The 57,353-nt window shown below is 63.1% G+C and carries 51 protein-coding genes and 1 pseudogene (1 of these 52 running past the window's edge); 25 read left to right on the top strand and 27 right to left on the bottom strand.

Annotation, left to right across the window (positions count from 1 at the left end):
* From JQ558_RS17595 to JQ558_RS17585, 3 genes are all read left to right on the top strand, one after another.
* Positions 1-144 carry the final stretch of a YaiI/YqxD family protein gene (locus JQ558_RS17595; protein ID WP_212207872.1) on the top strand. It extends 342 nt beyond the left edge of the window, so the window shows 144 of its 486 coding nt (coding positions 343-486); its start codon lies off the left edge, out of view; the stop codon is at positions 142-144.
* Positions 145-152: 8 nt separating this feature from the next.
* Positions 153-1,964 carry an ABC-F family ATP-binding cassette domain-containing protein gene (locus tag JQ558_RS17590; protein WP_212294392.1) on the top strand — a complete coding sequence of 604 codons (1,812 nt, stop codon included), beginning with the start codon at positions 153-155 and terminating at the stop codon, positions 1,962-1,964.
* Positions 1,965-2,062: 98 nt separating this feature from the next.
* On the top strand, positions 2,063-3,145 hold the full coding sequence (locus tag JQ558_RS17585) for a D-TA family PLP-dependent enzyme (protein WP_212207870.1): 1,083 nt from the start codon (positions 2,063-2,065) through the stop codon (positions 3,143-3,145).
* A 72-nt stretch (positions 3,146-3,217) separates the two neighbouring features.
* On the opposite strand, the gene JQ558_RS17580 is transcribed toward JQ558_RS17585, so the two are convergent.
* From JQ558_RS17580 to JQ558_RS17545, 8 genes are all read right to left on the bottom strand, one after another.
* Positions 3,218-4,447: a TIGR03862 family flavoprotein gene (locus tag JQ558_RS17580; RefSeq protein ID WP_212294391.1), complete on the bottom strand. Its 1,230-nt coding sequence runs from the start codon at positions 4,445-4,447 to the stop codon at positions 3,218-3,220.
* A gap of 2 nt (positions 4,448-4,449) precedes the next feature.
* Positions 4,450-5,367, bottom strand: a complete 918-nt coding sequence (locus JQ558_RS17575; RefSeq protein WP_212207868.1) for an SDR family NAD(P)-dependent oxidoreductase — start codon at positions 5,365-5,367, stop codon at positions 4,450-4,452.
* Positions 5,368-5,484: 117 nt separating this feature from the next.
* On the bottom strand, positions 5,485-5,964 hold the full coding sequence (locus tag JQ558_RS17570) for a MaoC family dehydratase (protein WP_212207867.1): 480 nt from the start codon (positions 5,962-5,964) through the stop codon (positions 5,485-5,487).
* Positions 5,965-5,967: 3 nt separating this feature from the next.
* Complete coding sequence (locus tag JQ558_RS17565) at positions 5,968-7,701, bottom strand: AMP-binding protein (RefSeq protein WP_212294390.1); 1,734 nt, start codon at positions 7,699-7,701, stop codon at positions 5,968-5,970.
* Between the two features lie 10 nt (positions 7,702-7,711).
* Positions 7,712-8,599 (bottom strand): 3-hydroxyisobutyrate dehydrogenase, encoded by an 888-nt coding sequence (gene mmsB / locus JQ558_RS17560; protein WP_212294389.1) that lies wholly within the window; start codon positions 8,597-8,599, stop codon positions 7,712-7,714.
* A gap of 33 nt (positions 8,600-8,632) precedes the next feature.
* Positions 8,633-9,709: an enoyl-CoA hydratase/isomerase family protein gene (locus tag JQ558_RS17555; RefSeq protein WP_212294388.1), complete on the bottom strand. Its 1,077-nt coding sequence runs from the start codon at positions 9,707-9,709 to the stop codon at positions 8,633-8,635.
* The gene (locus JQ558_RS17550; protein ID WP_212294387.1) at positions 9,706-10,851 is read right to left on the bottom strand and encodes an isobutyryl-CoA dehydrogenase; all 1,146 of its coding nucleotides are present in this window, start codon (positions 10,849-10,851) and stop codon (positions 9,706-9,708) included. The genes JQ558_RS17555 and JQ558_RS17550 overlap by 4 nt, the downstream gene beginning before the upstream one ends.
* Positions 10,852-10,984: 133 nt before the next feature.
* Positions 10,985-12,481: a CoA-acylating methylmalonate-semialdehyde dehydrogenase gene (locus tag JQ558_RS17545; RefSeq protein ID WP_212272668.1), complete on the bottom strand. Its 1,497-nt coding sequence runs from the start codon at positions 12,479-12,481 to the stop codon at positions 10,985-10,987.
* 98 nt (positions 12,482-12,579) lie between these two features.
* Between JQ558_RS17545 and JQ558_RS17540 the strand changes: the two genes are divergently transcribed.
* Entirely contained in the window at positions 12,580-13,494 is a 915-nt protein-coding gene (locus JQ558_RS17540; protein ID WP_212294386.1) for a LysR family transcriptional regulator, read from the top strand.
* Positions 13,495-13,640: 146 nt separating this feature from the next.
* Here the strand turns inward: JQ558_RS17540 and JQ558_RS17535 are convergent, their stop codons facing one another.
* Both JQ558_RS17535 and JQ558_RS17530 read right to left on the bottom strand, forming a co-directional pair.
* Positions 13,641-14,255, bottom strand: coding sequence for a TetR/AcrR family transcriptional regulator (locus tag JQ558_RS17535; protein ID WP_212294385.1), 615 nt, complete (start codon positions 14,253-14,255; stop codon positions 13,641-13,643).
* Positions 14,256-14,321: 66 nt separating this feature from the next.
* Positions 14,322-14,861, bottom strand: a complete 540-nt coding sequence (locus tag JQ558_RS17530) for a PaaI family thioesterase (RefSeq protein WP_212207860.1) — start codon at positions 14,859-14,861, stop codon at positions 14,322-14,324.
* Positions 14,862-15,019: 158 nt separating this feature from the next.
* On the opposite strand from JQ558_RS17530, the gene JQ558_RS17525 reads away from it, so the two are divergent.
* From JQ558_RS17525 to JQ558_RS17500, 6 genes are all read left to right on the top strand, one after another.
* Complete coding sequence (locus tag JQ558_RS17525; RefSeq protein ID WP_212294384.1) at positions 15,020-15,790, top strand: enoyl-CoA hydratase; 771 nt, start codon at positions 15,020-15,022, stop codon at positions 15,788-15,790.
* 14 nt (positions 15,791-15,804) lie between these two features.
* Positions 15,805-16,971 carry an N-methyl-L-tryptophan oxidase gene (gene solA, locus JQ558_RS17520; protein WP_212294383.1) on the top strand — a complete coding sequence of 389 codons (1,167 nt, stop codon included), beginning with the start codon at positions 15,805-15,807 and terminating at the stop codon, positions 16,969-16,971.
* 105 nt (positions 16,972-17,076) lie between these two features.
* Positions 17,077-18,747 carry an FAD-dependent monooxygenase gene (locus JQ558_RS17515; protein ID WP_212294382.1) on the top strand — a complete coding sequence of 557 codons (1,671 nt, stop codon included), beginning with the start codon at positions 17,077-17,079 and terminating at the stop codon, positions 18,745-18,747.
* Positions 18,744-18,929, top strand: a complete 186-nt coding sequence (locus JQ558_RS17510) for a DUF2783 domain-containing protein (RefSeq protein WP_192739698.1) — start codon at positions 18,744-18,746, stop codon at positions 18,927-18,929. Before JQ558_RS17515 ends, JQ558_RS17510 begins: the two co-directional genes overlap by 4 nt.
* A 175-nt stretch (positions 18,930-19,104) precedes the next feature.
* On the top strand, positions 19,105-20,298 hold the full coding sequence (locus tag JQ558_RS17505) for an acetyl-CoA C-acyltransferase (protein WP_212272677.1): 1,194 nt from the start codon (positions 19,105-19,107) through the stop codon (positions 20,296-20,298).
* 112 nt (positions 20,299-20,410) lie between these two features.
* Positions 20,411-21,709 carry an MFS transporter gene (locus tag JQ558_RS17500; protein WP_212294381.1) on the top strand — a complete coding sequence of 433 codons (1,299 nt, stop codon included), beginning with the start codon at positions 20,411-20,413 and terminating at the stop codon, positions 21,707-21,709.
* Between the two features lie 218 nt (positions 21,710-21,927).
* On the opposite strand, the gene JQ558_RS17495 is transcribed toward JQ558_RS17500, so the two are convergent.
* Together JQ558_RS17495 and JQ558_RS17490 are read right to left on the bottom strand one after the other, a co-directional pair.
* Positions 21,928-23,487, bottom strand: a complete 1,560-nt coding sequence (locus tag JQ558_RS17495) for an acyl-CoA carboxylase subunit beta (protein WP_212294380.1) — start codon at positions 23,485-23,487, stop codon at positions 21,928-21,930.
* Positions 23,417-24,394: an IclR family transcriptional regulator gene (locus tag JQ558_RS17490; RefSeq protein ID WP_212207853.1), complete on the bottom strand. Its 978-nt coding sequence runs from the start codon at positions 24,392-24,394 to the stop codon at positions 23,417-23,419. Before JQ558_RS17490 ends, JQ558_RS17495 begins: the two co-directional genes overlap by 71 nt.
* A 130-nt stretch (positions 24,395-24,524) precedes the next feature.
* On the opposite strand from JQ558_RS17490, the gene JQ558_RS17485 reads away from it, so the two are divergent.
* From JQ558_RS17485 to glsA, 4 genes are all read left to right on the top strand, one after another.
* Positions 24,525-24,746 carry an acetyl-CoA carboxylase biotin carboxyl carrier protein subunit gene (locus tag JQ558_RS17485; protein WP_192739703.1) on the top strand — a complete coding sequence of 74 codons (222 nt, stop codon included), beginning with the start codon at positions 24,525-24,527 and terminating at the stop codon, positions 24,744-24,746.
* A gap of 158 nt (positions 24,747-24,904) precedes the next feature.
* Complete coding sequence (locus tag JQ558_RS17480; protein ID WP_212207852.1) at positions 24,905-26,068, top strand: TAXI family TRAP transporter solute-binding subunit; 1,164 nt, start codon at positions 24,905-24,907, stop codon at positions 26,066-26,068.
* Positions 26,069-26,113: 45 nt separating this feature from the next.
* Entirely contained in the window at positions 26,114-28,189 is a 2,076-nt protein-coding gene (locus tag JQ558_RS17475) for a TRAP transporter permease (protein WP_212207851.1), read from the top strand.
* A gap of 21 nt (positions 28,190-28,210) precedes the next feature.
* Complete coding sequence (gene glsA / locus JQ558_RS17470) at positions 28,211-30,058, top strand: glutaminase A (protein ID WP_212272680.1); 1,848 nt, start codon at positions 28,211-28,213, stop codon at positions 30,056-30,058.
* A gap of 3 nt (positions 30,059-30,061) precedes the next feature.
* On the opposite strand, the gene JQ558_RS17465 is transcribed toward glsA, so the two are convergent.
* Positions 30,062-32,398 carry a Tex family protein gene (locus JQ558_RS17465; RefSeq protein WP_212294379.1) on the bottom strand — a complete coding sequence of 779 codons (2,337 nt, stop codon included), beginning with the start codon at positions 32,396-32,398 and terminating at the stop codon, positions 30,062-30,064.
* A gap of 233 nt (positions 32,399-32,631) precedes the next feature.
* Here JQ558_RS17465 and JQ558_RS17460 point away from each other — a divergent pair, with 233 nt between their 5' ends.
* Positions 32,632-33,888: an Hsp70 family protein gene (locus tag JQ558_RS17460; protein WP_212294378.1), complete on the top strand. Its 1,257-nt coding sequence runs from the start codon at positions 32,632-32,634 to the stop codon at positions 33,886-33,888.
* A gap of 2 nt (positions 33,889-33,890) precedes the next feature.
* Here the strand turns inward: JQ558_RS17460 and JQ558_RS17455 are convergent, their stop codons facing one another.
* On the bottom strand, positions 33,891-34,610 hold the full coding sequence (locus tag JQ558_RS17455; protein WP_212294377.1) for a class I SAM-dependent methyltransferase: 720 nt from the start codon (positions 34,608-34,610) through the stop codon (positions 33,891-33,893).
* Between the two features lie 42 nt (positions 34,611-34,652).
* Positions 34,653-35,180, bottom strand: a complete 528-nt coding sequence (locus JQ558_RS17450) for a carboxymuconolactone decarboxylase family protein (RefSeq protein ID WP_212207846.1) — start codon at positions 35,178-35,180, stop codon at positions 34,653-34,655.
* Between the two features lie 36 nt (positions 35,181-35,216).
* Between JQ558_RS17450 and JQ558_RS37875 the strand changes: the two genes are divergently transcribed.
* On the top strand, positions 35,217-35,348 hold the full coding sequence (locus tag JQ558_RS37875; protein WP_283814180.1) for a hypothetical protein: 132 nt from the start codon (positions 35,217-35,219) through the stop codon (positions 35,346-35,348).
* Between the two features lie 306 nt (positions 35,349-35,654).
* Here the strand turns inward: JQ558_RS37875 and JQ558_RS17445 are convergent, their stop codons facing one another.
* The 12 genes and pseudogenes from JQ558_RS17445 to JQ558_RS17390 all read right to left on the bottom strand — a co-directional run bounded on the left by JQ558_RS17445 (position 35,655) and on the right by JQ558_RS17390 (position 48,370).
* Positions 35,655-36,005 (bottom strand): Zn-ribbon domain-containing OB-fold protein, encoded by a 351-nt coding sequence (locus tag JQ558_RS17445; protein WP_212294376.1) that lies wholly within the window; start codon positions 36,003-36,005, stop codon positions 35,655-35,657.
* Entirely contained in the window at positions 36,002-37,138 is a 1,137-nt protein-coding gene (locus tag JQ558_RS17440; RefSeq protein ID WP_212294375.1) for a thiolase family protein, read from the bottom strand. The genes JQ558_RS17445 and JQ558_RS17440 overlap by 4 nt, the downstream gene beginning before the upstream one ends.
* A gap of 148 nt (positions 37,139-37,286) precedes the next feature.
* Positions 37,287-38,453: an acyl-CoA dehydrogenase family protein gene (locus JQ558_RS17435; protein WP_212294374.1), complete on the bottom strand. Its 1,167-nt coding sequence runs from the start codon at positions 38,451-38,453 to the stop codon at positions 37,287-37,289.
* Between the two features lie 11 nt (positions 38,454-38,464).
* A complete protein-coding gene (locus JQ558_RS17430; RefSeq protein ID WP_212294373.1) occupies positions 38,465-39,667 on the bottom strand; it encodes a CaiB/BaiF CoA-transferase family protein in 1,203 nt (400 codons plus the stop codon).
* A 237-nt stretch (positions 39,668-39,904) separates the two neighbouring features.
* Positions 39,905-41,074 (bottom strand): acetyl-CoA acetyltransferase, encoded by a 1,170-nt coding sequence (locus tag JQ558_RS17425; protein WP_212207841.1) that lies wholly within the window; start codon positions 41,072-41,074, stop codon positions 39,905-39,907.
* Between the two features lie 55 nt (positions 41,075-41,129).
* Positions 41,130-41,780 (bottom strand): bifunctional 4-hydroxy-2-oxoglutarate aldolase/2-dehydro-3-deoxy-phosphogluconate aldolase, encoded by a 651-nt coding sequence (gene eda, locus JQ558_RS17420; RefSeq protein ID WP_312014704.1) that lies wholly within the window; start codon positions 41,778-41,780, stop codon positions 41,130-41,132.
* Positions 41,781-41,782: 2 nt separating this feature from the next.
* A pseudogene (locus JQ558_RS17415) lies at positions 41,783-42,728 on the bottom strand (sugar kinase).
* A 33-nt stretch (positions 42,729-42,761) separates the two neighbouring features.
* Complete coding sequence (gene denD, locus JQ558_RS17410; RefSeq protein WP_212207838.1) at positions 42,762-43,745, bottom strand: D-erythronate dehydrogenase; 984 nt, start codon at positions 43,743-43,745, stop codon at positions 42,762-42,764.
* A 203-nt stretch (positions 43,746-43,948) separates the two neighbouring features.
* Positions 43,949-44,884 carry a carbohydrate ABC transporter permease gene (locus tag JQ558_RS17405; RefSeq protein WP_212207837.1) on the bottom strand — a complete coding sequence of 312 codons (936 nt, stop codon included), beginning with the start codon at positions 44,882-44,884 and terminating at the stop codon, positions 43,949-43,951.
* Positions 44,877-45,836: a carbohydrate ABC transporter permease gene (locus JQ558_RS17400; RefSeq protein ID WP_192739721.1), complete on the bottom strand. Its 960-nt coding sequence runs from the start codon at positions 45,834-45,836 to the stop codon at positions 44,877-44,879. Before JQ558_RS17400 ends, JQ558_RS17405 begins: the two co-directional genes overlap by 8 nt.
* Positions 45,837-45,942: 106 nt before the next feature.
* Positions 45,943-47,262, bottom strand: coding sequence for an ABC transporter substrate-binding protein (locus JQ558_RS17395; protein WP_212294371.1), 1,320 nt, complete (start codon positions 47,260-47,262; stop codon positions 45,943-45,945).
* A 40-nt stretch (positions 47,263-47,302) separates the two neighbouring features.
* Positions 47,303-48,370 carry an ABC transporter ATP-binding protein gene (locus JQ558_RS17390; RefSeq protein WP_212272701.1) on the bottom strand — a complete coding sequence of 356 codons (1,068 nt, stop codon included), beginning with the start codon at positions 48,368-48,370 and terminating at the stop codon, positions 47,303-47,305.
* A 199-nt stretch (positions 48,371-48,569) separates the two neighbouring features.
* On the opposite strand from JQ558_RS17390, the gene JQ558_RS17385 reads away from it, so the two are divergent.
* The 9 genes from JQ558_RS17385 (at position 48,570) to JQ558_RS17345 (ending at position 56,627) form a co-directional block, all read left to right on the top strand.
* A complete protein-coding gene (locus JQ558_RS17385; protein ID WP_212034179.1) occupies positions 48,570-49,601 on the top strand; it encodes a LacI family DNA-binding transcriptional regulator in 1,032 nt (343 codons plus the stop codon).
* A 204-nt stretch (positions 49,602-49,805) separates the two neighbouring features.
* Positions 49,806-51,626: an IlvD/Edd family dehydratase gene (locus JQ558_RS17380; RefSeq protein ID WP_212294370.1), complete on the top strand. Its 1,821-nt coding sequence runs from the start codon at positions 49,806-49,808 to the stop codon at positions 51,624-51,626.
* A gap of 119 nt (positions 51,627-51,745) precedes the next feature.
* A complete protein-coding gene (locus JQ558_RS17375; RefSeq protein ID WP_212207833.1) occupies positions 51,746-52,477 on the top strand; it encodes an SDR family oxidoreductase in 732 nt (243 codons plus the stop codon).
* A gap of 26 nt (positions 52,478-52,503) precedes the next feature.
* Positions 52,504-53,250: an SDR family NAD(P)-dependent oxidoreductase gene (locus JQ558_RS17370; RefSeq protein WP_212207832.1), complete on the top strand. Its 747-nt coding sequence runs from the start codon at positions 52,504-52,506 to the stop codon at positions 53,248-53,250.
* Position 53,251: 1 nt separating this feature from the next.
* Complete coding sequence (locus JQ558_RS17365) at positions 53,252-53,650, top strand: GFA family protein (RefSeq protein WP_212207831.1); 399 nt, start codon at positions 53,252-53,254, stop codon at positions 53,648-53,650.
* A 52-nt stretch (positions 53,651-53,702) separates the two neighbouring features.
* The gene (locus tag JQ558_RS17360) at positions 53,703-54,383 is read left to right on the top strand and encodes a site-2 protease family protein (protein ID WP_212034184.1); all 681 of its coding nucleotides are present in this window, start codon (positions 53,703-53,705) and stop codon (positions 54,381-54,383) included.
* 48 nt (positions 54,384-54,431) lie between these two features.
* Complete coding sequence (locus tag JQ558_RS17355; protein ID WP_312015000.1) at positions 54,432-54,860, top strand: hypothetical protein; 429 nt, start codon at positions 54,432-54,434, stop codon at positions 54,858-54,860.
* Between the two features lie 24 nt (positions 54,861-54,884).
* The gene (locus JQ558_RS17350) at positions 54,885-55,088 is read left to right on the top strand and encodes a hypothetical protein (RefSeq protein ID WP_212207830.1); all 204 of its coding nucleotides are present in this window, start codon (positions 54,885-54,887) and stop codon (positions 55,086-55,088) included.
* A gap of 318 nt (positions 55,089-55,406) precedes the next feature.
* The gene (locus JQ558_RS17345) at positions 55,407-56,627 is read left to right on the top strand and encodes an ABC transporter substrate-binding protein (protein WP_212294369.1); all 1,221 of its coding nucleotides are present in this window, start codon (positions 55,407-55,409) and stop codon (positions 56,625-56,627) included.
* Positions 56,628-57,353: the final 726 nt, after the last annotated feature.

Raw genomic sequence — 57,353 nt, 5'->3', positions numbered from 1 at the left:
GATCTGCGTTCGTCGGGTGAAGTGACGGGCGGACCGAAATCGTTCGCCCCGCGCGACCGCTCGGCGTTCCTCTCCGCGCTCGACCAGACCATCCGGCGCATCCAGCGTCAGCGGGCCTCGCAGCCTGCGCCGAACCAGAATTGAGCTGAACGATGCCGCCGCCGCTGATCCAGTTGAAAGATATCGCGCTGACCTTTGGCGGCACGCCGCTGTTGTCGGGCGTGGAATTGTCCGTGTCGACGGCCGAGCGCGTGTGCCTGATCGGCCGCAACGGCTCCGGCAAATCGACGCTGCTGAAGATCGCCGCCGGGTTAGTCGAGCCCGACAGCGGCAGCCGCTTCGTGCAGCCCGGCGCCACCATCCGCTATCTGCCGCAGGAGCCTGATTTCGGCGCGCACAAGACGACGCTGGCCTATGTCGAGGCCGGACTCAATCCGGGCGACGACCATTATCAGGCACGCTATCTCATCGAGCAGCTGGGCTTGAGCGGCGATGAAGATCCCGCCCATGTCTCGGGCGGCGAAGCCCGCCGTGCGGCGCTGGCGCGGGTGCTGGCGCCCGCCCCCGACATTTTGCTGCTGGACGAGCCGACCAACCATCTCGACCTCACCACCATCGAGTGGCTGGAAGGCGAACTGGAAAGCCGCCGCTGTGCGCTGGTCATCATCAGCCACGACCGCCGCTTCCTCTCGAACCTGTCGCGCTCGACCGCCTGGCTCGACCGCGGCCAGATTAGGCAGATCGACCGCGGCTTCTCTGCATTCGAAGCCTGGCGCGACGAAGTGCTGGCCGAGGAAGAGCGCGACCAGCACAAGCTTGACCGCAAGATCGTCAATGAAGAGCATTGGCTGCGCTACGGCGTCTCCGGCCGCCGCAAGCGCAACGTCAAGCGGCTCGGCAATCTGCATGCCCTGCGTGATCAGCGGCGGACCTATCGCGGCGCGACCGGCAACGCCAGCCTCGCCGCCGCCGAAGCGGACAAATCGGGCAAGCTGGTGATCGAGGCCAAGAACATCGGCAAATCGTTTGGCGACCGCAAAATCGTCGAAGGGTTCTCGATCCGGGTGCAGCGCGGCGACCGCATCGGCATCGTCGGACCGAACGGCGCCGGCAAGACCACGCTCATTGATATGCTGACCGGCGGCAGCCCGCCCGACAGCGGCACGATCCGGCTGGGTGCCAACATCGAAATGGCGACGCTGGACCAGCACCGCGAAAGCCTCGACCCCAAGTCGACGCTGGCCGATGCCCTGACCGGCGGCGGCAGCGACCATGTCATGATCGGCGGCAAGCCGAAGCATGTCGTCAGCTACATGAAGGACTTTCTGTTCGCGCAGGAGCAGATGCGCACGCCGCTGGAAGTATTGTCCGGCGGCGAACGCGGCCGGCTGATGCTGGCGCGTTCACTGGCAAAAGCTTCCAACCTGCTGGTGCTGGACGAACCAACCAACGATCTCGACCTCGAAACCCTCGACGTGCTCGAGGAAATGCTCGGCGACTACGAAGGCACCGTGATCCTGATCAGCCATGACCGCGACTTTCTCGACCGCGTCGTGACCTCGGTGATCGCGCCCGAAGGCGATGGGCGCTGGATCGAATATGCCGGCGGCTACACCGACATGCTGGCGCAGCGCGGCGCGGATCTGAAGCGCGAAGCGGTCAAGGTCGCCGAAGAGAAGCGGGAAGCGAGGGTTGCCGCTGGATCGCCTTCGACCGGACCGAAACGGCGCCTGAATTTCAACGAGAAGCACGCGCTGGAAACGCTGCCCAAGACCATGGCGAAGCTGCAAGCCGAGATCGCCAAGCAACAGCGCATTCTCGACGATACCGATCTCTACAAGAAGAACCGCAAGAAGTTTGATTCCGCCTCCGATGCGCTTACAAAGGCGCAGAAGGACTTACAGGAAGCCGAGGACAAGTGGCTGGAGCTTGAAGTGCTTCGGGAAGAGATTGAACAGGCATGAATCGTAGGATGGGTGGAGCGAAGCGATACCCATCATGCCCCGTGGATAGTGTTTGATGGGTTTCGCTGCGCTCTACCCATCCTACAATTGAGGAAACCATGACCACACCCCTCGCCGCCAAGATCGCCCGTGAATACGGCACACCCGCCGCCGTGATCGACATGGACCGGGTCGAGCGCAACATCGCGCGCATCCAGGCGGCTTGCGATGCCGCTGGCGTCGCCAACCGGCCGCACATCAAGACCCACAAGAGCCCGCTGCTCGCGACCATGCAGATCAAGGCCGGCGCCAAGGGCGTGACTTGCCAGAAGCTCGGCGAGGCCGAAGTGATGGCAGACGCCGGGATCGACGACATCCTGATCAGCTACAATCTGATCGGCGAAGAGAAGATGGCGAGGCTCGGCGCGCTGCAGGGCAAGGCCAACATGACGGTCGCCTGCGACAATTCCGTCGTGGTGGCGGGCCTGCCGCAGGCCGCCGCGGCCTCAGGCCGTCCGCTGTCGGTGGTGGTCGAATGCGACACCGGACGCAAGCGCGCCGGCGTCGAGACGCCTGCCGAAGCCATTGCGCTGGCACGCGAGATCGCGGGCTCCAAGGGACTGAAATTCGCCGGCTTCATGCTGTACCCGACCGAAACCGGCTGGGCCGAGGCACAAAAATTCTTTGACGAGGCGCTGGCCGGCGTCCGCGCCCACGGCCTCGATGCCACGATGGTCTCGACCGGTGGCTCGCCGAACATGAAGAACGTCGGCAAGCTCAAGGGCGCCACCGAGCATCGGCCCGGCACCTACATCTACAACGACCGCATGCAGGTCGCGGCCGGCGTCGCCAGTTGGGACGATTGCGCCCTCAGCATCTATTCGACGGTCGTCAGCCGCGCCGGCCCGGATCGCGGCATCCTCGATGCCGGCTCCAAGACCTTGACGTCGGACACCGGCGGCGGGCTCGAAGGCCACGGCCTGATCCTCGAACATCCCGAAGCCAAGATCGCGCGCTTTGCCGAGGAGCATGGTTTCCTCGACCTCACCCGCAGCAACACGCGGCCGAACGTCGGCGACGTCGTGCGCATCGTGCCCAACCATGTCTGCGTCGTCGTCAACATGATGGACGAAGTGGTGATGGTCCGCGGCGAGGAGATTCTTGGGACGCTGCCGGTGGCGGCGCGGGGGAAGCTGCGGTGATCCAGTCCGTAGGACGGGTAGAGCGGAGCGAAACCCATCATCTATCCCCGTGACATGATGTGATGGGTTTCGCTACGCTCTACCCATCCTACGATTGAGCCACTTCAACACACCCCTGCCCGCGGCAGCACCCGTCGCAAACGACGCCTGCAGCAGATAGCCGCCGGTCGGCGCTTCCCAATCCAGCATTTCGCCGGCCGCGAATACGCCCGGCAAACGGCGGATCATGAAGTCGGCATCGAGTTCGTCGAAGGCGATGCCGCCCGCGGTCGAGATCGCGCGCGCGATCGGTGCGACGCCGTTGAGTTCTACGGGCACAGCATTGATCAGTCGCGCGAGATCGGGTGGCGATAGCGAAGCCAACGATACGCCGGACGTCTTCGCCGCCTCCTGCAGCAATCCGATCGCGACCGGCGAAAGATGCGCGGCCTTGCGCAGGAAGTTCGACTGGGATTGTTTACCTTTTGGCGCAGAGAGCCGCGCGGTCAATTCCTCGATCGCCAGATCGGGGCGCAGCGCGACGTGCAGCGTCGCCTGCCCTGCGCCAAGGATCGCCTCGCGCAATTCCGCCGACAGCGCATAGATCGCGCCACCTTCGATACCCGTGCGGGTGACGATGGCTTCGCCGCGAACGCTGTGCGTTCCAAACGTCAGCGCTACGCCCTTGAGCGGCTGGCCTTCGAACCGATCGCGGAAAATATCGGACCATGCGACGGTGAAGCCGGAATTTGCCGGACGCAGCGGGGATATGTTGACGCCCTTGGCAGCGAGCGTTTCCGCCCATACGCCGTCGGAGCCAAGCCGCGGCCAGCTTGCGCCGCCAAGTGCCAGTACGGTCGCGCTCGCTTCGATGTCGCGTGGTCCGTCCGGTGTCTGGAACTGGAGGCGGCCGTCTTCGCTCCAACCGGTCCAGCGATGGCGCAGCGCGAACTGCACGCCCTGCAAGTCCAGCCTCCGCAGCCATGCCCGCAGCAACGGTGACGCCTTGAATGCTTGCGGGAAAACCCGGCCGCTGGAGCCGACGAAAGTCGGCTGCCCCTGCGCCTCGCTCCAGTCGCGCAGCGCCTGTGGCGGAAAGACGTCGATGGCCGCCTTCAGGTTCGGCATTGCTTCGGCGTAGCGCGCAACGAAGGCGGCCAGCGGCTCGCTGTGCGTCAGATTGAGCCCACCCCGGCCGGCCATCAGCAACTTGCGCCCGGCCGAGGGCATCGTGTCGTAGACGGTGACCGCAGCGCCGCCCTGCGCCAGCACTTCGGCCGCCATCAGCCCGGCAGGTCCGGCGCCGATGACGGCGATAGCCATCGTCAGAGCTTGATCCCCGCCTTCGCGGCCGCCTGCCCGACATATTTCTGCGTCTGCTCGAACGCGCCCTGCAGCGCCTTCGCCGTGGACATATCGCCGATCGCGGCAAAGTTCGCCGCGATGGCGTCCGGCGTCCACTCGGCTTGCGGCAGGTTGATGCCTTCGGTTTCCACGACCTTGATCACCGCAAACGAGCCGGCACCCGCGCCCATGATGGTGCGGGTCGGCGCGTCCTCGCTCAGCAAAAATTCCACCGCGGGCGTAATCGCCTCGGGGCGCATCAGCGCCAGCGCCTGCGGCGGCAGCAGTTCTTCCGTCATGCGCGTCGCCGCGGTCGGCGAAATCGTATTGACGCGGATGTTGTTCTTGCGGCCTTCCTCGGCCAGCACGTTCATCAGGCCGACCATGCCGGCTTTGGCGGCGCCGTAATTGGCCTGGCCGAAATTGCCGAACAGGCCGGATGAAGAGGTCGTCAGCACGATGCGCCCATAGTTGCGCTCGCGCATGCCATCCCACACTGCCTTGCAGCAGTAAAATGTACCGACGAGATGGACATCGAGCACCTTGGCAAAGTCGGCGATGTCCATTTTTGCGAACGACTTGTCGCGCAGGATGCCGGCGTTGGCGCACAACAGATCGACGCTGCCCCACTCCTTCGTGGCCCGCTCGACCATCGCGGTGACTTGTCCGAACTTCGAGACGTCGGCGCCGTCGGCCATCGCCGTGCCACCGGCTTTGCGGATTTCCTCGACCACGGTCTCGGCGGGCGTCAGCGAGCCGCCGGTGCCGTCGCGCGCGCCGCCGAAATCATTGACGACCACCTTGGCGCCGCGGCTGGCCAGCCCCAGCGCATGCGCCCGTCCCAGACCATTGCCCGCGCCGGTGACGATTGCGACGCGTCCGTCAAACCTGATTGTCATGCGTAAGATTCCTGGTTCTCGTCATGCCCGGCCTTGTGCCGGGCATCCACGTCTTGTTCGGTGCTGCATAGCAAGACGTGGATGGCCGGGACAAGCCCGGCCATGACGACGGAGTTACTAAGCGAAATAGATCAAGCCGAGCCAGTTGGCGACCAAAGCGGGCTTTGCTTCACCCTCGATCTCGACGGTGACATTGGTGCGCGACTGCAGTTCCTTCGGCTTGCGCAGCGTGGCCTCCAGCAGCGTGAAACGGCCGCGGACGCGGGAGCCCGCGCGCACCGGCGACATGAAGCGCAGCCGGTCGAACCCGTAATTCACACCCATCGTGGTGCCTTCGATGACCGGCATCACCTCATAGGACATGATCGACAGCAGCGACATCGTCAGAAAGCCGTGCGCCACGGTTGTGCCGTAAGCGGTCTCCTTCTTGGCGCGCTCGGGATCGACATGGATGAACTGGTGGTCCTCGATCACGTCGGCATAGACGTCGATCCTGGCCTGATCGACCAGATGCCAGGACGAGACGCCGATTTCCTTGCCCACCATGGCCTGATAGGCTTCGAACGACACCGGCGGCTTCTTCCAGACTTCATTCATTACTCAGGTCTCCAATCCGGCGGTCCGCACCTTCTGCAGCTCTGGAAACTGTTCTTCGCGGAATTCCGTCCCGCGCAGCGCATCGCTGCGGTTGTCGTCATGTTCCAGCCGCCGCAACTGCACGCGGCGGATTTTTCCCGAAATCGTCTTCGGCAATTCGGTTACCAGCTCAATGCGGCGGATGCGCTTGAACGGCGCAAGGCGCGTGTGCAGATGGTTGAAGATCGACAGCGCGGTTTCCGGCGAGCGTTCCACGCCGGCCACCAGCAGCACATAGGCCTTCGGGATTGCGAGCCTGATCGGATCGGGACTGGGCACGACGGCGGCTTCCGCCACCGATTCATGCTCCAGCAGCACGCTTTCGAGTTCGAACGGGCTGATGCGGTAGTCGGAGGATTTGAACACGTCGTCGGAGCGGCCGACGAAGGTCAGATACCCCTCGTCATCGGCGAACACCACGTCGCCGCTGCGATAGAGATCGCCATCGGCGCCGCTCAGTTTGCCGTCCTCGCCTTGATAGCCCTGCATCAGGCCGGCCGGACGGTCCGCGCCGAGCACCAGCGTCACCTCGCCCTCCTTGGTGGCGTGGCCGTCATTGTCCGTGATCTGCACGCGATAGCCGGGCAATGGACGGCCCATCGATCCGATTTTGACCTTCTGGCCCGGCGAATTGCCGGCGAGCGCCGTGGTTTCGGTCTGGCCGTAGCCGTCGCGGATGGTCAGGCCCCAGGCGTTCTGCACCTGATCGATGACTTCGGGATTGAGCGGCTCGCCGGCGCCGCAGACCTCGCGCAAGCTCACCTTGAAGTCCGCGAGCTTCTCCTGGATGAACAGCCGCCACACCGTCGGCGGCGCGCACAAGGTCGTCACGCCGCAGCGGCCGATGGTGGCGAGCAATGACTTGGCATCGAAGCGCGGCTGGTTGACCACGAACACGGTGGCGCCGGCGTTCCATGGCGCGAACAGACAGCTCCAGGCGTGCTTGGCCCAGCCCGGCGAGGAAATGTTGAGGTGCACATCGCCCGGCTGCAGCCCGAGCCAGAACATCGTCGACAACGCGCCGACGGGATAGCTGCGCTGGCTGTGCCGCACCAGCTTTGGTTTTGCCGTGGTACCCGAGGTGAAATAGAGCAGCAGCGGATCGTCGGCGTTGGTCGGGCCGTCGGTTGCAAACGTCTCGGACGCGCTGGCGGACTCTTCGAACGGCAACCAGCCGTCGTGCTTCGCGGTCGCACCGACCACGATGCGCACCAGGCCCTCGGCACCAAGGCTCGCGAATTTCGCGACCTGATCCTGCGAGGCCACCACGACCTTGGCGCGGCCGCGGTCGAGCCGGTCGCGCAGTTCGTCGGGCGTCAGCAGCGTGGTTGCGGGGATCACGACGACGCCGAGCTTCATCGCCGCCAGCATGGTCTCCCACAGCGGCACGACATTGCCGAGCAGCAGCAGCAGATGATCGCCGCGCTTCAAACCTTGCGCGCGCAAAAAATTGGCGACCTGGTTGGAACGGCGCGACAGCGCGGCAAAGGAAAGCTTCATCTCCTTATCGCTGCCGGCATCGACGATCCACAGCGCCGCACGGTCCTTGGTGTCGACGTTACGGGCCAGTTCGGCGTCGAACCAGTCCAGCGCCCAGTTGAACGGAACAGGGTCCGGCCAGCGGAACCCCTTTACCGCGGTGTCGTAGTCGGTGCGGTGCTTGAGCAGAAAGGCGCGCGCTTCCTGGAAACTCGTCATCGGCTCTCCGTTATTTCCCGGCGAGACTCCGAACGTGCTGGATAATCCCGGAAAAATCCACCCCGCCATGGCCGGCGGCGTCGAATGCCTTGTAGATCTCCTGCGCATGTTTGCCCAGAGGCGTTGCGGCCCCCGCGGCGTTGGCGGCGTCCTGCGCCAGCGTCAAATCCTTCACCATCAGATTGGAGGCGAAACCGGGCTTGTAGCCGTTGTTGGCCGGCGAGGTCGGAACCGGGCCCGGCACCGGGCAATAGGTCGTCAGCGACCAGCATTGCCCCGATGAGGTCGAGGCGACGTCGAACAGCGCCTGATGCGACAGGCCGAGCTTTTCGGCGAGCGCGAAGGCCTCGCCTACCGCGATCATGGAAATACCCAAAATCATGTTGTTGCAGATCTTGGCCGCCTGCCCGGCGCCGGCGCCGCCGCAATGCACGATCTTCTTGCCCATGTTCTCCAGCACCGGCTTGGCCGCGGAAAACGCCTTGTCCTCGCCGCCGCACATGAAGGTGAGCGTCGCGCCCTTGGCGCCGCCGGTTCCGCCGGACACCGGCGCATCGACCGAAGCCATGCCGTGCTTCGCCGCCAGCGCATGCGCCTGCTTTGCGCTTTCGACGTCGATGGTCGAGCAATCGATGATCAGCGCACCCTTGGCCATCGCCGGAACCACGTCGGTCCAGACCGAGACCACGTGCTTGCCCGCGGGCAGCATGGTGATGACGGTATCCGCACCTTTCACCGCGGCGGCGGCGCTGTCCGCGATGGTGGCGCCGTCGCTCTTGGCCTGGTTCTTGGACGCCTCGACCAGATCAAAGGCGATGACCTTGTGGCCGGCCTTGACCAGGTTGGCCGCCATCGGACCGCCCATATTGCCGAGGCCAATGAATGCGATATTTGCCATCTCGAATCCTCCGCGTGAGTTGTTCTTGTTATTTCAGTTGAACCTGAGTTCGTCGGCGCCGATCTCGGCGAAGTAAGGCGCCTGCATCGCAGGCGTCACGTCCTCGATCCGCGGCGGCGACCATTTTGGACTTCGGTCCTTGTCGATCACGGCGGCGCGCACGCCTTCGCGAAAGTCGTCGCTGGCAAACACTTCCAGCGCGGCGCGATATTCCCGCACCAGGCATTCTTCCAGCGAGGACGACGCCCGCGCCAGCCGAAGCAGTTTCAGCGTGACCACCATGCCGCGTGGCGATTTCTCGCCGAGCGTCTTCAGGGTTGAAAGCGCCAGTTCCGAGCGGTCCTGCTGCAGGGCGGCGACGATGTCTTCCATCCGGTCATGGGCGAACCAGCTGTCGATTTTTGTCTGCATGGCGGCCACGGGGCCGGCAGTCTCGCCGGTCGCAAAGCCATCAATAAGGGTCTTGATTTCGGCTGATGTTGCTCCGGGCCGGACCTTGGTCAGCGCCTCGCGCAACGCGGGCAATTTAGCCGATGGCACGACCGCATCGGCAAAATGCGCATTGATCGCATCGGGGCCATTCATGGTCTGGCCGGTCAGGCCAAAATAGGTTCCGATCTCGCCTGGCGAATGCGAGAGCAGCCAGGTGCCGCCGACATCCGGGAAAAAGCCGAGGCCGACTTCGGGCATCGCCAGTTTCGTCCGCTCCGTCACCACGCGATGGCTGCTGTGGGCCGACAACCCGACGCCGCCGCCCATTACGATGCCGTCCATGAAGGCGACATAAGGCTTTGGAAACTTCTTGATGCGGGCGTTGAGGATGTATTCCTCGCGCCAGAGGATCTTGCCGAGATCGCCGGCGACCTTTGAGCTCTCCCACAGCGCTCGGATATCGCCGCCGGCGCAGAGGCCGCGCTCGCCTGCCCCTTCCAGCAGGATCACCGCGACCGCGGGATCGGCCTCGAACTGATCGAGCGCCTTGTCGACGTCGCGAAACATCTCCAGCGTCACGGCATTGATCGCCTTCGGCCGATTCAGCCGGATCACGCCGCAAGAACCCTCGCGCCGCGCGATCAGGTCGCCCTCCGGCGCCTCGGTAGCCGATGTCATCGCGCGCCCTCGATCAGTTTTCGCGACACGATCAGCCGCATGATCTCGTTGGTCCCTTCCAGGATCTGGTGCACGCGCAGGTCTCGCACGATCTTTTCGATGCCGTATTCGCTGAGATAGCCATAGCCGCCATGCAGTTGCAGCGCCTGGTTGGCGACCTCGAAGCCGACATCGGTGCCAAAACGCTTGGCCATCGCGCACAGCATGGTCGCGTCGGCATCCTTGCGGTCGAGTGCGGCGGCCGCGCGCCACACGAAGGTCCGCGCCGCCTCCAGTTCGGTCGCCATGTCGGCGAGGCGGAACTGCAGCGCCTGAAATTCGTCGAGGCGCTTGCCGAAGGCTTTTCGCTCTTTCATGTAGCCAAGCGACTTATCGAGCGCGTACTGCGCGCCGCCGAGCGAGCACGCCGCGATGTTGATGCGGCCGCCGTCGAGCCCGGCCATCGCAATCTTGAAGCCGATGCCCTCGTCGCCGAGGCGATTTTCAACGGGCACACGCGCATTCTCGAAAATCACCGCACGGGTCGGCTGCGCGTTCCAGCCCATCTTGCGCTCATTGGCGCCGAACGACAGGCCGGGCGTATCGCCCTCGATCACCAGCGTCGAGATGCCGCCCGGGCCATCGGCGCCGGTACGCACCATCACCACATAGAGATCGCCCTTGCCGGCGCCTGAAATGAACTGTTTCTGGCCGTTGAGCACGTAATGATCGCCGTCGCGCACCGCGCGGGTGCGCAGCGCCGCAGCGTCCGAGCCGGAGCCCGGCTCGGTCAGGCAGTAGCTCGCCAAGAGCTCCATGGTGCAGAGCTTCGGCAGCCATTTCTGGCGCTGGGTGTCGTTGCCATAGGCATCGATCATCCAGGACGCCATATTGTGGATCGAGATGAACGCCGACACCGTCGGGCAGCCCTGGGCCAGCGCCTCGAAGATCAGCGCGGCGTCGAAGCGTGTCAGCGCCGAGCCGCCGACATCGTCGCGGATATAGACCCCGCCGATGCCGAGCGTCGCCGCCTCGCGCATCACGTCGACGGGGAAATGCTTTTCCTCGTCCCAGCGGATTGCATGCGGCGCAATTTTCTCCGCGGCAAATTCCCGCGCCATGTCGCGAACCGCAATCTGGTCCTCATTGAGAGCGAAATGCATCTCGGTGCCCGCGTTTCTCTTACCGTCATGGCCGGGCTTGTCCCGGCCATCCACGTCTTTGCTGCTAAAACCTTCAAGTCGTGGATGCCCGGGTCAAGCCCGGGCATGACGAGTTAAGGAGATTACGACGCGATCAGTTCATCGTCGGAATCGAAAACTCCGCGCCTTCCTTCACACCCGACGGCCAGCGCGAGGTGATGGTTTTGGTCTTGGTGTAGAAGCGGATCGAATCCGGGCCGTGCTGGTTGAGATCGCCGAAGCCGGACTTCTTCCAGCCGCCAAACGTGTAATAGGCGATCGGCACCGGGATCGGCACGTTGATGCCGACCATGCCGACTTCGACCTTGGCGGCGAAATCGCGCGCGGCGTCGCCGTCGCGGGTGAAGATCGCAACGCCATTGCCGTAGTCATGGTCCGACGGCAGCGCCAGCGCTTCCTTGTAGTCGTGCGCGCGCACCACCGACAGCACGGGGCCGAAGATCTCTTCCTTGTAGATCCGCATGTCCTTGGTGACGTTGTCGAACAGCGAACCGCCGAGATAGAATCCCTTCTCGTAGCCCTGCATCTTGAAGCCACGGCCGTCGACCGCGAGCGTCGCGCCTTCCTTGACGCCGATGTCGATGTAGCTCTTCACCTTCTCGACCGCTTCGCGCGTCACCAGCGGGCCGTAATCGGCCGAGGGATCGATCGAGGTGCCGATCTTGAGCGACTCCACGCGCGGGATCAGCTTTTCCATCAGGCGGTCGGCGGCGGTCTTGCCGACGGGGACAGCTACCGAAATCGCCATGCAGCGCTCGCCCGCCGAGCCGTAGCCGGCGCCGATCAGCGCATCGACGGTCTGGTCCATATCGGCGTCCGGCATCACGATGGCGTGGTTCTTGGCGCCGCCGAAACACTGGCAGCGCTTGCCGGTCTGCGCGGCGCGCTCGTAGATGTACTGCGCAATCGGCGTCGAGCCGACAAAACCGATCGCCTTGATATCGGGATCGTCGAGAATGGCGTCGACGGCTTCCTTGTCGCCGTTGACGACGTTGAGCACGCCGGGCGGCAGACCCGCCTCGATCATCAGGGCGGCGAGCAGCATCGGCACGCCGGGATCGCGCTCCGAGGGCTTTAAGATAAACGCGTTGCCGCAGGCGATCGCCGGCGCGAATTTCCACATCGGGATCATCGCCGGGAAATTGAACGGCGTGATGCCGGCGACGACGCCGAGCGGTTGCCGCATCGAGTAGATATCGATGCCGGGGCCGGCGCCTTCAGTGTATTCGCCCTTCATCAGATGCGGAATGCCGCAGGCGAATTCGACCACTTCGAGGCCGCGCTGGATATCGCCCTTGGCGTCAGGAACGGTCTTGCCGTGCTCACGCGCGAGGAGATCGGCGAGCTTGTCGTAATCGCGGTTGGCGAGTTCGAGGAACTTCATCATCACGCGCGCGCGGCGCTGCGGGTTGGTGTTGGCCCACTCGACCTGGGCGGCCTTGGCGTTCTCGACGGCGGCGCGGACCTCGGCCTTGGAGGCCAGCGCCACCTTGGCCTGGACGTCGCCGGTCATCGGCTCGAAAACGTCGGCCGTCCGGCCCGAATTGCCCTTGACCTCTTTGCCGCCGATGAAATGTCCGATTGAACGCATGAATCTTCTCCTTGGGAGTCTCGGGTAATTTTACCGCCCTTTTTGACCCGCATTTCCTAGGATACAAGTCTGATAAATTGCACCATAGATGTGCGGAAATGCTGGATCAAGGCGGCGGCACGATCGATTGGGATGACTTCCGTTTTCTGCTGGCGATTGCGCGCGGCGGAACGGTATCCGCTGCCGCAAAACAGCTGGGCGTCGATCATGCCACAGTGATCCGGCGTGTCGACCGGCTGGAGCGGCATCTGTCCGCAAAACTGTTTGATCGGCGCAAGACCGGCTATTTGCTGACCGAGGCCGGCCAGCGCGTCGCCGACAGCGCGGAGGCGATGGAATCGACCATCGTCGCCAACCAGGAGGCGGTCGGCGGCTCCCGCGCGCATCTGACCGGCACCGTGCGGATCGGGGCCCCCGACGGTTTTGGCAGCCACTTCCTGGCCTCGCGCCTCGTCAAATTCGTCGAACGCTACCCGGATCTCGACCTGCAGCTGGTCGCCACCGCCCGGCTGTTCAGCCTGTCGAAGCGCGAGGCCGATATTGCGATCAGCTTGACGATGCCGAAGGAAGGCCGGATCGTTGGGCGCAAGCTGCTCGATTACAGCCTCGGGCTTTATGCCGCCCCCGCCTATCTCGACCGCGCGCCCCGGATTACCGGGCGCAGCGACCTCGCCGCACATCGCTTCGTCGGCTACATCGAGGAGCTGCTGTTCACACCGGAACTGGATTATCTCCCCCAGGTCAGCCCAAAGATCTCCGCGAAATTCCGCAGCGCCAATCTGATCGCGCAGCTCAACGCCACCATCGCCGGCTTCGGCATCGCCGTGCTGCCGCATTTCATGGCGAGGGCTCATCCCGAGCTGCGACCGGTGCTGCCGGACGAGATTACTATCTCGCGGACGTTCTGGCTGTTGATGCATGCCGACAGTAAGGATCTGGCACGGATCCGCGCGGTGGCGGATTACGTTTATGAGACGGTGGAAGGCGAGCGGGCGTTGTTTGGTGGGCGGTGAACGAAACTGTCGTCCCGGCCTTGAGCCGGGACCCATACCGCGTGATCTATCGACAGAAAAAAGCCGGCAGACGCTGCCTGCAATTACAACGGTCGCGGCGTATGGGTCCCGGCTCAAGGCCGGGACGACGGCGGTGGGTGACGCTGCTAATTCGCCGCAGCCTTCTTCGCGGCCGGTTTCGCCGCCGCAGCGCGGCTCACCACGGCCTCGCGTCCGGCGGCGAGGATCTCGTCGGAGAACTCGCCATTGCCGGCGATCCGCGACAGCACCAGCGTGCCCATCATGGTCGCGAGCGCCGCCACCGCCTGCTTGCGCGCGACTTTGCGCGGGACGTCGAGAATCTGATCGGCCATCATGTCGATCATCGCTTCCAGCTTGGCGGCAAAGGCTTTTCGCGTCTTCGCGCTCTCACGCGCGATCTCGGCGCCGAGCGTCGGAATCGCGCAGCCATGGCCGGGATCGTCGCGATGAACAGGCGTCAGATAATTCTCGACGATGGTTGCGAGACGCTTGTCCGGCGGGGTCTCGTCGGCGACCTTGCGCCAGCGCTCGGTCGAGCGGTCCATCGCATAGGCAAAGGCTTCGATGACAAGCGCCTCGCGGGAATCGAAATGGGCGTAGAAGCCGCCATGGGTCAGGCCAGCCTCCTTCATCAGGTCGGCGACACCGATGCCATGCGCGCCCTTTTCGCGAAGCCGTACTGAGGCCTTCTTCACGATCCGCGCGTGGGTTTCCTGCTTGTGCTCCTTCGAATAGCGCATCGCAATTCCTGAACCATTAGATGTTTGCAGTCATATAATAGCAGTTGCACGCGAAAAAAGCTGCACCTATTTCGTCTTAGGACCCTCGCCGATCATCGAGAAGGTGGCGGTCGCGTGCACTGCAAGATTGCCGGCGCCGTCGCGGACAAAGCCTTCGGTATAGCTGGTTTGGCGGCCGAGTTTTATGATTTTGCCTTCGGCCGAGATCTTGCCCGACTTGACCGAGAGCGGCCGCAGATAGGTCAGCTTGAGATCAAGCGTCACCGCACCCTGCCCGGCCGGCAGCATGGTCGAGATCGCGCAGCCCATGGCGGTATCGAGCAGAGCTGCCGCGGTCGCGCCGTGCAACAGACCGATGGTATTTTCCAGGCTTTCATGCGGTTCGAGTTCCATCACGATCCGCCCCGGTTCGGCAGTGCGAAGTCGGAAATCGATCAGGCGGGCCATCGGCGGTTCCGGCAGGATACCGTCGCGGATCGCGCACATCGCCTCCATGCCCGTCATCCCGGCGGCAGCCTTCGCGGCCGGCCCCGGCGCCTGCCAATCGACCACGCGCTCCCGGCGCATGGCTGAAGAAAACAGGTCGGCGGATTCTATCGCGCTCATGGCGGCTCCTTTTAGATTACGATCGTCATATTACACCGACAGGCTTCGCCGCGCAACGCCCCTCGCCTGCCAGCCCTTGACAATTCAGCGCATTGTCCGGGAAGTGGCGCAAACCGTGCCACTGAACCCAAAAAACCAAGACCAACAGAGAAAATCGGATGGAAATGCTCAATCCCCATTGCGGCATCGACCGCGATTCCCGCGGCGTGGTGCGGCTGTCGATCTGCAATGCAGGCTCGCTGAACATCCTGAGTTCCGCCGTCACATCAGGCGTGCGCGAAGGCTTTGAGAAACTCGCCACCGATCGGACCATTCGCGCGGTGATCCTGGCCGGCCAAAGCGAGAAGAGCATGATCGGCGGCGCCGACATCAAGGAAATGGCCAAACTCGACCAGAAATCCGCCGAAGCCTTCATCACGCGGCTCCGCGATCTCTGCGAAGCCGTGCGCCAATTTCCGGCGCCCGTGATCGCGCGGCTACCCGGCTGGTGCCTTGGCGGCGGGCTGGAGGTCGCGGCCGCCTGCGATTTCCGGATTGCTGCGCACGACGCTCATTTCGGCATGCCCGAGGTCAAGGTCGGCATTCCCTCGGTGATCCACGCCGCGCTCTTGCCGCGGCTGATCGGCTGGGGCCGCGCCCGCTGGCTGGTGATGACCGCGGAGAATATCGATGCCCCGACGGCGCTGGCGTGGGGGCTGGTCGACAAGGTCGCGCCGGCCGGCGGCCTCGATGACGCGGTCGAGCATACGGTCAAGGCGCTTCTCGAATGCGGCCCCGAGGCGCTGCGTTCGCAGAAGGCACTGCTGCGGCAATGGGAAGAACTGCCGCTCAAGGAGTCCGTCAATCTCAGCGTCGGCGTGTTCGGGCAATCCTTCCTGACCGGCGAACCGCAGCGGATGATGCAGGGCTTCATCGATCGGAAGCGATAGCCGCAGGAGAAGTAATGGAAAGGTCGTTCGACGCGATCGTACTCGGTTTGGGGGCAATGGGCTCCGCTGCAACCTACCAGTTGGCCAGTCGAGGCGCCTCGGTTCTCGGGATCGATCAGCTCAAGCCGCCTCATGAGCTGGGTTCGACGCACGGCGATACCCGCATTACGCGCATCGCCTGCGGCGAGGGTCCCGAGTACTCGCCATTTGCCAAGCGGTCGCACGAGATATGGCGCGACATCGAGAGCCGGACTGGTCGGGATCTTTTCACCCAAAATGGACTGCTGGTGATCTCCGGCAAGGGCCAGCGTGCCGCCGGACATGAAAATCCGGAATTTCTCAAGACCACAGTGGCAGCGGCCGACGAGGCCAAGATCAAATACGAAATTCTGGATGGCAAAACGATCAGACAGCGTTTTCCCGCCTTCAATGTCAACGACGACGATGAAGCCTATTTTGACGAGGTCAGCGGCTATGTTCGACCTGAGTCATGCATCGAGGCACAGCTTCAACTCGCGGCCACCTCGGGCGCCATGCTGCGCTTTTACGAGAAGGTGCTGAAATTCGAACCCAATGGCGACGGCGTGCAGGTGACGACAGGCGTCAGCACCTATCGCGCCAGGAAACTCATCATAACCGCCGGCCCATGGATCAACCAGGTATTGGGCGTTGATCGGCAATTCAGCATAACGCGGCAGGTGCTCTATTGGTTTGGCCTGAAAAACCAGCACCGATACCCGGAATTTCTTCCAGAGCGATTTCCGGTGTACATCTGGCAACTTCCGGCACCCCAGAGCATCTACGGCTTTCCATTGATTGGCCACCCCGAACAGGGGGTGAAGATCGCCACCGAGCAGTATGAGGATACGACGACGCCCGACACGGTTCGCCGGAGCGTTGGTCCGGACGAAATCACTGGGATGTTCAGAACCTATGTCGGGCCGTTCTTCCCTGGCCTCGACGAAAATTGCGTGAAGACCAAGGTGTGCCTTTACACCTGTGTGAAGAACGCCCGGTTTATCATTGATTATCACCCCGATATGAAGAACGTCATCATCGCCTCGCCGTGCTCGGGGCACGGGTTCAAGCATTCCGCCGCTGTCGGAGAAACGCTTGCGCAGATGGCGCTTGGCCAATCGCATCTGGACGTCAGCAAGTTCTCGTTTTCAGGCGCTATCTGAGAGCCCGGCGCGCTTCGCCGCAAAAACATGGCTGCCTTGCCATCCCGCCTCTTTCAAGCTGTAGTCGGCGTGACCAAGGAACCGGATGAACAAAGCGGGAAACGCATGAGACCTGCCGGCAAGGGGCCGCTGGATTCGCTCTACTTCCACTATCCGATCTTTCCGGCGCGGCGCGTGCCCGAACTGGATGGCGTGACCGTTCGTCATCCCGTTGCGATCGTCGGCGCCGGCCCGATCGGGATGACGGCAGCGCTGGTGCTGGCGCGGTACGGCGTTCGCAGCGTGCTGATCGATCGCAAGGATACTTTTAATGACGGCAGCCGGGCGCTCTGCATCGCGCGGCCGAGCATGCATATCCTGGAGCGGATCGGCGCGGTGGCGCCCTTCCTCCAGAAATCGCTGGGCTGGCGCTACGGCCGCAGCTACTACCGCGGCGAACAGATCTTTCGGCTCGAGATGCCGCATCCGCCGAATGAAAAATATCTGCCGATGTACAATCTGCAGCAGCAATATATCGAGCAATATCTGCATGACGCGGTGACGGCCTGCGACCTCATCGACATGCGCTGGCAGAGCGAGCTTTCCGACATCCAGCCGGACGCGGATGGCGTTTCGATCGGTGTCACCTCGCCCGCCGGCAACTACCGCCTCGACGCTGAGTATGTTCTCGCTGCCGACGGCGCGCGCTCGCCGATCCGTTCCCAGCTTGGGCTGCGGATGAAGGGCGACAATTACGAAGGCCGCTACGTGATCGCGGATATCCGCATGGATCACGATTTCCCGACCGAACGCCGCGCCTTCTTCGAGCCGAGCGGCAATCCCGGCGGCACGGTGCTGATCCACAAGCAGCCGGAAAGGATCTGGCGCGTCGACTACCAGCTTCGCGAAGGCGAAAGCGAACAGGAAGCGATGCGCGAGGAAAGCATCCGCGCGCGCGTCGGCGCCATCCTTGGTGATATCGGCCACGACAGACCGTGGGAGCTGGAATGGTGGAGTGTCTATTCCGCCAACACGTTGTGCCTCGACGACTACCGGCATGGCCGGGTGTTCTTCATCGGCGACGCCGCGCATATCGTACCGATTTTTGGCGTGCGCGGCCTCAACAACGGCCTCGCGGATTCCGAAAATCTCGGCTGGAAGCTGGCGCTCGTCCTCAACGGCGAGGCGGATGAAGCCCTGCTCGACAGCTATTCGCCGGAGCGCCGCGGCGCCACGCTCGATGTGTTTGCCAACGCCACCAAGAGCACGCGCTTCATGACGCCGCCGACGCGCGGCTGGCGGCTGGCGCGTGAGGCGGCGCTGTCGCTGAGCCTGAAGCACGAATTTCCGCGCGGCCTCGCCAATCCAAGGCAGATGCAGCCCTACACTTATTCTGAAAGCCCGCTGACGCCTTATGCCATCAGAGATGCCGAGTTTACGGGTGGCCCCGCCTGCGGCAGCGTTGCGCCGAACGCGAAGCTTCCCGACGGTAGTCATTTGCTGGATCAGGCCGGCATTGGCCTGACTGCTATCCTGTTCTGCCGGGGCGCGCCGTCCACCGACGACATCATGCTCCTCGACCGGCTTCGCAATACGGACAAGCGCCTTGCGGCGCTCTTGATCGGAACCAGTCACGTCAGCGATGCCGACGGCGAGATCGCTCGCCTGTACGCGGCGGCTCCCGGCACGCTTTATCTGCTGCGTCCCGACCTGCATGTCGCCGGGCGATGGAAAACGATCGCCGCAAACGAGGTGCTGCGGACCGCCGCCCTGTGTCTCGGGAGGGCCAGAGCATGAGCACGATGCCATCAGCGGATTTCGAAACCGCCTATGAGACGCTCGCAACGGCCATCGATTCGGCCGGGCCCGAGCGCGAGGCGCTGTTCCTGACCCGGCTGGCGCTGGTGCTCGGGCATGAACTCGGCGACATCGCCGTCTTCCAGAACGCGATCCGGACGGCGCTCGACGGGCTGGAATAGCGCGACGCCGCTCCACATCTCCTGCCCGATCACCGGATCAATTCAGCTCATCCGATCGCGATATTTTCTCATGGCATGATCCACTCATTTCCGTGAGATCATCCGTTGCAATTTTTGCAACGCATCGTATGATGTTCATAATCTTATTTAACCGAACATCTCTGGGAGTTCCGCCATGGCCGCCTCCGATCCCGTCGTCATCCTGTCCGCCGCCCGCACGCCGCTTGGCCGGTTCATGGGCGAATTGTCGCCCTTCAGCGCCCACAAGCTCGGCTCGCATGTGATCGGCGCGGCGCTGGAACGCGCAAAACTGGCGCCGGAGCGGATCGACGAAGTGTTCATGGGCAACGTGCTGCCGGCCGGCCAAGGCCAGGCCCCGGCGCGCCAGGCCGCACGCGGCGCCAAGCTGCCAGATGCCACCGGCGCCACCACCGTCAACAAAGTGTGCGGATCCGGCATGAAGGCCACCATGCTGGCGCATGACATCATCAAGGCCGGTTCGGCCGAGATCGTGCTGTCCGGCGGCATGGAGAGCATGTCGAACGCGCCCTATCTGCTGAGCAAGGCGCGCGCGGGTTATCGCGCCGGCCATGACCGGATCATCGACCACATGATGATGGACGGCCTCGAAGACGCCTACGAGACCGGCCGCTCGATGGGCGATTTCGGCGAAGCCACCGCGGAAGCCTATCAGTTCACCCGCGCCGATCAGGACGCCTACGCTATCGAGACGCTGACGCGCGCCCGCAAGGCGGTCGAAGGCGGCGCGTTCAAGGCCGAGATTGTGCCGATTACCGTTAGCGAGAAGGCCGGTCCGCGCGTGATCGCCAATGACGAGCATCCGCTCAAGGTCGATCCCGCCAAAATTCCAGGGCTGAAGGCGGCATTCCGCGCCAACGGCACCATTACGCCGGCCGCCTCCTCTGCCAACGCCGACGGCGCTGCAGCGCTAATCCTGGCGCGGCGCTCGCTCGCCGATCGCGAAGGCCTGCGGGCGTTCGCCGAGATCAAGGGCCACGCCACCCACAGTCAGGAGCCGCAATGGTTCACCACGGCGCCGATCCCGGCGATCCGGAAGCTGCTCGACAAGGTCGGCTGGAGCGTCGGCGATGTCGACCTGTTCGAGATCAACGAGGCGTTTGCGGTGGTGGCGATGGCGGCGCAGCGCGACCTCGGGATTCCCCGTGAGAAGCTGAACGTCAACGGCGGCGCCTGCGCGCTCGGCCACCCGATCGGCGCCACCGGCGCTCGCCTGATCGTCACGCTGCTGCACGCGCTGGAAGCGCAGAACCTGAAGCGCGGCGTCGCGGCGCTATGCATCGGCGGCGGGGAAGCCACCGCGATCGCAGTCGAGCGCATCGTGCATTAGCGGTATGTCCGAAAACGAGGGAAGTTCGGCATTTATGTCAAGAGGCGATCGTGGCAGGATGTACCGCCCCGACACATCCTGCCAACCGCCCCAATTGAATTTTTCAGGCTCAATGATTTCGAACTGGTTGTCCGCCGCCCTCGCCCGCCGCAAAGTCCATTATGGCTGGGCGATGGTCGGCGTGACCTTTTTCACCGCGCTGATCTCGGCCGGCACCGTCGGCGCACCCGGCGTCTTCATCGTGCCGCTGCAGAAGGAATTCGGCTGGAGTGCCGCCGAGATTTCCTCGGCGCTGTCGATCCGCTTCATCCTGTTCGGGCTGATGGCGCCGTTCGCGGCCGCGCTGCTCAACCGTTACGGCCTGCGTAATATGTCGCTGTTGTCGCTGCTGATCGTGGCCTCCGCGCTGATCGCTTCGCTGTTCATGACGCAAGTCTGGCACCTGATGCTGCTGTGGGGCGTCGTGATCGGCCTCGGCACCGGCATGACCGCGCTGGTGCTCGGCGCCACGATTTCGGCACGCTGGTTCGTGGCGCGACGTGGCCTCGTGGTCGGCATCCTCACCGCGAGCGTGGCGACGGGCCAGCTCGTCTTCCTGCCGCTACTCGCAACGCTGACCGAACAGTATGGCTGGCGCAACGCGCTGGCGTTGATCTGCGTGATGCTGGGCGTCGCGGCCGTTGCCGTGGCGATGATCATGCGCGATCGCCCGAGCGACCTCGGTCTGCGTCCATACGGCGATGAGGGCACCGAGCCGATCGTCTCGCCGCCGCCCAGCAATGCGCCGATCCTGGCCGCCGCGCTCGGCACCTTGCGCGACGCCTCGAAGACAAAAGTGTTCTGGATCCTGTTCGCCACCTTCTTCATCTGCGGCGCCAGCACCAACGGCCTGATCCAGGTGCACCTGATTCCGATGTGTTTCGATTACGGCATTCCGCAGGTGCAGGCCGCGAGCCTGCTTGCCGCGATGGGCATCTTCGATTTCGTCGGCACCATCGTGTCCGGCTGGCTGTCGGACCGCTACGACAATCGCTGGCTGCTGTTCTGGTATTACGGCCTGCGCGGCCTGTCGCTGCTCTTCCTCCCCTTTACGGATTTCTCGTTCTACGGCCTGTCGGTGTTCGCGGTGTTCTATGGGCTGGACTGGATCGCCACGGTGCCGCCGACGGTGCGGCTGACCGCGCAACGGTTCGGAGCGGAACGCGCCAATCTGGTGTTCGGCTGGATTTTCGCCGGCCACCAATTGGGCGCAGGCGTTGCTGCCTTCGGCGCAGGGCTATCGCGGACGGTCTATGCGACCTACGTGCCCGCCTTCTTCGTCGCCGGCGCGCTCTGCATCGTCGCGGCGCTGATCACGCTGGCGATCGCGAGGCCGGCACCGAAGCCGGCTACCGCAGTAGCAGCAGCGTAGCTTAGTACGTGATGGTGGAGCGAACGCCCACCATCATCCCGTCCTTGATGCGCTTTGACTGTGCGGATCGTTGGAATCAGACGCGCCGCCGCCGGGATGGGCGATGTACTGCGACGCCGCAAAGCGGCGGCGAGACGGAATGAGGGGTCTGTCTCCGCGGACCCCTCGCGTTCCGCGAAGGCACCTTCTCTCACAAGGGAGAAGGAAGAGGCAACCACCTACGGCCGGATCGCCATATTCGTCGCCGGCCCCGTGGTCAGGACTCGTTCCGCCAGCCGTGCGAATTCGCAGAGCAGCGAGCGCGTCTTGCGGGGGTCGATCACCTCCTCGACCCAGAACTTTTCGGCCGAGCGGAACGGCGAGCGCAGCTTGTTGAGACGGTCCTCGATCTCTTTCAGCTTTGCCGCCGGATCTTCCGCGGCATCGATGTCGGCGCGATAGGCCGCTTCGATGCCGCCTTCGAGCGGCAGCGAGCCCCAATAGGCCGAGGGCCAGGCGTAGCGCATCGAGTAGCGGTTGGCCGGTTGATGCACCACGCCGGCGACACCAAAAGCGTTGCGCACGATGATGGTGCACCAGGGCACCGTGCTCTGGTTGACGGCTGCCATCGCGCGCACGCCGTGACGGATGGTCGCCGACTTCTCGGCCTCGAGCCCGATCATGAAGCCCGGGCAATCCATCAGATAGACCACCGGCAGATGGAAGGTTTCGGCGAAGTCGACCCAGCGCACCACCTTCTGGCAGGCTTCCGCGGTCCACGACCCGCCATAGTGGAAGGGATCGCTGGCGAGCAGCAGCACCGCGCGGCCTTCGAGACGCGCCAGGCCCGTGATGATCGGGCGGCCGAAATTGGCGTTGACCTCGAAGAACGAGCCCTTGTCGACGACGGCGTCGATGATCGGGCGCATCTTGTAGACTTGGCGACGGTTGCGCGGCACTGCCTTCATCAGTGCTTCCTCGGCCCGCTCCGGATCGTCGGTGCAGGGCGTGGCCGGCGGCAGTTCGTAGACCGAAGACGGCAGATAGGACAGGAAGCGCCGGGCGCGCTCGAACGCCTCTTCCTCGGTATCGACCGCATCGTCCACACCGCCGGCGCGGGTCTGGATGTCGGCGCCGCCCAGTTCCTGTTTGGTCAGGTCCTGACCGAGACGCTTCACGACCGGCGGCCCCGCGACGAACATCGCCGAATTCCGGGTCATGACGGAATAATGGCTCGCCGCCAGCCGCGCGGCGCCAAGGCCCGCGACGGAGCCGAGGCCGAGCGCCACCACCGGCACGCGCGCCATGTTCGCCGTCGTGAACCAGTACCAGCGCGTGCCACCGACGCCGCCCGGCAGATTGGCGGCGCCTCGCGTCTCGATCGTCTTCACCGAGCCGCCGCCGCCCGAGCCTTCGATCACGCGGATGATCGGCAGGCGGAAATCATGCGCCATCTCTTCGGCCATCAACGGCTTGGCCGAGATCGAGGCGTCGGCCGAGCCGCCGCGCACGGTGAAATCGTCGCCGACGACGACCACCGGACGGCCTTCGACCTTGGCCCGGCCGAACACGCAGTTCGCGGGCGTCAGATGCTTGAGTTCGCTGTGCTCGTCATATTCGGCGATGCCGGAGATGGCGCCGATTTCGTGGAAGGACTTCTGGTCAACGATCCTGTCGATGCGCTCCCGAACGGTGAGCCGGCCCTGGTCATGCTGACGCCTGACCTTGTCAACGCCTCCCATCTCCCGCGCGAACGCTTCGCGCCGGGCGAGATCGTCGAGTTCCGGCTTCCAGTTCATTCGTATCCTCCGCCTTGATGATTTTATTCTTGTTATGCACTGACACCGGAAGCGCTTTTCTTTCCAGCCGGTTGGTGAAGATGTCGCCGTCGGCGCCCTCGAGCAGGCCGCCGAGCGCGGCTGCCAGTTCGACCATGACAGGCGCCACGTCGCGGTGCACCCGCTTTTCATCGAACATGGCGGACAACAGACCTATCGTCGTCACGACATAGGTTTGATATTGCGGCGACCACAGCGGCACGGCGCAACCGTTGATGTGCGGGCTCCAGGTACCGCAGGCCACGACATAACCGTGTTCGCGCAGATGGCGGCGATTGTCTTCGATGCGCGACCTCAGCATCCGCGCGCTATCCGGCATCTCGCGCTCCATTTCCACGATCAGCGCATCGCCGACATCGTCGTCGAGCGCCGCGGTGTAGGCGTGTCCCGCCGCCGTGCTCGCCATCGCAATGCGGCTGCCGGTGGTCTCGTGCAGGCCGAGCGCATTCGCGGCGCGGGCGAATTCGAGATAGACCAGCTGGAAACGATCGGGGATCACGAAACCTACCGTGCCCGGCAATTGCTCGGCGACATCCTGCAAGCGCAACCGGATCAGGTTGCGCAGCTGCAAGCCCTTCATCATCGAAGTGCTCATCGCCACCGCGCTCGGGCCGATGCGATACTTCTGGTCGCGCGGCAGATAGACGAGCTGGCCCATTCGGGTCAGCGTGTGCGTCAACCGCGACACCGTCGATCGCGGCAGACCGCAGCGGTTGGAAATTTCGAGATTGCCGAGTCGGGCTTCGTGACCCTCGAAGCACCGCAGCACATCGAACGCCCGCGACACCACCTGAATCACATCGCCCTCGCCCGCCAGATCGCTGGCGAGCATTCCCTGTTTGCTAAGCCGCTCCGAGCGTCTTCCCATATGTTGGCTCCGTTCCGCCCTGCGGAATAAAATTCCACTTGCAGATCAAGCTACCTCAGGCAATCTGCAGCCACAACAAAAAGCCGTTCGCGGGACGAAATTGTCACGTCACACGGTCCCGGAGGGTGGCATGCCAGAGATCAAGATTGTGACTGAAGTCGCCGGACGCGTGTGCGCGCTGGCCGCAGAAGCCGGAGCGAGTGTCGGTGACGGCGACGAGATTGCATTCGTCGAAGCGATGAAAATGGAAATCCCGGTAACCTCGACAATTACCGGGAAAATCAAGGCAATTCTGGTCAAGCTCGACGACGTGATCGCTGAAGGACAGGTGGTCGCGATCGTCGAAGCCTAGGCATTTCGCGTCATACTTTTGATGCGTGACGATCTGTCCGCCAGTGCAACTGGCATAATGGTGGGCGTGACCGTGCTCGGACGTTGCCATCGCAATGCTGCGATGACATCATCTCAATCATAAAAAGTTTCATCTAGCGAAACAATTTTGGAGGAAACATGACCCGTCGGCTGATGGATTTCGCGCCTGTTGCGCTCGCAGGCGTCTCACTCTTGGCTTTTGGGCCGGCACTGGCCCAGGACGTCAAGCTACCGCCGACCATGACGTTCACCGCTTATGACACCGGCACCGCCGGATTCAACATTGCGGTCGCCGTCGGCAAGATGATGAAGGACAAATACGGCACCGACCTGCGGGTTCTCCCCGCAGGCAATGACGTGGCGCGCCTCGCACCGTTGCGCGCCGGTCGCGCGGCGTCGTCTGCGATGGGATCAGGCAGCTACTTCGCGCAGGAAGGCGTGTTTGAGTTCGGCTCCAAGGAATGGGGCCCGCAGGCCTTGCAACTGGTGCTGTCGTCGGTTGACTGCAACGGCGCTTCGCTCGGCGTGGCAAAGGACACCGGAGTGAAAGAGGTCAAGGACCTCAAGGGCAAGCGCGTCGGGTTTGTCGTCGGCTCGCCTGCGCTCAACCAGAACTCACTAGCGATCCTCGCGTTCGGCGACCTCAAGCAGAGCGACGTCAAGACGGTGGAATTCTCCAGCTACGGCGCGATGTGGAAGGGCTTGATCAACAACGACGTCGACGCCGCCTTCGCGACCACCATCACCGGACCGGCAAAGGAAGCCGAGACGTCGCCGCGCGGCATCGTCTGGCCGCCGCTCCCGCACAGCGACAATGCCGGCTGGGAACGCGTTCAGAAGGTCGGGTCCTTCTTCTTCCGCCATGTCGCCACCTGCGGCGCCGGCATTTCCAAGGATAAGCCGATCGAGCTCGGAAATTATCCGTACCCGATCTTTGTCACCTACGGAACGCAACCGGCCGACCAGGTCTACGCGATCACCAAGGCAATGATCACGGGCTATGACATCTACAAGGATGCCGCCGCCGGCGCGGCCGGCCTTGCGGCCGACCGTCAGACCAAGAAGTGGGCGGTGCCCGTTCATCCCGGCGCTGTGAAGGCGCTGAAGGAAGCCGGCCAGTGGAGCGACGACCAGGAGACGCATAACAACGGGTTGATCAAGCGGCAGGCCGTTCTGGCCGCAGCGTGGGCCGACTTCGGCAAATCCAGTCCGCCTTCGGACGAGAAGGCTTTCCTCGATGCCTGGATGAAGGCGCGCGCCGCGGCGCTTGCCAAAGCCGGCATGCAGAACGGATTCGAGTAACCACCGTCTTTCCGATGACGGCGAACACCATACTGGGGACTAATGATGTCACCTTCTGCAGCCAATAGCGCAGCGGCCGCTGCGCCCGCCAGGATCGAATTCGACGATCCTCATGCCGGTATCGGAAACTTACAAGAAGCCGAAGTCTCGCGCGTGCGTACGCTGCGCGGGGCTTGGCGGTGGGCGCTGATCGTCGCGACCGCGGTGACGATCCTGCTGTGCATCAACCAGCAATTCACGCTGAGATTCTTCATCGGATACACCCAACTCAACACCGAATATTTCTATCTGCTGATCGCGTTGATGTTGCCGTTCACGTTCCTGATCTTTCCGAGTTCGGAACGCTCTCCGCTCGAGCGGATCCCGTGGTATGATGTCCTGCTCTTCATCCTGACGTTTGCCTCATCCATCGTGTTGATGCGCAGCGTCCGCAAGGCGGCTGAGGCCGGTTGGGAGTTCGGTGGCGCGCCGACCATCGTTTTCGTTGCGGGACTGGTGATGTGGGCCGTGCTCATGGAGGCCCTGCGCCGCACCGGCGGCTGGAGCCTTTTGCTGAGCGTGTTGCCGTTCACGGTCTATCCGCTGTTCGCGGACGCCAAATGGCTTGGCCCGTTCAGGGGAACGCAGTCGACGCTCGAACAGGCGACGTCCTACCACGTGCTTTCAGGTGAGAGCCTGCTCGGGATTCCGATTCAGGCGTTCGCCGATACCGTGATCGGCTTCCTGGTGTTCGGCACGGCGCTGATGATGACCGGCGCCGGCAAGTTCTTTATCAACCTGTCGTTTGCGATGTGCGGCACCTTTCGTGGCGGAGCCGCCAAGGTCTGCATCTTCGCTAGCGGCCTGCTCGGCATGATGTCCGGCTCGATCATTTCCAACGTGCTGACCGCCGGCACCATGACCATCCCGGTGATGAAGAAGAGCGGTTTCCGCGCCTCCTATGCCGCCGCGATCGAGGCTTGCGCCTCGACCGGCGCAGTGCTGGCACCGCCGGTGATGGGCGCAACCGCGTTCGTGATCGCCCAGTTCCTCAACGTCAGCTATGCCGAAGTTGCGGTCGCCGCGATCATTCCGGCGGTGCTCTACTATGCCGGCCTGTTCATGCAGGTGGACTCTTATGCCGCCCGGCATGGCCTGAAAGGCATTCCGCGCTCGGAATTGCCCAAGGTCATGGATACGATCAAGGACGGCTGGTACTACGTCTTCGTCATCGCGCTGCTGATCGTGATGCTGTTGTATTTCAAACGCGAGAGCCACGCGCCGTTCTATGCGACCGCACTGCTCCTGGTGCTGAACCAGCTGTTCTCCAAGGAGACCCGCTGGACGCTGACCACGATCAACAAATTTCTCGAGGTCAACGGACGCACTTTTGTCGAATTGGTCGGCATTCTCGCCGGCTGCGGGCTCCTGATCGGCGCGTTCTCGATGACCGGAGTGGTCTCCAGCCTCGCCAACGACCTGCTGCGGATCGCCGGCGATAATGCCTTCCTGCTGCTCGGCATGTGCGCCTTGACCAGCCTCGTTCTCGGGCTCGGGCTCACCACGACGGCCTGCTACATCTTCCTCGCCATCCTGGTGGCGCCGGCGCTGGAAAAGGTCGGCCTCAACAAGATGGCCGTGCACATGTTCATCTTCTATTGGGGCATGTTGTCGTCGATCACGCCGCCGGTGGCGATCGCCTCCTTTGCCGCGGCCGGTATAGCCGGCTCGCCGGCGATGAAAACGGGCTGGGAATCGATGTGGGTCGGCAGCATCATCTATTTCATTCCGTTCTTCTTCGTGATGAACCCCGCGCTGGTGCTGCAAGGCGCCAATCCGTACTTCGAAGGGCTTGGGTTGATGGCGCTGGCAGGCGTCGGCACGCTGTTCATCTGCGGCGGCATTCAAGGTTATCAGGCCTTCGTCGGCGACCTCAGAGGCGCCGGCACCCTGGAATGGCCGTTGCGGGTGCTGCTGGTGATCGGCGGCTTTGTGATCGCGACACCCGGCGGCGGTATTAATCCGCTGTCGCAAATCCAGATCACGCTGCTCGGTCTCGCTATCCTGGCGCCGACGGTCCTGGCTGCGCTGTTCTTGATACGCCGCCAAAGTCTGGCGCCGAACCAGTTGCGCGCTCCGTGATTGCGCGGCAAAACGGTGGTGATGAAAGTATCGCCCACCGGCGCCCCGGCCTGGACCAGCTCGAAACCGCCGTTGCTGCGGTTTCTCGACGGCTGTCACGCCGAATATCTGCCTGAGACCGGCGGGGCGGTCGCCGACTACATCCCTGAGCTCGGCAAGGCCGACCCTGCCCATTTTGGCATCAGCCTCGCGACCCTCGACGGCCATGTCTACGAGGTCGGCGATACGCAGGTCCCCTTCACCATCCAGTCGATGTCAAAGCCCTTTGTGTTCGCGCTGGCGCTGGACACGCTGGGCGCCGCGCGGGTGGAGAGCGTGATCGGCGTCGAGCCCTCGGGCGATCCCTTCAACTCGATCCGCCTCAACGCCGAGAACCACCCGTTCAATCCGATGGTCAACGCCGGCGCGATCGCCTGCTCCGGACTTATTTACGAGGCCAAGGGCGACGGCGCGTTCGGGTACATCAGGCAGGCGCTGGGCCGCTTCGCCGGCCGTGAGCTTGGCGTCGACGACGCCGTGTATTCGTCCGAGAGCCTGACCGGCGACCGCAACCGGGCGATCGGCTATCTCCTGCGCACCAACGCGGTCATCAGGGACAATGTCAGCTCGGTGCTGGAGGTCTATTTCCGGCAATGCGCGATCCTGGTCAACGCCCGCGACATCGCGGTGATGGCGGCGACATTGGCCAATCGCGGCATCAATCCGGTCACCGGCGAACAGGTGATGACGCCTTACGCGATCTCGCGCACGCTGTCGGTCATGACCAGTTCCGGCATGTATGACTATGCCGGCGAATGGATCTACCGCGTCGGCATCCCCGCCAAGAGCGGCGTCGGCGGCGGCATCCTCGCCGCCTTGCCGGCGCGGATCGGGCTCGGCAGCTATTCGCCCAAACTCGACAAGCACGGCAACAGCGTGCGCGGCATCAAGGTCTGCGAGGCGTTGTCGGCGCATTACGACCTGCACATGCTCAACCGCAGCGACAACGCGCGCAACGCCATCATTGCCGATTACGATATCGGCGAAAATCCGTCGCGGCGCAGCCGCCGCCCGCACGAGCAAACCATTCTCGCCGCCCACTATCAGGACGTCCGCGTCATCGAGTTGATGGGCACGCTGTCGCTATCGAATGTCGACTATATTGCGCGTCGGCTCGTGGCCAAGCCGCGCCCGCAATTCGTCATCTTTGATTTTCGTCGGGTCACGTCGATGACGCTGGCCGGTGCCCGCCTGCTGGCTGAGGAGTTCCAGGAACTGGCGGCCTATCAGGTCACCGTGATCGTGTCCGGCATCAAGCGGGCCGACGCGGAATGGCAGCCGATCGCGGAACGGACCGGCAGCCTGCCGAACATGCGGTACTATTTCCTGCTCGATGCCGCGATCGAATGGGCGGAAGACCAGGTGGTTTTTCGCCATGGCGGCTCGATCGATTTTTTCGAAACCACGGAACTGTCCGAACAACCGCTGCTGGCGGGATTGACGGACGAGGAACTGACCGATCTGGGGTCCCTCTGCGCCATCACGACCTATCAGCCTGGCGAAAAGATCATCGCCACCGGCGATCCCGCCACCTCGCTGTTTTTCCTCAGGAGCGGCGTGGTTCACGTCACCCTGCCCGACGGCATCCGGCTGGCGACGCTGACGGCGGGAATGCCGTTCGGCGAGATGGCGCTGCTGGAACCGCGGCGCTCCGCCGACGTGCTCGCCGATATGTCGGCGACCGCTTACGAGGTCCTGCTCCGCGATTTCGAACGTTTTCGTGAGCAGCATCCCCGTGCCGGCGAGCGGATCATGCGCAACCTCGCGCAATTGCTCGCCGACCGCCTGATCCTCGCCAATGCGAAGGTGAATTTGCTGACGTCGAATTAGGGCTTAGGTCTTGCCCCGCCCGCTTTTCTCCGCTGCCCGCCGCAAGGCTTCGGCGAGCGCACCGCCGCCGCCGGAATCCTGCGCCTTGCGCGGCGCCTGCGACGTCATCGATGCCTTGGAGTATTCGCGCATCTTGGTGTCCGACAGTTTTGGGCCCTTGTCGCCGACCTCGTCGTCGAGACGCAATGTCAGTGCGATGCGCTTGCGGGAGACCTCGACCTCCAGCACCTTGACCTTGACGATGTCGCCGGGCTTCACCACTTCGCGCGGATCCTTGATGAAGGTTTTCGACATCGCCGAGATGTGCACCAAGCCATCCTGGTGCACGCCGATATCGACGAAGGCGCCGAACGCCGCGACGTTGGTCACGGTGCCCTCGAGGATCATGCCGCGCTTGAGATCCTTGATCTCCTCGACGCCCTCCTTGAACACCGCGGCCTTGAAGGCCGGGCGCGGATCGCGGCCGGGCTTTTCCAGCTCGCGCAGGATGTCGGTTACCGTGGGCAGACCGAACGTGTCGTCGACGAAATTTTGCGGCTTCAACTGGCGCACGATCTCGGCATTGCCGATCAGCGCCTTGATGTCGCTCTTGGTCGCGGTCAAAATCTTGCGCACCACCGGGTAGGCTTCCGGATGCACGCCGGAGGCATCGAGCGGATCCTCGCCGCCCTGGATGCGCAGGAAGCCGGCGCACTGCTCGAACGCCTTCGGGCCGAGCCGCGGCACTTCCTTCAGCCCCTTGCGCGACTTGAACGGACCGTTGGCGTCGCGGTGCTGCACTATGCTTTGCGCCAGCCCAGCGCCGATGCCCGACACCCGCGCCAGCAGCGGCGCGGACGCGGTGTTGGCGTCGACACCAACCGCGTTGACGCAGTCTTCGACCACGGCATCGAGCGAACGCGCCAGCTTGGATTCGCCGAGATCATGCTGGTATTGCCCGACACCGATCGCCTTGGGATCGATCTTCACCAGCTCAGCCAAGGGATCCTGCAGCCGCCGCGCGATCGAGACCGCACCGCGCAGGGTGACGTCGAGTTCCGGCAATTCCTCGGACGCAAAGGCCGAGGCCGAATAGACGGAAGCCCCCGCCTCCGACACCACGATCTTCGACATGTTCAGGTCCGGCAGCAGCTTGACCAGCTCAGTCGCGAGCTTGTCGGTCTCACGCGACGCGGTGCCGTTGCCGATCGCGATCAGATCGACGCGGTGCGCGACCGCGAGCTTGCCAAGCGTCGCCAGCGTCGCGTCCCACTGCCGCTGCGGCTCGTGCGGATAGACCGCCGTGGTGGCCACCACCTTGCCGGTGGCATCGACGACCGCGACCTTGACACCGGACCGGTAGCCGGGATCGAGACCCATGGTGACACGGGCGCCGGCAGGCGCGGCCAACAGCAGGTCGCGCAAATTCGAGGCGAACACCCGCACGCCTTCGGTTTCGGCATTGGTCCACAGCCGCATGCGCAGGTCGATGTTGAGATGCACCTGGATCTTGGTGCGCCACGCCCAGCGCGCGGTCTCGACCAGCCAGCGGTCGCCGGGGCGGCCCTGATCCGAAATCAGGAAGCGCTGCATGATCTTTAGCTCATACGCGCTCGGCACGTTGGCGACCGGGACCTGCGCGTCGGGCAATATCTGCAGCTCGAGGATTTCCTCCTTTTCGCCGCGGAACAGCGCGAGGATGCGGTGCGACGGCAGCTTGTGGAGGGCTCCGTTGTATTCGAAATAGTCCTTGAACTTCTCGCCTTCGAGTTTCTTGCCCTTGCGCACAGTCGAGGTCATTACCCCATTCGACCACATCTCCTCGCGCAGCTTGCCGATCAGGTCGGCGTCCTCGGCGAACCGTTCCACCAAAATCGCGCGCGCGCCCTCGAGCGCCGCCGCGACGTCGGCCACCTGCTTTTCGGCATCGACGAATCCGGCGGCCACCACCTGCGGATCGTTTTGCGGCTGCGTCAGCAGCAGTTCGGATAGCGGTTCAAGCCCGGCTTCCCTGGCAATCTCCGCCTTGGTGCGGCGCTTCGGCTTGAACGGCAGATAGATGTCCTCCAGCCGCCCCTTGCTGTCGGCGGTCATGATCGCGGCTTCCAGCGCGGCATCGAGCTTGCCCTGCTCGCGGACCGAATTGAGGATCGCGACGCGGCGCTCTTCAAGCTCACGGAGATAGGTCAGGCGCTCTTCCAGGGTGCGCAATTGCGCGTCATCGAGCCCGCCGGTGATTTCCTTGCGGTAGCGCGCCACGAACGGGACCGTGGCGCCGCCGTCGAGCAACGTGACCGTCGCCTCGATCTGCTGCTCGCGAACGCCAAGCTCTTCTGCGATCTGTCGATTGATGTTTGCCACGCAACCTCTTTCCAGACTGGCCGCGGCGGAATGATGGCCGCGGGACGCCGCTTATGGACTACCACGGATCGATTCATCAACCCGCCAGGGCGGCGGAAACGCAAAGAAATTGATCTGTGGATCAGCGATCCCGGATGCCGAAATCGTTGGGTCAAGTCCTTATTTGCGGGCCAATATATGTGTGGATCGACGGCCCGGTAATGTGTAGACGGACGCTTCCCTGGGGAGCGTCCATGTCCATTTGCGGTCTAGATTTCGGAACGTCGAACACGACGCTCGGCACCATCGAAGGCGAGGCGCCGGTCCTGGCGGAGCTGGAAGCCGGGCACACCACGATTCCCAGCGCGATCTTCTATGAGGTGGATGGCGCCGTCCTGATCGGCCGCAAGGCCATCGCCGCCTATGTCGACGGCGCCCCGGGCCGCCTGATGCGCAGCCTCAAATCGGTGCTCGGAACCTCGCTGATCGACGAGACCACCCGGCTCGGGCGCCAGCGGACCGGCTTTCGCGACGTGATCGCCTATTACCTCGGCGCGGTGAAGCGGCGCGCGGAACAGGCTACCGGCCTCGAACTGCGCGATGTCGTGCACGGCCGCCCCGTGCATTTCGTCGACAATGCGCCGGACGCCGACCGCAAGGCGGAAGAGACGCTGCGCCTGATCGCGCGAGAAGTCGGCTTCGACGACGTCACCTTCCAGTTCGAGCCGATCGCTGCGGCGCTGGATTATGAGCGCCAGATCGACAGCGAAGAAGTCGCCCTGATCGCCGATATCGGCGGCGGCACGTCGGACTTTTCGATCGTGCGGCTCGGGCCCGAACGCCACGCCAAGGCCAACCGTTCAAGCGACATTCTCGCCAATGACGGCGTACGGATCGGCGGCACCGATTTCGACCGCCAGCTCAGCCTCGGCGTCGTGATGCCGCTGTTCGGCTTCGGCAGCGCCATGAGCCGTGCCGGGCTCGACGTGCCCTCGAGCTATTTCCATGACCTGGCCACCTGGTCGAGCATCAACCGCATGTATGAGCCGCGCGTGCTCGCGGACATCCGCCAGGTCCGGCGCGAGGCCAGCGAGCCTGAATTGCTCGACCGGCTGGCGCGCGTGGTCGAGGAACAGCGCGGCCACACGCTGTTGATGGAAGTCGAGGAAGCCAAGATCGCCCTGTCGGACAAGCACCGTGCCGACATTCCGCTGGAATGGGTGATGCCCGGCCTCAATGCTGGCATCAGCCGCCCCGATCTGGTCAGCCATACCGGTCAACTGGCCGAGCGTATCGCCGCCCGCATCAGGAACTGCCTCACGCAGGCCGGGCTTGGGCCTGAGGATATCGACGCTGTATTCCTGACCGGTGGTTCGGTGCAGCTCGCCCATGTCCGCAATGCTATCAGGAAGGCGGTGCCGGCGGCCCGCCTCGTCGAAGGCGACACGTTTGGCGCGGTCGGCAAGGGGCTGACACTGGAGGCGCTGCGGCGCTACGGGCCGCGGGCCTGAAATCATCCCACCGCAGGCCGCCGCCATTCCATCACGACGAACCAGGGCACCCGTCGAGCCCGTTCCTGATGCGCGGGGTCGCCGGACAACGGTCCGGGCTCCGCGAAAAACGTCAGCTGCAGGCCGCTTTCGAGCAAAGCCGTCATGTAGGCGGCAAGCGGCCGGTGCCAGTTCTGGATGCGTATTCCCGCCCATTCGAACCAGAATGGAAACTCTTCGAGGTAGCGATCGACGGGAAAGTGAAGATGCCGTCCTTCCGCATCTTTCACCCACCCCCGATCGGCGCTGGCTGATGTGAAGCCGGTGAGATTTGCGATCAGCAGCGAGCCGCCGGATTTCAGAACCCTGGCCATCTCGTTGATCGCCGTTCTGAAATCGACGATATCGATCAGCGTGAGGTAGCTGACAACGAGATCGAAGCTTGCCGCCTCGAATTCGAGCTGCTCGGCATTACCGGACCGGTAGTCGCCGGACGGATCGCGCTGCCTTGCTACCTCAAGCAGTTGACGGGTCGGATCGATCCCGGTCGCGGCGATGCCGGCGGCCTTCAGCATCCTGCAGAAGCGGCCCTCGCCGCAGCCCACATCCAGCGCACGCCCGAACCCGCCCGCCGCCACGCGGCTGAGCATGACCGGATCGAGCACGTGCTCGCGGCCCCAATCTCCGCGCTCGCCCATGGAGTCGATCCAGGCTTGCGCTGAAAGCTCCCATCCGTTGCTCATGAGAACGTCCACATGTGAAAGACTGGAGCGCGCCTGGAGGAATCAGGAAACCACTTCCGTGACCGGCTGCAGGTCGATGGCAAAGGTTTCCAGAAACTTCGACGTCATGATGTAGAAGCCAACCGAAAGCTGCAACTCGACCAGCGCGGCCGGCGTCAGCTTCGAAGCGATGGCGTTGAAGGTCGCATCGGTCGGCTTGTGCAGCTTGACGATCTCGTCGGTGAAAGCGAGCGCCGCGCGCTGCACCTCATTGAAGCATGTGGCCGACTGCCAGTTTTCCAACGCCTCGTTCTGCTCGTCGGTGACGCCAACGTTCTTGCCGATGCGCTTGTGCGCGACGATCTCATACGGCGCCTCGCACAGGATTCCGGTGCGGGTGATGGCAAGTTCGCGCACGACCGGATCGAGCTCACCCTTGTGCCTGATGGCGCCGCCCAGCCGGCAATATTGCTCGAAATAGCTCGGCGAATGCGCCATCATTCTGAAAATATTGGCATTGCGGTTCTTGCCGAGGATTTCGCGGGTACGATCGTTGTGTTTAGCGGGATCGCTGTATTCGATGCGGGCCATTTCTCACCTTGTTTTCTTTGATTTTGCAGGCGGATCATGCCTTGCGGCTCCCGGCGGATCAACCAGGCGATGCTCGGAAATCGCCACCACGCGCGCAAAATCCGGCTGCGCCTGAGCCAAAATGCCGCCGCATTGCTGTTCGAACTTGGCACGGTCGATATTCGCTGAGTGGGGACTCAATCAAAGCGAATACTCGTCGCGGGGTGTTCCGAGTAAAAATCATAGACCGTCCAGCGTGCTTGTCACGCAGCGATGAGTCATGCCCGAGTCTAGGGAGAAAGCATGAAGCAAGCCACCAAAAGGGCGGCCTCGGAGGCGCTTGCGCAAATGCTGGCGGTGACGGCAATGCTCGTCATCGCCAGCGTCATCTTCTACGCGCGGTGAAACCGCGCGCTTTGTGTGTAGAAGCGTTACGAAGCAATCCAGAAAACATCCGTTCCGCGTCACTCTGGATTGCTTCGGAGCTTTGCAGCTTCATTTCTCTTTTGCAAAATATGGAACCAGCCGCCCGGCGAATGGCTGAAAGGTCGCGCTGACCTGATCGCCAATGGCCAGATCGTGGTCGCCATGGGTCATCATGCGAAAGCCTTCCGGCGTATCGACCAGCAAAATATTGTAGGGAACGTGCGCGCGGGTCTCCGGCGTTGCGGCGCGGCATACCAGCGAGGTCGCGTAGACCGTCCCTCTCCCACTTGCGGATTTCTCCACCGGATCAGGCGCGCCACAGGCTGCGCAAAAGCTGCGACGGAAATATTGCACTTTCCCGCAAGCGGCACAGGATTGGTAGACGATGCCTTCGCCGCCCTTGGTCCAATCCGCGTTCATCGCACCCGCTCCAGGAACATGCTGACATGCGACGACAGCACGCCGCCGTCGCCGTGCAATAGCGCGATCGAGGCATCGCGGACCTGGCGATTTTCAGCGCGCCCCGTCATCTGCAGATGGGTTTCGACCAGATGCGCCATCGCACCGCCGACGCCGCAATGGCCGTAACTCAGCAGACCGCCATGGGTGTTCAGCGGCACCTCGCCGTCGCGGCCAAAATACCCTGCCCGCACCTTTGCTGCCGCTTCGCCGCGTTTGGCAAGGCCGAGATCCTCCAGCAGCATCGCCAGCGTGATGGTGAAACTGTCGTAGACCGCGGCATAGCGCACGTCGGAGATCGCAATGCCGGATGCGGCTTTGGCTTTCGCGATCGAAATCTCGGCGCCGAGCTCGCTCAAGGCGGGCGCCGCGGTGACATGCTGATGGGTATGTGCCTGGGCGGCGCCACGCACCTTAACGCCGGCTGAACCTGTGCGCTCGCGGCTGATCACAAACGCCGCGCCGCCATCGGACACCGGGCAGCAGTCGAGCAGCTTAAGCGGCATCGCCACCGGCTTCGACGCCATCACGTCGGCGACCGTGATCGCCTCATGGAATTGGGCGCCGGGATGGGTCAGCGCGTGCGCGCGCATCAGCACCGCGAATTCGGCGAGATCTTCCTGGGTGACGCCGTATTCGTGCATGTAGCGCGACGCGACGAGGCCGTAATAGGCCGGGATCGTCGGACCCAGCGTCACCTCATAGTCGGGGTGGCCGACCTGCGCCAGCGCCTGAATCGAGGCGTCACGGCTTTGCCCCGTCAGGCGGTTTTCCCCGCCGGCCACCAGCACATGTTTTGCGATACCGGCATCGACCAAATGATGCGCCAGCATGGTCATCGCGAGCCCGGTGGCGCCGCCGACCTGCACGGCGTGGGCGTAGGACGGCTGGATGCCGAAATGCTCGGCAAACACGGTCGCCAGCATGATGTGCGGCGAAACCGTTGAGTAGCCGCAGAGGATGCCGTCGATCTCGGAGCGCTTCAGCCCGGCATCTGCAATTGCCATCTCCGCTGCCTTGCTCATGAGATCGAGCGAGGACGAGCCTTCGTGCTTGCCGTAGGATGTCAGTCCGACGCCGGTGATGAAGCTCATGGTGACAACCGCCCCATCGTCATTCCGGGGCGCGCGAAGCGCGAGCCCGGAATCCATTTCGCCGCTATCGCCTCTGGATCGATGGACTCCGGGCCCGCGCCAAGTGGCGCGTCCCGGAATGACGAGGAGAGAGGCCTGGAATTCATCTTCAATACGACTTCGGCAGGCCCAGCACCTTCTCGGCGATAAAACTGAGAATGAGCTGCGGGCTGATCGGGGCGATGCGCGGGATCAAAGATTCTCGCAAGTAACGCTCGACGTGATATTCCTTGGCGTAGCCGAAACCGCCATGAGTCATGACGGCCTGCTCGCAGGCATGGAAGCCGGCTTCGGCCGCGAGATATTTGGCGGCATTGGCGGCCGGGCCGCACGACATGCCCTGGTCGTATTGCCAGCCGGCCGAAAGCACCATCAGCCACGCGGCTTCCAGCTCCATCCAGTTCTTGGCGAGCGGATGCTGGATACCCTGGTTCATGCCGATCGGGCGGTTGAACACGATGCGGTTCTTGGCATAGGCCGACGCCCGCGACAGCGCGACCTGGCCAAGCCCGACGGCTTCGGCCGCGATCAGGATGCGCTCGGGATTCATGCCGTGCAGGATATACTCGAAGCCGCGACCCTCCTCGCCGAGGCGATCCTCGACCGGGATTTCAAAGTTCTCGAAGAACAGTTCGTTGGAATCGACGGGCTTGCGCCCCATCTTCTCGATCTCGTGCACGGCGACGCGCTGCTTGTCGAAATCCGTATAGAACAGGCTCAGCCCCTGCGTCGGTGTTTTCACCTCTTCCAGCGGCGTGGTGCGCGCCAGCAGGAGGATCTTGTTGGCGACCTGGGCGGTCGATATCCAGACCTTCTGACCGTTGACGATATATTTGTCGCCCTTGCGCACGGCACGGGTTTTCAGCTGCGTGGTGTTGAGCCCGGTATTGGGCTCGGTCACCGCAAAGCAGGATTTGTCGCGGCCGTCGATGATCGGCGGCAGCATGCGCGTGCATTGCTCCTTGGTGCCGAACACGACCACCGGATTGAGGCCGAACACGTTCATGTGCACCGCCGACGCGCCCGACATGCCGGCGCCCGACTCCGATATCGTGCGCATCATGATCGCGGCATCGGTGATGCCGAGCCCCGATCCGCCATATTCCTCAGGGATGCAGATGCCGAGCCAGCCGGCATCGGCCAGCGCGCGGTGGAAATCGGCGGGATAGCCGCCTTCCTTGTCCTTCTTCAGCCAATAGGCGTCGTCAAAGCGCGAGCAGATTTTCCCGATCGCGTCGCGGATCGATTCCTGGTTGGCCGACAGCGCGAAATCCATGGTCTCAGTCCTTAGGTGTTTGATACGGCCTTGGTGACGCCGTCGCGAACCAGGGCGGCAATCTCGTCTGCCGAAAAACCTGCTTCCTGCAGAATCTCGGCGCTGTGTTCGCTGAGGCGCGGCGCCAGCCGCGTCATCTCCACCGGCGTCTCCGACCACCGCGCCGAGGAGCGCATGTTGCGAATACGTCCCTCGGTCGGATGATCGGTCACAGGCGCGAAATCGGTCGCGACGATGTGCGGATCCTGCAGCAGGCTTTCGAGGTCATGCATCGGCATGACAGGCACGTCGGCCTTCTCGAGAATGGCGGTCCACTCGGCCGTGGACTTGGTCTCGAGAATGCGCGCCAGCTCGGCATACACCGTGTCGATGTTGGCGGCGCGGCCGGCAAAGGTCGCGAATTTGGGATTGGTGCGAAGATCGTCGCGGCCGGTGGCGGCGAAGAAATTCGTCCACTGCTTGTCGTTGTAGACGATCACGCAGATGTAGCCGTCGGACGTCTTGTAGGGCCGCCGGTCCGGCGACAGATGCCGGGCGTAGCCGCCCTTGTCGAGCGGCGGCTCATAAGTGAGCCCGCCCATATGATCGCCCATCACAAAACTCGCCATCGTCTCGAACATCGGGATGTCGACGCGCTGGCCGCGCCCGGTGCGGTCGCGATCCACAAGACTGGCGCAGATCGCACCGACCGCGGTGAGACCGACGATGCGGTCGACCAAAGCATTCGGAACATAACGCGGCACGCCGTCGCCGGTCTGCGCCATCAGCGCCGGCAGCGCGGTGGCCCCCTGGATCAGATCGTCATAAGCGGGTTTGGCGGCATAAGGCCCGTCCTGACCAAAACCGAACACGCCGGCATAGATCAGGCGCGGGTTGGTTTTCGAGACCACGTCGTAGCCGAGCTGCAGCCGCGCCATCGCCTGCGGGCGCACATTGTAGACCAGCACGTCGGCCTGCGCGATCAGCCGCAGCACGGCATCGCGGCCGGCCGGCTTTTTCAGGTCGAGGCAGATGCTGCGCTTGTTGCGGTTGGTGTTGAGGAACACCGGCCCCATGCCGGGATGCCGCGTCGGCCCGATCTGCCGCGTGACGTCGCCATCATGCGATTCCACCTTGATGATGTCGGCGCCGTAATCGCCGAGCGTCTGGGTGGCAAAGGGCCCCATCAGCACGGACGTCATGTCGACGACCTTGATGCCTTTCAGTGGTCCCATGCCCAATTCGCTCCCGGATGTCGTTTATTCCCCATCTAGTAACGGCAGGGTGAAACGAAGAGCAAGGGCGTCCGGCGTATGGACGTATGCATGGCGGGGCTCGATACTTCGGGTCGTCCCGGCCTCGAGCCGGGACCCATACCGCGTTGTACTATCGATTGGGTAAGGTGGCTGACACCTTTTGCACCAACAACGTTCGGTGGCTATGGGTCCCGGCTCAAGGCCGGGACGACAAACTTACTTCCCCGGCTCCAGCACCGAGACGTAATTCGCCACCGCGGCGCCGCCCATGTTGAAGATGCCGGCGAGCTTTGGATTCTTCAGCTGCATGCCCTCGGGCGCCTGACCGGTCAGCTGCATCGCGCTCATCACATGCATGGAGACGCCGGTGGCGCCGATCGGATGGCCTTTGGCCTTGAGGCCGCCAGACGGGTTGACCGGCAGCTTGCCGTCCTTCTGTGTCCAGCCTTCTTTGATAGCGCGGGCGCCCTGCCCGCGCGGCGTCAGGCCCATCGCTTCATATTCGATCAACTCGGCGACGGTGAAGCAGTCATGGGTTTCGACGAACGACAGATCGGAAAGGCTGACGCCGGCCTGCTGCAGCGCGCGCTGCCAGGCGACCGTGCAACCTTCGAACTGCAGGATGTCGCGCTTGGACATCGGCAGGAAATCCTGCGCGTGCGCGGTGGCGCGGAAATTCACCGCCTTGCCCATGGTCTTGGCGGTCTCCGAATCCGTCAGCACCAATGCTGCTGCGCCATCCGACACCAGCGAGCAATCGGTGCGCTTCAAGGGGCCCGCGACGAACGGGTTCTTCTCGCTCTCGGCACGGCAGAACTCATAGCCAAAGTCCTTGCGCATCTGCGCGTAAGGATTCGCAACGCCGTTCTTGTGGTTCTTCGCCGCGATCATCGCCAGCGCATCGGACTGGTCGCCATATTTCTGGAAATAGCTCTGCGCGATCTTGCCGAACACCCCGGCAAAACCGCCGACGGTGTCGCCGTCCTCGGGCAGATACGACGCTTTCAGGAGATACTTGCCGATCTCCGGACCCGGCGTGCGCGTCATCTGCTCGACGCCGACCACCAGCACGATCTTGGCCGCGCCTGCGGCAATCGCGCGGATGCCCTGATGCACCGCGGCCGAGCCGGTGGCGCAGGCATTCTCCACCCGCGTGGTCGGCTTGAAGCGCAATTTGGGGTCGGCCTGCAGCACCAGCGAGGCGGTAAAATCCTGCGGTGAGAAGCCGGCATTGAAATGCCCGAGCACGATCTCGTCGACATCGCCAGCAGAAATGCCGGCATCGGCCAATGCGTCGGTCGCGACTTTCACCACCAGGCTTTCCACGGTCTCCGCGTCGAACTTGCCGAATGGCGTGTGCGCCCATCCCACGATGCTGGCTGTCATGGTCGTTCTCCCTGTTCCGGTTCGGACGGTTTTGTACCCTATCGGAAAAAATACTTCACGCCGGTTTCAGCGTTTTCATCGCCCGCGCGCACATGGCTGAAATGCCGGCCCAGTTGCCGGACCGGATATCCGCCGCCGGGCAGAGCCAGGAACCGCCCACGGCCAGCACGTTCGGCTCGGCCAGCCACGCCGCGGCGTTGGCCTCGCCAATGCCGCCGGTCGGGCAAACCCGAATATGCGGAAACGGACCTGCGAGCGCACGCAGTGCCTTGATACCGCCGGACTGTTCCGCCGGGAAGAATTTGACGAGATCGAGCCCGTGCGCCAGCGCCTGCATCAGTTCGGACGCAGTCGCGATACCCGGCGCAAACGGCAGGTCGCTGGCCGCAGCAGCCTTCAGCAGTTCGGGCGTCGCACCCGGGCTGATGCCGAATTTGGCGCCGAGCGCCTCAGTTCGCTTGAGATCATCGCCGTTCAGGATGGTGCCGATCCCGACGATGGCGTCCGGCACCTCCGCGATCATGGCCTTGGCGGCCTCGATCGCTACCGGCGTACGCAGCGTCACTTCCAGCACGCGCACGCCCCCGGCAACCAGCGCCCTGGCCAGCGGCACCGCGTGTTCCAGCCGCTCAATGGTGAGCACCGGGATGACGGTGGCGGACTTCACCAAGTCAGCGAGCTTTTCCTGCCTTGCTGTTACATTCACGCTCATAGGGACGCCTTGCGAGAGGTTGCTGGTGTGCCAACGATATCAGGCCGGCATCGCGTTGCGCGGAATAATCGCGCCGGGGTGACATACCACAACGCCGGCAAGACGGTGCCCGGCCCGCGCGGCCTCAACCGGCCCGGCACCCGCAAGCCGTGCGGCGATGTAGGCGGCTGCAAAACTGTCGCCGGCCGCGGTGGTATCCACGACGGGTTTCGTCAGTGGCTCGGCCCGGGTCCGATGCAAAACGCCGTCGAGACGAAGGATGCTCGCGGGTTCGGAAAGTTTTAGCACCACCTCCCCGCCCGGAATGCGCGCCAGCAGATCCTCGTTGGTTTCGCCGGGATAGAGCGGTAGCAAATCCTCGGACGAGGCCAAGACGATATCGGCGAGATCGAATGCGTCCTGATAAACGGTGCGGGCTATCTCCAGATCCGGCCAGCCGCGGGCGCGGAAGTTGGTATCGAAGGCAAAACGCGCGCCGCTTTCCCGCGCGCGCTTGATCCCCGAGAACAACCGCCCGCGACCGGCGTCGTTGTAAAGCGACAGCGTGATCGCCGAGAGGTAGACGATGTCGTAACTCGCGAGCGACTCCAGGATATCCGCTGTCTCCGGCAGATCCATCAGGCTGCGTGCGGCGGCGCTCTCGCGCCAGTGAAAGAAACGACGCTCGCCCTTGTCGTCGGTCTGGATCATGTAGAGGCCCGGCAATTTGCCTGGCAACTGCGACACACGCGTGGTGCCGACCCCCTCCGCGGCCCATCCCGCAATCATCTCGTCGCTGAGCGTATCGTCGCCGAGCGCGGTGATGTAATCCGTGCCGGCGCCAAGCCGGGCAAGATAAACGGCGGTATTCAGCGTGTCGCCGCCATAGCCACGCGAAAACAGGCCGCCCTTGGCCTGTTTCAGCTCGACCATGCATTCGCCGATGCAGGCTACCCCGGTCATGACCGCATCCATGCGGCAGCGCTTATCGACACGTCAGGCCGCGAATTTGCCGCCGAGTTCATCTGCGATGTGAATCCGGATGATGTCATCAAACGTCTTCTCGGCCGTGGTGAAGCCGAGCTTGAGCGCGCGGTCGGTGACGAAATCGCGCGGCCAGCCGCTCACGATACTGATGATGGTCGGATCGGGCACCCGCTTGATGCGCGCGGTGACGTTCTTGCCGGCAACGCGATCAAGCGCTGCGATCTGTTCGCCGACGGTCACCGACATCCCGGGCATGCTGAGATTGCGCCGCGCGCCCATCGCATTGAGGTCCATGGTGCCCGCGTGCATGAGAAAGCCGACCGCCGATTTCGGCGAGGCATGCCAGTGCCGCACGTCTTCGGTCACCGGCAGCACCGCCTCCTCGCCCGCCAACGGCTCGCGGATGATGTTGGAGAAGAATCCAGACGCCGCCTTGTTCGGCTTGCCCGGCCGCACGCAGATCGTCGGCAGGCGGATGCTGATGCCGTCGAGCAGGCCTTTGCGGGTGTAGTCGTTGATCAGGAGTTCGCAGATCGACTTCTGGGTGCCGTAGCTCGTCAATGGCGTATGGAAGAACTCGTCGCCGATCTTCTCTGGGAACGGCGCGCCGAACACCGCGATCGAGGACGTGAACACCAGCCGCGGCTTGTAGCCGCCGCCGATCGCACGGATCGCGTCGATCAGGTAGCGGGTGCCGTCGAGATTGATCCGGTAGCCCTTGTCGAATTCGGCCTCCGCCTCGCCCGACACGATGGCGGCGAGATGGAAGATCACGTCAGGCCGTTCGGCGATCAGCGGCGCGGCGGCGCCGGCATCGGCAAAATCGGAGGCAACGACGTTGACCGGGATCGAGCTGGCCGGCTTGGTGGGTGCCACCACGTCCTGCAGCGTCATGCGGGTGATGTCTTGCTTGCCGAGGCGGCCGTCGCGCAGCAGTTGCTCGGTCAGCTTGCGGCCGACCATGCCGGCGGCACCCAGAATAAGAATGTGCAAGACCTACTCCTTTTTCATTATTGGTCGTCCCGGCCTTGAGCCGGGACCCACACGCCGCGGCCGATGTGACTGAGACGAAATGGTTGACGACTTCGTTTCAACGATTGCTGCCGGTGGTTATGGGTCCCTGCTTCGGAGCGCAATTGCGCCCTAGGCCGGGACGACAGCGTTGGCTTGTTAGTTCTTGCTTCTGGCCTGCGTGCTCACTCTTTCACGGCTCCCGTCATGGCCGACACATAATGCTCGACGAAGAAGGCGTAAAGGATAACCAGCGGCAGCGAGCCCGCCAGCGCACCGGCCATCAACGATCCCCAGCGATAGACGTCGCCATCGACGAATTCGTTGACGATCGCGACCGGCACCGTCTTGTTCTGCACCGAAGTCAGGAAAGTCAGCGCGTAGATGAACTCGTTCCAGCACAGCGTGAAGCAGAAGATGAAGGCCGAGATCAATCCCGGGATCGCCAGCGGCAGCACGATCTTGGTCAGGATCTGCCATCGGCTGGCGCCGTCGATCAGCGCGCACTCTTCCAGCTCGAACGGGATGGTCTTGAAATAGCCCATCAACAGCCAGGTCGAGAACGGGATCAGGATGGTCGGATAGGTCAGGATCAGCGCGAACGGTGTGTCGAACAGCCCATACTGGAACACCACGGTGGCGAGCGGAATGAACAGGATCGAGGGCGGCACCAGATAGGACAGGAAGATCAGCCCGCCAACCCACTGCGCGCCGCGATAGCGCAGCCGCACGATGGCGTAGGCCGCCAGCACGCTGGCGAAGATCGACAGCACGGTCGAGCAGACCGCCACATACATCGTGTTCCACAGCCAAAGCGGATAGTAGCTTCCGAACAGCAGCTTGTAGATGTGCTTGAACGTCGGATTCCAGGTCCAGAACGGATTGTACGTATTGAGGTCGAGCAACTGCTCGTCCGGCTTGATGGCGGTGAGCGCCATCCAGTAGAACGGGAACAGCAGCACGACCACGATGATCCCCAGCGGCATATAAAGCGTCACCAGGCGCCGCGGCAGCGACTCCAGATAGCTCATGCCGACGGAATGATCGTCGGCAGCCGCCGTTCGCGACGATCCCGACAACACCCCTTTGAGGTCGAGCCTCTGTGTGGGCAGATCAGTCATTGTTTTCACCTTGCTGCCACTTGCGGCGCTGCAGTCCGAACCAGGAGACCATGATCGCCGCCAGCAGGAACGGAATCATCGCATTCGAGATCGCGGCCCCCTCACCGAGAACGCCGCCGATGATCGCCCGCTGATAGGACAGCGTCGCCATCAAGTGCGTAGCATTGACCGGACCGCCGCGCGTCATCGCCCAGATCAACTGGAAATCGGTGAACGTGAACAGCACCGAGAAGGTCATCACGACGGCAATGATCGGCGTCAGCAGCGGATAGGTGATGAACCGGAACCGCTGCCAGCTGGTCGCACCATCGAGCGTCGCGGCTTCGTAAAGCGACGGCGACACCGTCTGCAGCCCGGCCAGCAGCGTGATCGCAACGAAGGGAACGCCGCGCCAGATGTTGGCGAAGATCACGCAGATCCGCGCCCAGGTCACATCGCCGAGGAAATTGATATTGTCGGTGATCAGTCCCATCTGCTTCAGCGACCAGGAAATGATCGAGAACTGCGAATCGAAGATCCACCAGAACGCCAGCGCCGACAGCACCGTCGGCACGATGAAGGGGATCAGCACCAAGGCTCGCAGCATGGCCTTGAACGGCATGTTCTCGTTCAGCAGCAGCGCGAGATAAAGACCGATCGCGAACTTGATGACACTGGCGACGGATGTGTAGAGCAGCGTGTTGAATACCGACAGCCAGAAGATCGAGTCGCCCCACAGCCACTCATAGTTTTCCAGGCCGACGAACGCGCCGGGCCTGCCGATGCGCGCGTCGGTGAACGAAATCCAGATTCCCAGCCCCAGCGGATAAGCCAGGAACAGAACCAGGAACACCATCGCGGGCAGCATGAACCAGAAGCCGAGATAGTTGCGGTTGGCCTTGATCAGGTCCCACCTCGACGCCTCGCGAATCGGCCGTCTGGCAGTCCGGGGTTGGAGGGCGACGTCAGCCATTGACAAAATCCCGCAAGTGTAACGGCCGTGGCGCCGTCTCGTCCTCGATAGCGAAGCATCCGGCAACTAACGGGCGGCATTTGCGTGCCGCCCGTAGCTGTTGTCATCAGCGATAGATGCGCTTCAGCTGCCGTTCGGCGATCGCAATCGCACCGGCGGCGGTCTCACGGCCGGTGCAATAGTTCGCGAACATATCGACCACCAGGAAGTCGGCGATCGCGGTCGCCGCCTTCTCGCCGGGGGTACCGATGCCGGAAGCCGGAAGCGCGCGCTTGCTGGCCTGGCCAAACACCGCGTTCTTCGGATCTGCCGTCCAGACCGGCGAGTTGTCGTAGGCGTTGAGCGTGTGGGTCAGATAACCGCGCGCGCCGGTCAGCCACTTGTCGTAGTTTTCCTTTTCCAGCATGAAGGCGATGAAGGCCTTGGCGGCGTTCGGATACTTCGTGAATTTGAACGCCAGGATCGGGACGCACAGCTGAAGTTCAGTCGGCTTGCCGATCGGACCGACCGGATACAGCGCGTGATAGGTGTCCTCGGTGAGCTCTTTCTTGGTCGGGTCATCCTTGGCCGCGACATAGATCGAGATGCCGTTGGCGGTGACATAGAGTTCGCCCGAGAGGTACGCCTTGTTATTGGAACCATCGTTCCACGACGCTGCACCCGGAATGAAGGTTTCCGAAAGCGCCTTGGTGTATTCCAGCGCCTTCAGGGTCTCCGGCGAGTTGATGATCACCTTGTCGCTCTTGTCGACGGTATAGGCGCCGTGACCCCAAAGGATCCAGTGCAGCCAGCCATTGGCGTCGCCGGTCGCATGGCCGAGCGCGAAGCCCGCCGGGGTATTGTTTTTCTTGAGCGCCTTGCACAGTTCAAGGAAGCCGGGGAAGTCCTTGGGAAACTCGCTGAAGCCCGCTTTGTCCACGGCAGACTTTCGATAGGTCATGTAGCCGCCGATGGTGGCGACCGGGATACCCAGCCAGTTGTTGCCCTGCTTACAGGTAATAGCCGCGGCTTCGGTCCATCCGCCGTATTTCTTGCCGAGATAATCGGCGACGTCGTTCAGCGGCATCACCTGGGTCGGGAATAGCTGCGGCAGCGTATGCAGGCCCCAGACGACATCCAGTCCGGAACCGGTATTCGCAGCGACGGACGCCTTCGGCTGCACGTCCTCAAAGGACTCGCTGAACACGTTCATCTCGGTGCCGGTCGCGGCTTTGAAGGCGGCGACCATGGCGTTGAAGGCATCGTCTTCCGCCGGCACAAAACGCTTCCAGCGCATCACCGTCAGCTTGGCGCCCGGCTCCGCTTTCCACGGCGAGGCTTGCGCCCAGGCCTTGGCGAAATCCAGCAGTGCAGGCCCGGTCAGCGCGCCAGCCGCGGCCATAGCAGTGCTGCCTTGAAGCAGCGAGCGGCGAGTAAAATCGTGCATGGTAGATCCTCCCCTGTGAATTTGATTTTGATTATGTTTTTTAGGCGTTCAGTCGCTTTCCTGTGGTCTCGTCAAACAGATGGACGAGCGCAGGATCTGGCTTCAGCCGGATCTTGTCGCCCGGATTGAATTGATGTCGCTCGCGGAACACGGCGACGACCTGTTCGCCGCCGAGCTTGGCGAAGACCTGGGTCTCCGAGCCGGTCGGCTCGACCACCACGATCTCGGCTTCGGCGCCGTCATCGGCGATGGTGAAATGCTCGGGCCGGACGCCGTAGACCGCCGGTTTACCTTCGGAGTTGGCCGGTGCCGACATCAGCGGCAGCCTGACACCGTTCGGGCCTTCGAAACCGGCGATGCCGTTCGACTTCACCTTGCCTTTGAGGAAGTTCATCGCCGGCGAACCGATAAAGCCCGCCACGAACTGGTTGGCCGGCGTATCGTACAGTTCGAGCGGCGTGCCCATCTGTTCGACGATGCCGTCATGCATCACCACGATTTTGTCGGCCATGGTCATGGCTTCGATCTGGTCGTGGGTGACGTAGACCGTCGTGGTGCGCAGGCGCTGGTGCAGTTCCTTGATTTCAGTGCGCATCGCGACGCGCAGCTTGGCGTCGAGGTTGGACAGCGGCTCGTCGAACAGGAACACCTGGGGATCGCGAACGATGGCGCGGCCCATCGCGACGCGCTGACGCTGACCACCGGACAATTGCCGGGGATAACGCTCGAGCAATGGGGTCAGCGCCAGGATTTCCGCGGCGCGCTTGACGCCGGTGGAGATCTCCTCAGGCTTGGCGCCGCGCAGCTTGAGCGAGAAGCCCATATTGTCGGCGACCGTCATATGCGGATAGAGCGCATAGTTCTGGAACACCATCGCAATGTCGCGCTCTTTCGGCTGGACATTGTTGACCACCTTGTCGCCGATCGAAATCGTGCCTGAGGTGATGTTTTCCAGGCCCGCGAGCATCCGCAGCAGGGTCGATTTGCCGCAACCGGAGGGGCCGACGAGCACGACGAACTCGCCGTCCTCGATCGGAATCGAAACGCCGTGCAAAACCTCAAAATTACCGAACGACTTTCGCACGTCGCGAATCTGTACCGACGACATCGGACTTCTCTCCCCTCAATTTCTGTTTTCTGACGCCATCGGATGTAAGATCGGCGCCACGCTGTCTTGTTCGACTCTAATGCCATACAGCCGAATTCAGCCAAGCATTATCATCCGCAGTTTGGCGGTTTTTAGCAATGCGATGGTAGCGCTGTCAATAATTGTTCATTTGTCTAGTTTCTTATGGTAAGAGCGCGGAATGGCACGAAAACCGACGAAGTCTGGCAAAATCCGCCTCACCGAGGTCGCCAAGCTGGCTGGCGTGTCGCCAATCACCGCATCCCGCTTCTTCAGAAACCCGGATGCGCTGTCGCTCGCCAAACGCGAACGCGTCGACAGCGCCGTAAAGGAACTGGGCTATGTGCCCAATCTGGCGGCGCGCGCGCTGGCCTCGCATCGCACCGAAGTCATCGGCGTCGTGATTCCGTCTTTGACCAACAGCGTGTTCGCCGACGTCTTGCGTGGCATTTACGATTCATCCGAGCAGAGCCGCTACAGCATCCAGTTGACCAATACGCGCTACAGCATCCTGCAGGAAGAGAAGATGTTGCGGCTGTTCCGGGCGCAGAAGCCGGCCGGATTGATCGTGACCGGCATCAACCAGACCGCGGAATCCCGCGCCATCCTGGAGACCATGGATTGCCCGGTCGCGCAGATCATGGAGATCGGCGACAGCCCGGTCGACATGATGATCGGCTTTTCGCATTATGATGCCGGTTTTGCAGCCATTTCGCATATTCTCGAGCAAGGGCGCCGGCGCATCGGCTTCCTCGGCGCGCGGATGGATCCCCGCGTGCAGCGGCGGTTCGACGGCTATCGCGACGCCATGAAGGCGGCCTCGCTGTTCGATCCAAACCTCGTCGTCACAACGACGGTGCCGACCACCGTGACACTTGGCGGTACGCTGTTCGCAGATCTCATTGCGAAGACGCCGGATATCGACGCGGTATTCTGCGTCAATGATGACCTTGCGCTCGGCGTGCTGTTCGAATGCCAGCGCCGCCAGATATCGGTTCCCGGCGAGATGGCGATTGTCGGCTTCAACGATCTGGAATTTATGGCTTCCGCCGTCCCTTCCCTCACCAGCGTGCGCACCAACCGCTACGAGATGGGCCGCCACGCGATCACCATGGTGATCGACGCGATCGAGGGTCGCCGGCCTCGGGAACCGGTCCTCGACCTCGGTTTTCAACTCATGATCCGCGAAAGTTCGACCCCGCAGACGGCTTGAGCCTTGTTTCGCTGGGCTCATGCGGGGTTGCATAGAAAATGGTAGCGCTGTCTTTTGGCGCGAACTAGGATCGAACAAGCGAGTCATGAATTGGATGCGCGGCCGCGTTTGCAGCGGATGAAATTTTGAGCATGGTGGAAATCGCTGCCGTGATGAGAGCCGCCCAAGAGAATTTCGAGACAGTTTGCAGCGCGGGAGGAACCAATGAAAAAAAATGACAACAATGGTGCCAGCAATGGCAAGGGACGGAGGCTTCGTTCCCTCGAGTGGTTTAACAACCCGCACAATCCGGGGATGACCGCGCTCTATCTGGAGCGCTATCTGAATTACGGCCTGACCCGGGAAGAACTGCAGTCCGGCAAGCCGATCATCGGCATCGCGCAGACCGGTAATGATCTGTCGCCGTGCAATCGCCACCATCTCGAACTGGCGCACCGGGTGCGCGAGGGCATCCGTATGGCCGGCGGGATTGCGATGGAATTCCCGGTGCATCCGATCCAGGAAACCGGCAAGCGCCCGACCGCGGCGCTCGACCGCAACCTCGCCTATCTCGGGTTGGTCGAAATCCTGTTCGGCTATCCGCTCGATGGTGTGGTGCTGACCACCGGCTGCGACAAGACCACCCCGGCGTGCCTGATGGCGGCCGCGACCGTCAATCTGCCCGCTATCGTGCTCTCGGGCGGCCCGATGCTCAACGGCTGGCATCAGGGCAAGCGCACGGGTTCGGGCACCGTGGTCTGGAAGGCGCGCGAAGAACTGGCCGCCGGCGACATCGACTACGAGCAGTTCATGAATATCGTGGCCTCCTCCGCCCCCTCAGTCGGCCATTGCAACACCATGGGCACGGCCTCCACCATGAATTCGCTGGCGGAAGCGCTCGGCATGTCGCTGCCGGGCTGTGCGGCGATCCCCGCGCCCTATCGCGAGCGCGGCCAGATCGCCTACGAGACCGGCAAGCGTATCGTCGAGATGGTCTGGGAGGATCTCAAGCCGTCCGACATCCTGACCCGCAAGGCGTTCGAGAACTGCATCGTGGTGAATTCGGCGATCGGCGGCTCGACCAACGCACCGATCCATATCAACGCACTGGCGCGCCATATCGGCGTCGAATTGTCGATCGACGACTGGCAGAAGCATGGCCACGACGTTCCCTTGATGGTGAACATGCAGCCGGCCGGTTTCTATCTCGGCGAGGAATACCACCGCGCCGGCGGCCTGCCCGCCGTGGTGCGCGAATTGATGGCGCACAAGCGCATCCACGAGGACGCCAAGACCGTCAACGGCCGCACCATGGGTGAGAATTGCCGCGAGGCGGCCAAGCCCGATGGCGACGTGATCTGGAGCTATGACAAGCCGCTGGTGAAGGACGCCGGCTTCCTGGTGCTGCGCGGCAATCTGTTTGATTCCGCGATCATGAAGACCAGCGTGATCTCCAAGGAATTCCGCGACCGCTATCTGGTCAATCCGAAGGATCCCAACGCGTTCGAAGGCCGGGCCATCGTGTTCGAGGGTCCCGAGGACTATCATGACCGGATCGACGATCCCGCGCTCAATATCGACGAGCACTGCGTCCTGTTCGTGCGCGGCACCGGTCCGATCGGCTATCCCGGCGGCGCCGAGGTCGTGAACATGCAGCCGCCGGCGGCGCTGATCAAACGCGGCATCCTGTCCCTGCCCTGCATCGGCGACGGCCGGCAGTCCGGCACCTCGGGCTCGCCGTCGATCCTCAACGCCACGCCGGAGGCCGCCGCCAATGGCGGGCTTGCGGTGCTCAGGACCGGCGACAAGGTTCGCATCGACCTCAACAAGGGCTCCGCCAATATCCTGATCCCGGACGCCGAATTGAAGCAGCGCCATGCCGATCTCAAGGCCAATGGCGGTTTCAAATATCCGGCCAACCAGACGCCGTGGCAGGAACTCTATCGCTCGACCGTCGGCCAGCAAGCCACCGGCGCCTGCATGGAGTTCGCGACGCGCTATCAGGACATCGCCGGCACGGTCGGTGTGGCGCGGGATAATCATTAAGCTGCAATGTCATTGCCGGGCTTGACCCGGCAACCCATCCCTCTTGAGAAGATGGATACGCGGGTCAAGCCCGCGTATGACACCGAAGATAATTCGCTAAGGTTCAAAGGAAGAAGAAGATGTCTGATCGACTGAAGGGAAAGCGCGCTGTCGTCACCGCCGCGGCGGCGGGCATCGGGCGTGCCTGCGCAATTGCATTCGCGCGTGAAGGCGCCACCGTCATCGCCACCGACATCAATGAAAGCGGCATCGCCACCCTCGGCAAGGAAGGCATTGCCGAGACGGCACGGCTCGACGTTCGCAGCACCGCCGATGTGAACGCTTTCGCCAAGCGCGTTGGAAAGATCGACATCCTGCTCAATGCGGCGGGCTTCGTGCACCACGGAACCATCATGGAGTGTTCGGAAGAAGACTGGGATTTCTCGTTCGACCTCAACGTCAAATCCATGCACCGGACCATCAAGGCGTTTCTGCCGTCCATGATCGCGGGCGGCGGCGGTAGCATCGTCAACATCTCGTCCTGCGCGGCGCTGCGGCCGCCGGCCAACCGTTATGTCTATAGTGCGTCCAAGGCGGCGGTTTCGCTGCTCACGCGCGCGGTTGCGCTCGACTTCATCAATCAGGGCATCCGCTGCAACAGCATCTGCCCCGGCACCGTGGAGACACCTTCGATGCTCGATCGCGCGGCCGCCGCCGGCCCGGATGGACGCGAGAAGTTCGTTGCCCGCCAGAAGATGGGCCGCCTCGGTACCGCAGAGGAAATCGCGGCCATGGCGATCTATCTTGGGAGCGACGAAAGCGCATTCACCACCGGCGTCGACCTCGTCGTCGATGGCGGCTACATGCTCTAACGGCCACGCGATCAAGGGATTCCGGCATGAACAAGATCGATCTGAACGGCCGCTGCGCCGTCGTCACCGGCGGCGCGCAGGGTTTTGGCCGCGCGATCACCGAACGCTTCGTGGCGTCCGGCGCGAAAGTCGCGATCTGGGACAACGACCTGCCGTTCGCGGAAAAGACGGCCAAGGAAATCGGCGACAATGTCAGGGCATTCAAGGTCGACGTTTCGGATCTGGCCGCCGTCGAAAGCGCACGCGAGGCGACGCTGAAAGCGTTCGGCAAGATCGACATCCTCGTCAACAATGCCGGCATCACCGGTGCCAACAAGACCGTCTGGGAGATGGACCTCGGAGACTGGCGCAAGGTGATGGCCATCAACCTCGACGGTCCCTTCATCTGCTGCAAGGCCGTGGTGCCGGCGATGCTCGCCAACAAATACGGCCGTATCGTCAACATCGCCTCGATCGCCGGCAAGGAAGGTAATCCGAACGCCGCGCATTATTCGGCGTCCAAGGCCGGTGTAATCGCGTTGACAAAATCGCTCGGCAAGGAGCTGGCGGCGCACGATATTCTCGTCAACGCCGTGACGCCGGCGGCCGCGAAGACCGCGATCTTCGATCAGATGACGCAGCAGCACATCGATTTCATGCTGGCGAAAATCCCGAAAGCCCGCTTCTTGCTGGTGCAGGAGTTAGCGTCGATGGTGGCGTGGCTGGCGTCGGAAGACTGCGCGTTCTCGACCGGCGCCGTGTTCGATATTTCCGGCGGCCGGGCGACCTATTGAAATGGGCACGATCCGGGAAGGCGGATGCCTGTGCGGCGCGGTCCGGTTCAAGACCGACGGCGAGCCGGTCAATATCCGGATCTGCCACTGCCGCAATTGCCAGAAGTCGATGGGATCGCCATTCTTTGCCCGCGCGCTGTTCGACCAGCGCGCGCTGACGGTCGAGGGCGACACTGCGGGTTATTTATCCTCGGACGCACTCGACCGGATGTTCTGCAAGGCCTGCGGCACCCGTCTGTTTTCCCGGCGAACCAACGGCACGGTGGTCGGCGTCGCGCTTGCCGCCTTCGACGACCGCAACACCTTTGCGCCGACCGAGCACATCTGGGTCTCGGAAAAGGTCGATTGGGTACGACTCGACGACGGCCTACCGCAATACCAGGAGACGGTTCCCCAGTGACGCCGACGTGCTAGGCTGAGCCCAGCACAGCGCGTGAATCGGGGCAGATCGATTGAACATCTCATTGTACGCCATATCGGTCTGGGTGCTGCCGGTCCTGCTCGCCATCACCCTGCATGAGGCCGCCCACGCCTTTGCCGCCTATCGCCTCGGCGACAACACGGCCTGGCAACTCGGCCGGGTCAGCCTCAACCCCTTCAAGCATATCGACCCGTTCGGGACCGTCATTCTCCCCGGCTTGCTGCTGCTGTCGCATTCGCCGTTCCTGTTCGGCTACGCCAAGCCGGTGCCGGTGAATTTCCGCAATCTGAACCATCCCCGGCTCGACATGGTCTGGGTCGCGCTGGCGGGCCCGGCCACCAACATCGTCCTGGCCGTGCTGGTGGCCCTTGCCTTCCATATCATGCCCCTGGTGCCCGCGAATGCGGCGCAATGGACCGCGGACAACCTCAAAAATGCGTTCCTGATCAATATCGTGCTGGCGATCTTCAACATGCTGCCGATCCCGCCGCTGGACGGCGGGAGGGTCGCGGTGGGGCTGCTGCCACGGGTGCTGGCTTACCCGCTGTCGCGGCTGGAACCCTATGGCATGCTGATCCTGATCGGCCTCCTGATCCTGCTGCCGATCCTGGGCAGCCAGCTCGGCCTAAATCTTGATGTTATTTCGGCAATACTGCGGACACTGACCGGCTATGTGATCCGTGCGCTTCTCTTTATCACGGGCAACGCATAAACCTTAGATAGAGAACGCCGGATACGGAGGAGTTGGCTTGGAGCCATGGTGATCAAAGCTGCCGACATGTTGATTGCACGACGCGCCGACACCCGCGCGAGGGCGGATTTTGCCACCTGGAAAATGCTCGCCAAGCTCAACGGCGCTTCCGCCCTGCCCGCCGAGGCGCAAGGTTTTCTCGTCAGCTACAAGCAGCTGCTCGAAAAGACGACGGATGCGGATGCTTCCGAGGCGACCATCCAGCTGATGTACAAGAGCTATTATGCGGAGATGGGCGGCGCCGGAACCCCGCCGGAAATTCCCACGCGATCCAGCGATCCCGCCGCCGACACCGGCAACGTCACCGCCTTTCGCCGGCCGCCTGCCAAGCCAAAGGCCGCTGCATCAGGACCGCAGGCAAAACCGCGGCTTCCGGTGGCGCTGATCTTTGCGTGCCTCGTTGTCGTCTATGTCGGCATCCGCTATTTCTGGCGATAGCCGCCCCTCGCGCAAGAAAGCGACATGAGCAACGAAGCAGATCCGCTTGCGCAGTTCGGGCTCGACGCGGTCGATCTCAGATGGACGTTGCGGGACATTGCCGGAAGGCGATCGTTCAACAAGGATCATTTGGCGAAACTGATCGAGCTTGACCTCGTCGCAATGCGTGGAGACGCCCCGTACCTGACGCCAAATGGGCAGACTGCGGCATGGGGCAAAGAGAGCTGACCGTGGCGCGGCATACGGTTGCAGGCGTAACGCGTGATTGCCGGGATGACGGTGACCTTCGCGGCCGTACGATGCCTCCGAGCTACGGCCTTCTATTCCAGGGCGGGATGATTTTGAATCCGCGCTGATCGACGCGATACGTTTTGCGTTTCAGTGGCATGCAGCGCCGGCGCGTGCCCGGAATTCACCGCGACATGGAATATTCCCTGCACGCACGATCCATCGCAGCAGCTAGGCGGCGAACACGATGCCGGGCATAATGGCGCTGCGAGTTTAGCCAAACATTCAAAAATATCCTTACGATTCCTTGGAGGGGAAATGAAGCGATCCATTGCAGCTTTGGTGATGACCACGAGCCTGGTATTTGCAGGTGCAGCGTTTGCGCAAACGCTCGACAAGGTCGTCAAGGTCGGAAGCCTCGGAGATCAATCGGGCCTGTACGCCGACATCGGCGGCCCCGGCTCCAGCGTCGCCGCGCAGATGGCGATCGAGGATTCCGGTTTGCTGGCGAAGGGCTGGAAGATCGAACTGATCTCGGCGGATCACCAGAACAAGCCTGATGTCGGCGTCAACATCGGCAAGCAGTGGATCGACGTCGAGAAGGTCGACGTGTTCGTCGATCTCGCCAGCTCCGGCGTCGGCCTTGCGATCTCCAACCTTGCCAAGGACAAGAACGTCGTCAATTTGAACTCCGGTTCGGCGTCGTCGGATCTGACCGGCGCGCAGTGCTCGCCGAACACGATCCACTGGGTCTACGACACCTGGATGCTGGCCAACGGCACCGGCAAGGCGCTGGTCAAGTCCGGCGGCGACAGCTGGTTCTTCCTGACGGCGGACTACGCCTTCGGTCACGCGCTCGAACGCGATACGGCTGCGGTCGTCACCGCCAATGGCGGCAAGGTGCTCGGCGGCGTCAAGCATCCGCTCAACAATGCCGACTTCTCCTCTTTCCTGCTGCAGGCGCAGAGCTCGAAGGCGAAGATCATCGGCCTTGCCAATGCCGGCGGCGACACCACCAACTCGATCAAGCAGGCGGCGGAGTTCGGCATCGTCTCCGGCGGGCAGAAGCTCGCGGGCATGCTGATGTTCATCACTGACGTTCACGCGCTCGGGCTGAAGGTCGCGCAGGGCCTGAACTTCACCGAGACGTTCTATTGGGACGCCAACGACAAGACCCGGGCCTTCACCAAGCGCTTCAACGAAAAGCACAAGAAGGGCCCGCCCACCATGGTGCAGGCGGGCGTCTATTCCTCGCTGATCCATTACTTCAAGGCGCTGGAAGCGCTCGGCGGCAACCCGCATGACGGCCGCGCGGTGGTCGCCAAGATGAAGGAAATGCCGACCGATGACGATCTGTTCGGCAAGGGTACGGTCCGTGCCGACGGCCGCAAGATCCATCCGGCCTATCTGTTCGAGGTGAAGAAGCCGGCGGATTCGAAATATCCGTGGGACTATTACAACCTGGTCGCCACCATCCCGGCCGCGGAAGCCTTCATCCCGCTCGACAAGAGCGTCTGCCCGATGCTGAAGAAGACCTGATCCGGCGGATCGTCCCAGGTGCAAAATGCCGGCGAGCGATCGCCGGCATTTTTGTTTGGGGCAACGCTTATTCTGATTCAATTTTCAAACAGCTAACCCTATTCGTCGTCCCGGGCTTGACCCGGGACCCATACGCCGCGGCAGTCATTGTTTGCAGAAGGTCTCTAACGCCACCGCTCTCACCGATGGGCCGCGGCGTATGGGTCCCGGCTCAAGGCCGGGACGACAGCGGTGTTTGTCATTGCACCATCATCCAAACGCAGTTTCGCATTCTCGCGGCGCGATGCGCCCGAGCTTTGCCAGAAACCTCCCGCCCTAAATACAGAGGGCGCAGGGAAGACCGGGTGCGCGCTGCACCCGCGGTCCCGTGTGCGGTTTGCACTAAGTAGGCTGCACACGAGCATACAGGGCAGCGGAGAACACCCGGCCTTCCCTGCGCAATGGCTTTACGGCTTATGCCGTGATCTCCCCGGAGACGAGTTCTTGGTTGACTCCGTCGCTGCCGTTCGGCTCTCGCCTACCCGACAGCTTGACACCTGCAACGGGCGCCAGGACCACACGGTTTTGCCGTACGCTTAGTCCGCGCCATCGTCTCAGCGCAAACCAGCGTCCACCGCAACCCGCCCAACGTCCGTGACGACGGCCGACGCCCTTCTGAGTAGGACGGGATGGCGATAGATGCGCACTGATTTGGGTCGGCCGACAACAGAAATATTTTCGATTTAC

Origin of the sequence: Bradyrhizobium sp. AUGA SZCCT0160 (genome assembly GCF_018130105.1) — a bacterium.
In the GTDB taxonomy this organism is placed as follows: domain Bacteria; phylum Pseudomonadota; class Alphaproteobacteria; order Rhizobiales; family Xanthobacteraceae; genus Bradyrhizobium.
The sequence above is the reverse complement of the archived record's forward strand: the minus strand, read 5'-3'. Positions and strand labels throughout refer to the sequence as shown.

What these genes read in the sequence shown, in the direction of transcription:
- JQ558_RS17590 (WP_212294392.1), top strand. Translation starts at nt 153, where the DNA reads ATGCCGCCGCCGCTGATCCAGTTGAAAGATATCGCGCTGACCTTTGGC.
- JQ558_RS17585 (WP_212207870.1), top strand. Translation starts at nt 2,063, where the DNA reads ATGACCACACCCCTCGCCGCCAAGATCGCCCGTGAATACGGCACACCC.
- JQ558_RS17580 (WP_212294391.1), bottom strand. Translation starts at nt 4,447, where the DNA reads ATGGCTATCGCCGTCATCGGCGCCGGACCTGCCGGGCTGATGGCGGCC.
- JQ558_RS17575 (WP_212207868.1), bottom strand. Translation starts at nt 5,367, where the DNA reads ATGACAATCAGGTTTGACGGACGCGTCGCAATCGTCACCGGCGCGGGC.
- JQ558_RS17570 (WP_212207867.1), bottom strand. Translation starts at nt 5,964, where the DNA reads ATGAATGAAGTCTGGAAGAAGCCGCCGGTGTCGTTCGAAGCCTATCAG.
- JQ558_RS17565 (WP_212294390.1), bottom strand. Translation starts at nt 7,701, where the DNA reads ATGACGAGTTTCCAGGAAGCGCGCGCCTTTCTGCTCAAGCACCGCACC.
- mmsB (WP_212294389.1), bottom strand. Translation starts at nt 8,599, where the DNA reads ATGGCAAATATCGCATTCATTGGCCTCGGCAATATGGGCGGTCCGATG.
- JQ558_RS17555 (WP_212294388.1), bottom strand. Translation starts at nt 9,709, where the DNA reads ATGACATCGGCTACCGAGGCGCCGGAGGGCGACCTGATCGCGCGGCGC.
- JQ558_RS17550 (WP_212294387.1), bottom strand. Translation starts at nt 10,851, where the DNA reads ATGCATTTCGCTCTCAATGAGGACCAGATTGCGGTTCGCGACATGGCG.
- JQ558_RS17545 (WP_212272668.1), bottom strand. Translation starts at nt 12,481, where the DNA reads ATGCGTTCAATCGGACATTTCATCGGCGGCAAAGAGGTCAAGGGCAAT.
- JQ558_RS17540 (WP_212294386.1), top strand. Translation starts at nt 12,580, where the DNA reads ATGCTGGATCAAGGCGGCGGCACGATCGATTGGGATGACTTCCGTTTT.
- JQ558_RS17535 (WP_212294385.1), bottom strand. Translation starts at nt 14,255, where the DNA reads ATGCGCTATTCGAAGGAGCACAAGCAGGAAACCCACGCGCGGATCGTG.
- JQ558_RS17530 (WP_212207860.1), bottom strand. Translation starts at nt 14,861, where the DNA reads ATGAGCGCGATAGAATCCGCCGACCTGTTTTCTTCAGCCATGCGCCGG.
- JQ558_RS17525 (WP_212294384.1), top strand. Translation starts at nt 15,020, where the DNA reads ATGGAAATGCTCAATCCCCATTGCGGCATCGACCGCGATTCCCGCGGC.
- solA (WP_212294383.1), top strand. Translation starts at nt 15,805, where the DNA reads ATGGAAAGGTCGTTCGACGCGATCGTACTCGGTTTGGGGGCAATGGGC.
- JQ558_RS17515 (WP_212294382.1), top strand. Translation starts at nt 17,077, where the DNA reads ATGAGACCTGCCGGCAAGGGGCCGCTGGATTCGCTCTACTTCCACTAT.
- JQ558_RS17510 (WP_192739698.1), top strand. Translation starts at nt 18,744, where the DNA reads ATGAGCACGATGCCATCAGCGGATTTCGAAACCGCCTATGAGACGCTC.
- JQ558_RS17505 (WP_212272677.1), top strand. Translation starts at nt 19,105, where the DNA reads ATGGCCGCCTCCGATCCCGTCGTCATCCTGTCCGCCGCCCGCACGCCG.
- JQ558_RS17500 (WP_212294381.1), top strand. Translation starts at nt 20,411, where the DNA reads ATGATTTCGAACTGGTTGTCCGCCGCCCTCGCCCGCCGCAAAGTCCAT.
- JQ558_RS17495 (WP_212294380.1), bottom strand. Translation starts at nt 23,487, where the DNA reads ATGAACTGGAAGCCGGAACTCGACGATCTCGCCCGGCGCGAAGCGTTC.
- JQ558_RS17490 (WP_212207853.1), bottom strand. Translation starts at nt 24,394, where the DNA reads ATGGGAAGACGCTCGGAGCGGCTTAGCAAACAGGGAATGCTCGCCAGC.
- JQ558_RS17485 (WP_192739703.1), top strand. Translation starts at nt 24,525, where the DNA reads ATGCCAGAGATCAAGATTGTGACTGAAGTCGCCGGACGCGTGTGCGCG.
- JQ558_RS17480 (WP_212207852.1), top strand. Translation starts at nt 24,905, where the DNA reads ATGACCCGTCGGCTGATGGATTTCGCGCCTGTTGCGCTCGCAGGCGTC.
- JQ558_RS17475 (WP_212207851.1), top strand. Translation starts at nt 26,114, where the DNA reads ATGTCACCTTCTGCAGCCAATAGCGCAGCGGCCGCTGCGCCCGCCAGG.
- glsA (WP_212272680.1), top strand. Translation starts at nt 28,211, where the DNA reads ATGAAAGTATCGCCCACCGGCGCCCCGGCCTGGACCAGCTCGAAACCG.
- JQ558_RS17460 (WP_212294378.1), top strand. Translation starts at nt 32,632, where the DNA reads ATGTCCATTTGCGGTCTAGATTTCGGAACGTCGAACACGACGCTCGGC.
- JQ558_RS17455 (WP_212294377.1), bottom strand. Translation starts at nt 34,610, where the DNA reads ATGAGCAACGGATGGGAGCTTTCAGCGCAAGCCTGGATCGACTCCATG.
- JQ558_RS17450 (WP_212207846.1), bottom strand. Translation starts at nt 35,180, where the DNA reads ATGGCCCGCATCGAATACAGCGATCCCGCTAAACACAACGATCGTACC.
- JQ558_RS37875 (WP_283814180.1), top strand. Translation starts at nt 35,217, where the DNA reads ATGCCTTGCGGCTCCCGGCGGATCAACCAGGCGATGCTCGGAAATCGC.
- JQ558_RS17445 (WP_212294376.1), bottom strand. Translation starts at nt 36,005, where the DNA reads ATGAACGCGGATTGGACCAAGGGCGGCGAAGGCATCGTCTACCAATCC.
- JQ558_RS17440 (WP_212294375.1), bottom strand. Translation starts at nt 37,138, where the DNA reads ATGAGCTTCATCACCGGCGTCGGACTGACATCCTACGGCAAGCACGAA.
- JQ558_RS17435 (WP_212294374.1), bottom strand. Translation starts at nt 38,453, where the DNA reads ATGGATTTCGCGCTGTCGGCCAACCAGGAATCGATCCGCGACGCGATC.
- JQ558_RS17430 (WP_212294373.1), bottom strand. Translation starts at nt 39,667, where the DNA reads ATGGGACCACTGAAAGGCATCAAGGTCGTCGACATGACGTCCGTGCTG.
- JQ558_RS17425 (WP_212207841.1), bottom strand. Translation starts at nt 41,074, where the DNA reads ATGACAGCCAGCATCGTGGGATGGGCGCACACGCCATTCGGCAAGTTC.
- JQ558_RS17405 (WP_212207837.1), bottom strand. Translation starts at nt 44,884, where the DNA reads ATGACTGATCTGCCCACACAGAGGCTCGACCTCAAAGGGGTGTTGTCG.
- JQ558_RS17400 (WP_192739721.1), bottom strand. Translation starts at nt 45,836, where the DNA reads ATGGCTGACGTCGCCCTCCAACCCCGGACTGCCAGACGGCCGATTCGC.
- JQ558_RS17395 (WP_212294371.1), bottom strand. Translation starts at nt 47,262, where the DNA reads ATGCACGATTTTACTCGCCGCTCGCTGCTTCAAGGCAGCACTGCTATG.
- JQ558_RS17390 (WP_212272701.1), bottom strand. Translation starts at nt 48,370, where the DNA reads ATGTCGTCGGTACAGATTCGCGACGTGCGAAAGTCGTTCGGTAATTTT.
- JQ558_RS17385 (WP_212034179.1), top strand. Translation starts at nt 48,570, where the DNA reads ATGGCACGAAAACCGACGAAGTCTGGCAAAATCCGCCTCACCGAGGTC.
- JQ558_RS17380 (WP_212294370.1), top strand. Translation starts at nt 49,806, where the DNA reads ATGAAAAAAAATGACAACAATGGTGCCAGCAATGGCAAGGGACGGAGG.
- JQ558_RS17375 (WP_212207833.1), top strand. Translation starts at nt 51,746, where the DNA reads ATGTCTGATCGACTGAAGGGAAAGCGCGCTGTCGTCACCGCCGCGGCG.
- JQ558_RS17370 (WP_212207832.1), top strand. Translation starts at nt 52,504, where the DNA reads ATGAACAAGATCGATCTGAACGGCCGCTGCGCCGTCGTCACCGGCGGC.
- JQ558_RS17365 (WP_212207831.1), top strand. Translation starts at nt 53,252, where the DNA reads ATGGGCACGATCCGGGAAGGCGGATGCCTGTGCGGCGCGGTCCGGTTC.
- JQ558_RS17350 (WP_212207830.1), top strand. Translation starts at nt 54,885, where the DNA reads ATGAGCAACGAAGCAGATCCGCTTGCGCAGTTCGGGCTCGACGCGGTC.
- JQ558_RS17345 (WP_212294369.1), top strand. Translation starts at nt 55,407, where the DNA reads ATGAAGCGATCCATTGCAGCTTTGGTGATGACCACGAGCCTGGTATTT.